This is a genomic window from Tabrizicola fusiformis, from assembly GCF_013328815.1.
Classification (GTDB): Bacteria; Pseudomonadota; Alphaproteobacteria; order Rhodobacterales; family Rhodobacteraceae; genus Fuscibacter.
The window spans coordinates 1-44,357 of record NZ_JABUHN010000019.1; the positions used below are offsets into that span (position 1 = coordinate 1).

Annotated in this window: 45 protein-coding genes and 1 tRNA gene; 15 read left to right on the forward strand and 31 right to left on the reverse strand. The window is 64.9% G+C overall.

What is annotated here, in order from left to right:
* Positions 1–136: 136 nt before the first annotated feature.
* Positions 137–388 (reverse strand): hypothetical protein, encoded by a 252-nt coding sequence (locus tag HS053_RS19695; protein WP_174212957.1) that lies wholly within the window; start codon positions 386–388, stop codon positions 137–139.
* A gap of 90 nt (positions 389–478) precedes the next feature.
* Here HS053_RS19695 and HS053_RS19700 point away from each other — a divergent pair, with 90 nt between their 5' ends.
* From HS053_RS19700 to HS053_RS19710, 3 genes are read left to right on the forward strand one after another with little or no spacing between them, the layout of a single operon-like run.
* Entirely contained in the window at positions 479–1,171 is a 693-nt protein-coding gene (locus HS053_RS19700; protein ID WP_174212958.1) for a S24 family peptidase, read from the forward strand.
* A gap of 4 nt (positions 1,172–1,175) precedes the next feature.
* Positions 1,176–1,703, forward strand: a complete 528-nt coding sequence (locus tag HS053_RS22415; RefSeq protein ID WP_174212959.1) for a heavy metal-binding domain-containing protein — start codon at positions 1,176–1,178, stop codon at positions 1,701–1,703.
* 48 nt (positions 1,704–1,751) lie between these two features.
* On the forward strand, positions 1,752–2,570 hold the full coding sequence (locus HS053_RS19710; RefSeq protein WP_174212960.1) for a DNA adenine methylase: 819 nt from the start codon (positions 1,752–1,754) through the stop codon (positions 2,568–2,570).
* A 232-nt stretch (positions 2,571–2,802) separates the two neighbouring features.
* Here the strand turns inward: HS053_RS19710 and HS053_RS19715 are convergent, their stop codons facing one another.
* The 4 genes from HS053_RS19715 to HS053_RS19730 form a co-directional block, all read right to left on the reverse strand.
* Positions 2,803–6,171: an error-prone DNA polymerase gene (locus tag HS053_RS19715; RefSeq protein WP_174212961.1), complete on the reverse strand. Its 3,369-nt coding sequence runs from the start codon at positions 6,169–6,171 to the stop codon at positions 2,803–2,805.
* Positions 6,171–7,670, reverse strand: coding sequence for a Y-family DNA polymerase (locus tag HS053_RS19720; RefSeq protein WP_174212962.1), 1,500 nt, complete (start codon positions 7,668–7,670; stop codon positions 6,171–6,173). The genes HS053_RS19715 and HS053_RS19720 overlap by 1 nt, the downstream gene beginning before the upstream one ends.
* Positions 7,618–8,295, reverse strand: coding sequence for an ImuA family protein (locus HS053_RS19725; protein ID WP_241699956.1), 678 nt, complete (start codon positions 8,293–8,295; stop codon positions 7,618–7,620). The genes HS053_RS19720 and HS053_RS19725 overlap by 53 nt, the downstream gene beginning before the upstream one ends.
* A gap of 573 nt (positions 8,296–8,868) precedes the next feature.
* Positions 8,869–9,105 (reverse strand): hypothetical protein, encoded by a 237-nt coding sequence (locus tag HS053_RS19730; RefSeq protein ID WP_174212963.1) that lies wholly within the window; start codon positions 9,103–9,105, stop codon positions 8,869–8,871.
* 179 nt (positions 9,106–9,284) lie between these two features.
* On the opposite strand from HS053_RS19730, the gene HS053_RS19735 reads away from it, so the two are divergent.
* Both HS053_RS19735 and HS053_RS19740 read left to right on the forward strand, forming a co-directional pair.
* Entirely contained in the window at positions 9,285–9,686 is a 402-nt protein-coding gene (locus HS053_RS19735; RefSeq protein WP_174212964.1) for a hypothetical protein, read from the forward strand.
* Positions 9,687–9,694: 8 nt separating this feature from the next.
* Positions 9,695–9,862, forward strand: coding sequence for a hypothetical protein (locus HS053_RS19740; protein WP_174212965.1), 168 nt, complete (start codon positions 9,695–9,697; stop codon positions 9,860–9,862).
* Between the two features lie 202 nt (positions 9,863–10,064).
* On the opposite strand, the gene HS053_RS19745 is transcribed toward HS053_RS19740, so the two are convergent.
* The 7 genes from HS053_RS19745 to HS053_RS19775 form a co-directional block, all read right to left on the reverse strand.
* Positions 10,065–10,346 (reverse strand): hypothetical protein, encoded by a 282-nt coding sequence (locus tag HS053_RS19745; RefSeq protein ID WP_174212966.1) that lies wholly within the window; start codon positions 10,344–10,346, stop codon positions 10,065–10,067.
* 37 nt (positions 10,347–10,383) lie between these two features.
* Positions 10,384–11,529, reverse strand: coding sequence for a serine hydrolase domain-containing protein (locus tag HS053_RS19750; RefSeq protein ID WP_174212967.1), 1,146 nt, complete (start codon positions 11,527–11,529; stop codon positions 10,384–10,386).
* Positions 11,530–11,640: 111 nt separating this feature from the next.
* Positions 11,641–12,165: a copper chaperone PCu(A)C gene (locus tag HS053_RS19755; RefSeq protein WP_174212968.1), complete on the reverse strand. Its 525-nt coding sequence runs from the start codon at positions 12,163–12,165 to the stop codon at positions 11,641–11,643.
* A gap of 35 nt (positions 12,166–12,200) precedes the next feature.
* Entirely contained in the window at positions 12,201–12,548 is a 348-nt protein-coding gene (locus tag HS053_RS19760; RefSeq protein ID WP_174212969.1) for a hypothetical protein, read from the reverse strand.
* A gap of 128 nt (positions 12,549–12,676) precedes the next feature.
* Positions 12,677–12,964 carry a 50S ribosomal protein L28 gene (rpmB, locus tag HS053_RS19765; RefSeq protein WP_174212970.1) on the reverse strand — a complete coding sequence of 96 codons (288 nt, stop codon included), beginning with the start codon at positions 12,962–12,964 and terminating at the stop codon, positions 12,677–12,679.
* Between the two features lie 184 nt (positions 12,965–13,148).
* Positions 13,149–14,297 (reverse strand): MFS transporter, encoded by a 1,149-nt coding sequence (locus HS053_RS19770; protein WP_174212971.1) that lies wholly within the window; start codon positions 14,295–14,297, stop codon positions 13,149–13,151.
* Positions 14,298–14,368: 71 nt separating this feature from the next.
* Entirely contained in the window at positions 14,369–15,289 is a 921-nt protein-coding gene (locus HS053_RS19775; RefSeq protein WP_174212972.1) for an NAD(P)/FAD-dependent oxidoreductase, read from the reverse strand.
* A gap of 43 nt (positions 15,290–15,332) precedes the next feature.
* On the opposite strand from HS053_RS19775, the gene HS053_RS19780 reads away from it, so the two are divergent.
* Positions 15,333–15,824: an Rrf2 family transcriptional regulator gene (locus HS053_RS19780; protein ID WP_174212973.1), complete on the forward strand. Its 492-nt coding sequence runs from the start codon at positions 15,333–15,335 to the stop codon at positions 15,822–15,824.
* 59 nt (positions 15,825–15,883) lie between these two features.
* A complete protein-coding gene (locus HS053_RS19785; protein WP_174212974.1) occupies positions 15,884–16,474 on the forward strand; it encodes a 50S ribosomal protein L25/general stress protein Ctc in 591 nt (196 codons plus the stop codon).
* A 58-nt stretch (positions 16,475–16,532) separates the two neighbouring features.
* Here the strand turns inward: HS053_RS19785 and HS053_RS19790 are convergent, their stop codons facing one another.
* Entirely contained in the window at positions 16,533–17,540 is a 1,008-nt protein-coding gene (locus tag HS053_RS19790; protein WP_174212975.1) for a glycosyltransferase family 2 protein, read from the reverse strand.
* A 117-nt stretch (positions 17,541–17,657) separates the two neighbouring features.
* On the opposite strand from HS053_RS19790, the gene pth reads away from it, so the two are divergent.
* A complete protein-coding gene (gene pth, locus HS053_RS19795) occupies positions 17,658–18,347 on the forward strand; it encodes an aminoacyl-tRNA hydrolase (RefSeq protein ID WP_174212976.1) in 690 nt (229 codons plus the stop codon).
* A gap of 5 nt (positions 18,348–18,352) precedes the next feature.
* Here the strand turns inward: pth and HS053_RS19800 are convergent, their stop codons facing one another.
* The 3 genes from HS053_RS19800 to HS053_RS19810 form a co-directional block, all read right to left on the reverse strand.
* The gene (locus HS053_RS19800) at positions 18,353–19,966 is read right to left on the reverse strand and encodes a peptidoglycan -binding protein (protein ID WP_174212977.1); all 1,614 of its coding nucleotides are present in this window, start codon (positions 19,964–19,966) and stop codon (positions 18,353–18,355) included.
* Between the two features lie 3 nt (positions 19,967–19,969).
* Entirely contained in the window at positions 19,970–21,133 is a 1,164-nt protein-coding gene (locus tag HS053_RS19805) for a biopolymer transporter ExbB (protein WP_174212978.1), read from the reverse strand.
* Positions 21,134–21,217: 84 nt separating this feature from the next.
* A complete protein-coding gene (locus HS053_RS19810; RefSeq protein ID WP_174212979.1) occupies positions 21,218–21,736 on the reverse strand; it encodes a gamma-glutamylcyclotransferase in 519 nt (172 codons plus the stop codon).
* A 71-nt stretch (positions 21,737–21,807) separates the two neighbouring features.
* On the opposite strand from HS053_RS19810, the gene HS053_RS19815 reads away from it, so the two are divergent.
* On the forward strand, positions 21,808–22,788 hold the full coding sequence (locus HS053_RS19815; RefSeq protein WP_174212980.1) for a DUF2125 domain-containing protein: 981 nt from the start codon (positions 21,808–21,810) through the stop codon (positions 22,786–22,788).
* Between the two features lie 4 nt (positions 22,789–22,792).
* Here HS053_RS19815 and HS053_RS19820 read toward each other — a convergent pair whose 3' ends face one another.
* The 3 genes from HS053_RS19820 to hisC are packed head-to-tail and all read right to left on the reverse strand — an operon-like array spanning position 22,793 to position 25,698.
* Positions 22,793–23,671 carry an extensin-like domain-containing protein gene (locus HS053_RS19820; RefSeq protein WP_174212981.1) on the reverse strand — a complete coding sequence of 293 codons (879 nt, stop codon included), beginning with the start codon at positions 23,669–23,671 and terminating at the stop codon, positions 22,793–22,795.
* 3 nt (positions 23,672–23,674) lie between these two features.
* The gene (locus HS053_RS19825; RefSeq protein WP_174212982.1) at positions 23,675–24,616 is read right to left on the reverse strand and encodes a prephenate/arogenate dehydrogenase family protein; all 942 of its coding nucleotides are present in this window, start codon (positions 24,614–24,616) and stop codon (positions 23,675–23,677) included.
* Positions 24,613–25,698: a histidinol-phosphate transaminase gene (gene hisC, locus HS053_RS19830; protein ID WP_174212983.1), complete on the reverse strand. Its 1,086-nt coding sequence runs from the start codon at positions 25,696–25,698 to the stop codon at positions 24,613–24,615. Before hisC ends, HS053_RS19825 begins: the two co-directional genes overlap by 4 nt.
* 145 nt (positions 25,699–25,843) lie before the next feature.
* On the opposite strand from hisC, the gene HS053_RS19835 reads away from it, so the two are divergent.
* Both HS053_RS19835 and HS053_RS19840 read left to right on the forward strand, forming a co-directional pair.
* Positions 25,844–27,223: an aspartate aminotransferase family protein gene (locus tag HS053_RS19835; RefSeq protein ID WP_174212984.1), complete on the forward strand. Its 1,380-nt coding sequence runs from the start codon at positions 25,844–25,846 to the stop codon at positions 27,221–27,223.
* Positions 27,224–27,232: 9 nt separating this feature from the next.
* Entirely contained in the window at positions 27,233–28,624 is a 1,392-nt protein-coding gene (locus HS053_RS19840) for a glutamine synthetase family protein (RefSeq protein WP_174212985.1), read from the forward strand.
* 64 nt (positions 28,625–28,688) lie between these two features.
* On the opposite strand, the gene HS053_RS19845 is transcribed toward HS053_RS19840, so the two are convergent.
* Together HS053_RS19845 and HS053_RS19850 are read right to left on the reverse strand one after the other, a co-directional pair.
* A complete protein-coding gene (locus HS053_RS19845) occupies positions 28,689–29,387 on the reverse strand; it encodes a sirohydrochlorin chelatase (RefSeq protein WP_174212986.1) in 699 nt (232 codons plus the stop codon).
* Positions 29,388–29,430: 43 nt separating this feature from the next.
* Positions 29,431–30,567: an aromatic ring-hydroxylating oxygenase subunit alpha gene (locus HS053_RS19850; protein ID WP_174212987.1), complete on the reverse strand. Its 1,137-nt coding sequence runs from the start codon at positions 30,565–30,567 to the stop codon at positions 29,431–29,433.
* A gap of 156 nt (positions 30,568–30,723) precedes the next feature.
* Here HS053_RS19850 and HS053_RS19855 point away from each other — a divergent pair, with 156 nt between their 5' ends.
* Positions 30,724–31,833, forward strand: coding sequence for a mandelate racemase/muconate lactonizing enzyme family protein (locus tag HS053_RS19855; protein ID WP_174212988.1), 1,110 nt, complete (start codon positions 30,724–30,726; stop codon positions 31,831–31,833).
* A 194-nt stretch (positions 31,834–32,027) separates the two neighbouring features.
* Here the strand turns inward: HS053_RS19855 and HS053_RS19860 are convergent, their stop codons facing one another.
* The 7 genes from HS053_RS19860 to HS053_RS19890 all read right to left on the reverse strand — a co-directional run bounded on the left by HS053_RS19860 (position 32,028) and on the right by HS053_RS19890 (position 39,334).
* On the reverse strand, positions 32,028–32,789 hold the full coding sequence (locus HS053_RS19860; RefSeq protein WP_174212989.1) for an SDR family NAD(P)-dependent oxidoreductase: 762 nt from the start codon (positions 32,787–32,789) through the stop codon (positions 32,028–32,030).
* Between the two features lie 209 nt (positions 32,790–32,998).
* Positions 32,999–34,057, reverse strand: coding sequence for a dipeptidase (locus tag HS053_RS19865; RefSeq protein ID WP_174212990.1), 1,059 nt, complete (start codon positions 34,055–34,057; stop codon positions 32,999–33,001).
* Positions 34,058–34,132: 75 nt separating this feature from the next.
* Positions 34,133–34,891, reverse strand: a complete 759-nt coding sequence (locus tag HS053_RS19870; RefSeq protein ID WP_174212991.1) for an ABC transporter ATP-binding protein — start codon at positions 34,889–34,891, stop codon at positions 34,133–34,135.
* Position 34,892: 1 nt separating this feature from the next.
* Positions 34,893–35,723: an ABC transporter ATP-binding protein gene (locus HS053_RS19875; protein WP_174212992.1), complete on the reverse strand. Its 831-nt coding sequence runs from the start codon at positions 35,721–35,723 to the stop codon at positions 34,893–34,895.
* On the reverse strand, positions 35,720–36,625 hold the full coding sequence (gene nikC / locus HS053_RS19880) for a nickel transporter permease (RefSeq protein WP_174212993.1): 906 nt from the start codon (positions 36,623–36,625) through the stop codon (positions 35,720–35,722). Before nikC ends, HS053_RS19875 begins: the two co-directional genes overlap by 4 nt.
* Positions 36,622–37,692 (reverse strand): ABC transporter permease, encoded by a 1,071-nt coding sequence (locus HS053_RS19885; RefSeq protein ID WP_174212994.1) that lies wholly within the window; start codon positions 37,690–37,692, stop codon positions 36,622–36,624. The genes nikC and HS053_RS19885 overlap by 4 nt, the downstream gene beginning before the upstream one ends.
* A gap of 40 nt (positions 37,693–37,732) precedes the next feature.
* Positions 37,733–39,334: an ABC transporter substrate-binding protein gene (locus HS053_RS19890; protein ID WP_174212995.1), complete on the reverse strand. Its 1,602-nt coding sequence runs from the start codon at positions 39,332–39,334 to the stop codon at positions 37,733–37,735.
* Between the two features lie 154 nt (positions 39,335–39,488).
* On the opposite strand from HS053_RS19890, the gene HS053_RS19895 reads away from it, so the two are divergent.
* A complete protein-coding gene (locus HS053_RS19895; RefSeq protein WP_206677647.1) occupies positions 39,489–40,523 on the forward strand; it encodes a dipeptidase in 1,035 nt (344 codons plus the stop codon).
* A gap of 7 nt (positions 40,524–40,530) precedes the next feature.
* Here HS053_RS19895 and pip read toward each other — a convergent pair whose 3' ends face one another.
* Together pip and HS053_RS19905 are read right to left on the reverse strand one after the other, a co-directional pair.
* The gene (pip, locus tag HS053_RS19900) at positions 40,531–41,508 is read right to left on the reverse strand and encodes a prolyl aminopeptidase (protein WP_174212997.1); all 978 of its coding nucleotides are present in this window, start codon (positions 41,506–41,508) and stop codon (positions 40,531–40,533) included.
* A complete protein-coding gene (locus tag HS053_RS19905; protein ID WP_174212998.1) occupies positions 41,501–42,436 on the reverse strand; it encodes a serine hydrolase in 936 nt (311 codons plus the stop codon). The genes pip and HS053_RS19905 overlap by 8 nt, the downstream gene beginning before the upstream one ends.
* A 90-nt stretch (positions 42,437–42,526) precedes the next feature.
* On the opposite strand from HS053_RS19905, the gene HS053_RS19910 reads away from it, so the two are divergent.
* Entirely contained in the window at positions 42,527–43,006 is a 480-nt protein-coding gene (locus tag HS053_RS19910) for a GNAT family N-acetyltransferase (protein WP_174212999.1), read from the forward strand.
* A 139-nt stretch (positions 43,007–43,145) separates the two neighbouring features.
* On the opposite strand, the gene HS053_RS19915 is transcribed toward HS053_RS19910, so the two are convergent.
* Positions 43,146–43,222, reverse strand: a tRNA-Arg gene (locus tag HS053_RS19915).
* A 202-nt stretch (positions 43,223–43,424) separates the two neighbouring features.
* On the opposite strand from HS053_RS19915, the gene HS053_RS19920 reads away from it, so the two are divergent.
* Positions 43,425–44,354: a hypothetical protein gene (locus HS053_RS19920; protein ID WP_174213000.1), complete on the forward strand. Its 930-nt coding sequence runs from the start codon at positions 43,425–43,427 to the stop codon at positions 44,352–44,354.
* The last annotated feature ends 3 nt before the right edge of the window (positions 44,355–44,357 follow it).

Sequence of the window (44,357 nt, forward strand, 5' to 3'; positions counted from 1 at the left end):
GGTACGACATCCTCAACCCTTACGGCGATGACGACTGAGTCGTTCAGGGTCCGCAGCGCGCTCAACCGTGCCTCAACACCCAACTCGGGGCAGATCAGATGCGCCAGGCGCCAGCGCAGACGGAAAAGAACGGCCATCATGCGGCTTCCTTCTTGCTTTTGGGGGGGCGGGGGATGTCGCGCGGCCATTCGAGGTCAGCAGGCCAACGGTCGGAGAACCAAGACATTAGGCGCTCGGCAGTCCTGATGTGGCAGCCCGCGCCGGGCTGTCCCAGTTTTTTGAAAAAGTCGCCCTTACCGAGGGCGCGCATCGAGATCGCAAAGTGCGTGACGCCCTGATGGGCAGCCAGACTTTCGGCGAGAGCAAGGAGGGCGTGCTTCTGTTCCATGCCGCAAGCATAGCCTGTAGGGGCCACATAGTTCAAGCCCTTATCGGCTAATCATTGCCGAATTAGCCCGAATCGGCTAAGGTCCGAGCGATGGATGAGATACTTGCAGCAATTGATGAGGCGCTGGCCCGGAAGGGCCTGTCCGATGCTGCGGCCTCCAAGTTGGCGGTGGGCAACTATGCTCTCATAAAAAACTTGCGATCATCTCGTGCGACGTCGCCAGAAGACAGACGCACAAACTTCCATGCCCTTCAAAGGCTTGCGGATGTTCTGGGCCTAGAGTGCTATTTCGGGCCACCAAGGGAGGCTGGCACAGTTCAACAGATTGTTCTGGACGGCGCCGACTTCGCACAAGTTCCCGTCCACGAAGCCGATCTGGCAGCTGGCGTAGGCCGGGAAAACCACACTGAGGTCATGATCGGTCACCTTGCCTTTCGGCGATCCTGGCTCAAGCGTATAGGCGTATCAGCCGCTTCCGCCGTCCTAGCCCGTTCCTCAGGCGAAAGCATGGCGCCGACCATCCATGATGGCGATATGCTTTTGATTGATCGAAGCAAAAGCGAGCCGCCAATTCATTCGCGCGGCCCTAAAGACACGCGACCTGCATCGATCTACGCCATTCTTGATGACGGAGCCGCGCGGGTCAAACGGATCGAGTTGGCGCCAGCGGGGACATTGGCGCTACTCTCCGACAACCCAGCTTTCGCCCCAGAATTCCGCCCCATCTCCTCTGTGTCGATTATCGGTAAGGTAATGTGGTGGGGGCATACGAATAGGGATTAGTTCTATGGCAGTGTGCAAGACCTGCGGTAAAGATTTCTTCCGCATTCAGATGGTGGAAGGAACATGCCTGCAATGTGTAGAGGACGCACGCGCCTTGGCGGCGTCTGAAGAACGTATTGCTCGGGAAAGAACTGTCTCTGAAGCAAACGAGCGGGCCGCCGTCGAGGCAATTGCAGCCTCTCGCATCATCCTAACGACTGAATCCTCTTCCAACCTTCCTGTCTACGAACGACTGGACATCATCACGGCCGAAGTCGTGATCGGGATGCACCTTTTTCGGGATATTGCCTCGGCGTTCCGTGACACTTTTGGCGGGCGCAGCGCGACAATGCAGAAGGGTCTGCGCGACGCCAGAACGACCGCTCTCGACGAGCTGCGCCGCGAAGCCCTTGCCCTCGGTGCCGATGCCGTGGTGGCCATCGACCTAGACTACTCCGAGATATCGGGCGGCGGTAAGTCGATGCTGTTTCTGGTCGCAAGCGGAACAGCAGTGAAACTGACCTCGGCTGATGGAACCAAAGATCGGGCATGATGCCCGCCATTGTTCATGTTATGTTCGCACTTCACTCAGTCGCGGAGCATGACCTTGAACGCCGTTCTCACCCCTGTTGAACCCACCTCTCCTGTCGCGCCCTGGATGGGCGGAAAACGGAACCTCGCCAAAAGGATCTGCGCGATCCTCGACCAGACGCCTTGCGGCACCTATGCCGAGCCTTTCGTCGGAATGGGTGGGGTTTTTCTGCGCCGCACCGCCCGCCCGCGGGCCGAGGTGATCAACGATCGCGCCCGCGATGTCGCAACCCTGTTTCGCATCCTCCAGCGGCACTACGTCCAGTTTCTGGACACACTGCGGTTCCAGATCACCACCCGCGCCGAGTTTGAGCGCCTTGTCGCCACCGATCCCGACACCCTGACCGATCTGGAGCGGGCGGGCCGATTCCTCTACCTCCAGCGTTGCGCGTTTGGCGGCAAGGTCTCGGGCCGCAACTTCGGCGTCTCGCGTGAGCGGCCGGGGCAGTTCAACCTCTCGACGCTGGAACCCATGCTCGAGGCGCTGCACAGCCGCCTCGCGGGCGTCATCGTCGAATGCCTCGACTGGTCCGAGCTGGTGCGCCGCTATGACAGCGACGCGACGCTGTTCTATCTGGACCCGCCCTACTGGGGCTGCGAGGGCGATTATGGGAAGGAGCTGTTTTCCCGGGCCGAGTTCGACAAGCTGGCCGCCCAGCTGCGCGACATCCATGGGCGATTCCTGCTGTCGATCAATGACGTGCCAGAGGTCCGGGCGCTATTCGACTGGGCCGTGATTGAGCCGGTCACAACGACCTACACCATCGCGCGCCAGGCGAGCGCGCGGGGCAACCGCGCCGAGCTGCTGATCCGCAATTTCGGGGGGTGAGCAGCGGAAATCGCTTCCCAGTTCGAGCCGGTGATCTCTATCGGAAATCCCTCGACAAATTTATCTATATCAATGGCTTACCGTTAACTGGGAAGTGAAATCGGAACTGGGTGCGTAACTTCCCGGTTCCGTTCGGGCCAGAAAGGCAGAAATCTGGTTTTCTGGCCCGTATACCTTCTGTTTTATCGTTATTTGAAGGTGCTTTAGCCTTCGCTGTGCCCCTCGCATCGCGTCAGCACCACTTGGCCGCGTAAACGGCCCTTGAAGGCCATTTGAACGCCATCTGCAAGACATTGGCCATCGGTCCTCGCGGGCCAGATTCCATCCTGCAATCCCTTGATTTCCCCTGCGTTTTCACCTGTTCCCGGCTGTTTTCACTAATTCCCGCTTTTGTGCAGGTCTTCGTGTCTCTCAACAGTGGTGCAAGGCTTCGATCTGACAGGCGCAGAAGAACATCGCTGCGGTCCTGCAGGCTTTCGACGACAATATGGGTCACGCCGGAGGCCGTGTCACGTTGCAGGCGTCCCGCCACCTGCATCAGACGGGCGGTCATGATCACCTTGCGGAAGGCGGTCATCACCTTGGGCCAGACGACAAGATTGGCCACACCCGTTTCATCCTCAAGCGTGATGAAGCAAACGCCCTTGGCGCTGCCCGGCCGTTGGCGCACCAGAACCAGCCCGGCAAGCCTGACGCGACGGTTGTTGGGAACGCCCTCCAAGTCGGTGGCGCGGGCAAACCCCTGCAGTGCCATGCTGGCGCGCAGGAAGGCCATCGGATGCGCCTTCAGTGACAGGCGCAGCGTCTGGTAATCAGCCACCACCTGTTCGCACAGCGGCATCTGCGGCAGATGGGCCGCAGGCTCGTCCCCCTCGTCCTGACCCGACCGGAACAGCGGCAGGTCGGGGGCATCACGCAGGGCTTTTGCCTCCCACAGGGCGGCGCGGCGATCCAGCCCCATGGAGCGGAAAGCATCGGCGGCGGCCAGCGCGTGGATCGTCCGGCCGTTCAGGCCGGCGCGTGTGGCGAGATCGGGCAGGCGGGTGAAGGGTTCATCGCGGGCGCGTATCAAGCGCCCTGCCGCTACGGGCGACATGCCCTCTATCTGCCGCAGGCCCAACCGCAGGGCAAAACTGTTGCCCGAGGGTTCCAGCGTGTTGTCCCATTCGCTGAAATTCACGTCTACCTCGCGCAAGTCAACGCCATGCTCGCGGGCATCCCGCACGATCTGGGCCGGGGCATAGAATCCCATGGGCTGACTGTTCAGCAGCGCGCAGGCAAAGGCGGCCGGGTAATGACATTTCAGCCAGGATGAAACATAGACCAGCAGGGCAAAGCTGACCGCATGACTTTCGGGAAAGCCATAATCGCCAAAGCCCTTGATCTGGTCGAAACAGCGTTTGGCGAAATCGGGATCATAGCCGCGTTCGATCATCCGGCCGACCATCAGATTCTCAAGCCGACCGATTGTGCCGCGCGACCGGAAGGTGGCCATGGCTCGGCGCAGTTGATTGGCCTCGGCCGAGGAAAACCGGGCGGCGACCATGGCAATCTTCATCGCCTGTTCCTGAAAGATCGGCACGCCAAAGGTGCGGCCAAGGATGCTGCGCAATTCGTCCGGGTCATGCGGCGGGGCTGGCGAGGGGTATTCCTCGGGCTCGACCCCGTTGCGCCGGCGCAGATAGGGATGCACCATGTCGCCCTGAATCGGGCCGGGGCGGACGATGGCGACCTCGACCACCAGATCATAGAACTTCCGGGGTTTCAGGCGTGGCAGCATGTTCATCTGCGCCCGGCTTTCCACCTGAAAGACGCCGATGCTGTCGCCTTTGCACAGCATGTCGTAGGTGTCCTTGTCGTCCTGCGGGATCGAGGCGAGATCATGCGTCACGCCATACTGGCGGCGCAGGATGTCAAAACATTTGCGGATGCAGGTCAGCATTCCCAAGGCCAGAATGTCCACCTTGAGGATGCCCAGTTCGTCGATGTCGTCCTTGTCCCATTCGATGAAACTGCGGTCGGGCATGGCGGCATTGCCGATGGGCACGGTGTCATGCAGCGCGCCTTCGGTCAGGATGAAGCCGCCGACATGCTGGCCCAGATGGCGCGGCATCCCGATCAACTGCTCGGCCAGCCTGATGGTGCGCGCCATCAGCGGGTCGGTCAGGTCAACCCCGGCCTCGCGGCTGTTCGCCTCGCCCATGCTGGTGCCCCAACTGCCCCAGACGGTTTTTGCCAGCGCCGCCGTCACATCTTCGGACAGGCCCATCACCTTGCCCACCTCGCGGATGGCGCTGCGGGGGCGGTAATGGATGACCGTGGCGCAAAGGCCGGCGCGATGGCGGCCGTATTTGTCATAGATATGCTGGATCACCTCTTCGCGGCGTTCATGTTCAAAATCGACGTCGATGTCGGGTGGCTCGTCGCGGTCCAGGCTGATGAAGCGCTCGAAGAGCAGTTCCTGTTCCGCAGGATCGACCGAAGTGATGCCCAGCACGAAGCAGACCGCAGAATTGGCGGCGGAACCCCGCCCCTGGCAGAGGATGCCCTGCGCCCGCGCCCAGAGGACGATCTCGTGGATTGTCAGGAAATATTGAGGAATTTTCTTCAGCCCGATGATCTCCAGCTCCTTGACCAGAAGGCCGTGCACCTTGCCTGACAGGCCTTGCGGATAGCGCGCGGCGGCACCTTCCCAGGTCAGTTTTTCCAACTGGCTTTGCGGGGTTTCCCCGGGCGGCACCGTTTCCATCGGATAGTGATAGGCCAGTTCGGTCAGGCTGAAGGCGCAGGCATCGGCCACCTCGCGCGTGGCGCGGATGGCATGGGGCCAATCGGCGAAAAGCAGGACCATCTCGGCAGGCGATTTCAGGTGGCGCTCGGCATTGGGCTCCAGCAGGAAGCCCGCCTTGTGGATTGTGGTCTTCTCACGGATGCAGGTCATCACGTCCTGCAAGGGGCGGCGCTCGGCGGCGTGGTAATGCACATCATTGGTCGCAAGGATCGACAGGCCATGCGCGCGGGCCAGCCGATCCAGCCGGTTGATCCGCGCCCGGTCGTCGCCGCGATAGAGGTAGCTGACCGCGATATGGCGCAGGGTCGGCAGGCGGTGCGTCAGCTCGGGCATACGGCGAGGCAACTCATCATCGGGCAGGACGATCAGTTGCACCCCTTCGACATGGGTGGCCAGATCGGCAAGGGTGATGTCGCAGACGCCCTTGGCCTGCCATTCGCCGCCCGGATCCTGCCGCTTGCCCTTGGTCAGAAGCGTGCAGAGCCGGCCATAAGCCATGCGGTCACGGGGATAGGCAAGAAACTCTTCGCCCGTGACCAGCCGCAGGCGGCAGCCGATCACCGGGCGCAGGTTGGCCTTCTTCGCCTCGGCATGAAGCCGCACCACGCCGGCCATCGTGTTCAGATCGGCTACGCCAAGCGCATCATATCCAAGGGCATGGGCCGCACCGGCCAGTTCACTTGCGTCGGAGGCACCGCGCAGAAAGGAATAAGGCGTGGTCACTCCAAGCTCCACATAATCCGCGCGCGGATTGGGGACGAAATCCCCGGTCAGCGTCTTGCGGATACGGCGGTTGTCATTGTCTGGCATCAGGCGAATATCCCATGCAGGAACCAGCGGGGGGCACCGCCACGGCCATCGCCTTGCAACCCTTCCCGATAGAGCCAGAAGCGGTGGCCCTCCTCGTCCTCGACCTTGAAGTAATCGCGCAGGCGGGTGCCGGACTTGTCCTGCCACCATTCCGGCGCAATGCGCTCCGGCCCTTGATAGCGCGTGACCCGATAGCCGCGTCGTCGCCATTGAAACTGGGCAGGGGGGCCTTCGGGCATGGCATAAAGCACCCTGACCTCTTCCGGGTGATCCAACAGGCGCTGTGGGCGTTCGGAGACCGGATATGTCTGGCCGGGCGCATCGATCATCGGGGCGCCCCGCGCCTCGGCTCGTTCAGGGATATGGCTTGCGACGGGCCGAAGCTGCGCCAAGGTCGTGCGACCGAAGCGTGCGGTCAACCTGTCGACAAGATGTGAAATCTCAAGCCCGGCCTCGCTGCCGCCCGCAAGATCGACCTGCTGCAGGCCAAGAGGTTCGGTGGCCGGGGCTTCCAGCGAGATCAGGTCAAACCCAAAGCCCGGATTTATCCGCTCCAGCCGGTCGCGGAACAGAAAGGCCAGATGCGCAGGCTCGCGACTGGGCAGGGCACAAGCGACCTCGATGCGGCTGATCTCGCCATCGGTGCGATAGACGGTCAGGCGCAGGCGGCGCGCGCCCTGATGGGCCTGGGCCATTCGGCCGCACAATTCCGCGCACAGGCTCGGCAGGTGATGGGTCGGATCAAGGATCGGTTCGGCCAGCTTTGCATCGGCGCGAAAGACTGGTGGCATGTCGGGCGGGGAAACCGGCTCGGGCAGATGACCCGTCATCTGGTCCAACCGGATCAGCGGGTTTTGTGCCGGACCCGCGCGCGAAAACCTGCGCGCAAGCGAAAGGCGCGGCAGATCAGCGAGAGAGCCGATCGAGCGCAGCCCTAGCCGGTTCAAGAGCAGCACCGTCTCGGCATCCAGCCGTAGGGCCACCACCGGCAGCGGTGCAAGGTCGGCCAGATCGTGACAGATCGCTCGCACAGGTCCGAACCGCGCCAACGCCCAGGCCGCCCCCCAACTGGGCGCCACTGCAAGCCGGGAGGAAAACCCCAGCATAGAAAGGTCAGCCTCCATCTGCGTCAGCATCTTCGTCTCCCCGCGCCACAGGTGGTCCGACCCGGTGGTGTCAAGGACCAGGCCGTGCCCGCCGGACACCACCTCGGCCGTCCAATCGTCAGCTGCCGTCCAGGGGCACCAGCGCCGCGCCCAAAGGGCAAGGCGTTCCAGCGCCGCCCTATCGCCTTCACAATCAGCATAATCCACCCGCAATTGGGGACAGAGCGCCCGCATATCGACCACGCGTGCGCCGGTCGTTACCCCCGACAGATGCGCCACCCGATTGACGGCATGAACGACCGGACCATGCGCGCCCCCAACCGCCAGCGCCTGCGGCTGATCATCGGGCTGCGCGTTGCCCCACTGCTCCTGTATCTTCCGCCAGCGCTCCATCGGGAACTGCGGTAACCAGATGGATACGATTCGCCGCCCCGCGTTCATGGCGCGCCACCCATTCCCCCGGCCGCTTGTCGCGCGACCGAAACAGCTCTACTCGCCAGCGCGGATCCCCGGGCGCCCGCGGATCGTCGGGATTGCAGGTCGAGGGCAGCGTGGCAATCCGCCAGCGGTCGCGCGCCGCGCTCAGATCCGCAGTGGCCGCCTGCCGGATCAGCCAGCAAGGCACGCCCGATGCCTCTGCCCGCAAGGCCAGACGCTTCATCGCCGTAAAGCTCACCGCCGTCGGATTGCCCCGGATTTCGGCGATGACCGCAGCCAGAGCCCGGCAGCGCAGGCCCTCCTCGACCGCAGTCATCACATCGGCCGGTCGGGAAAGCTGCATCACCATCAGGGGCCTTTGCAGCCCAAGACCTGCCAGAAAGGGATGCCCCGTCTCGCGTTGCGCCAGCCGATCCTGAATCCAAAGCACAGGCGCCGCTCCAGAGCCAAGCCGCGTCAGGGCAAACCCGATCGCGGCCGCCTCTGCCCCCGGTTCGGGAAACACCTCGGACAGGGTTATGTCGGCCTGCGGCGCACGGGAAGCCGACCGCCGAGCTTGGACTATGGAAGGTGCATCCATTCGGAGCATGGCACACGGAATCACACCAATAGTTCCCTTTTTGTTCCATTATAATGGGTGTGAGCCACGGGCAAGACAAACTGTCTCGGCCTTAGGAGACGCCCCCAAAGGTCAGCGCTTTTGGGGCGGTCGAACTGTGAAAGTATTCATCCATTCCAACAGGTTACGCACAATTTTCGACTGAATTTATCCCGTGTTTTCCCGGGGTTAGAAAAAGGAACATATCTCTGGTTCGAATCCAGGGGTGCTCCGCGATCAACTAAGCCATTGCTTTTGAATGACATTATTCGTGCGTGATTCATTCGTCATTTCCGGGCCTTACCCGTTTCATGTCTCGGGTGAGACGGCAAATCCAGAGCACCTATTGCCCCGGTTTGGGCGCGAGTCTCTCACTCCCCTTTGCGGCGGTACGGTTTTGGGTCGAGGGATCGTGCGCTCGACTTGACTTCCCGCTTCCGTCAGGAAGGCGCAATAAACTGATTTACTTGATTTTTTGCATTTGAGAATGATGAACGGCCTGCTGCACGGCAACGTCCGTTTAGGCCCGCCGCTCCAAGTCCAGCCCGACCTCTTTCAGAGCCTGTCGATGATCTTGCGCTGTTCATCCCAGCCAGACGGCAACTGCCGGGTCTTGAACCATTCGGAGGTGAAGGCGACCGGCTGCGTCCCCGCGGCGATCTGAGCGAGGATGTCCGGGGCGAGGAATGCGAGACCGATCATCTGCTGGATACGGCTGGTCGTGGTTTTTTCCTGTTCGGCAAGGGTGCTGAAGGAGGCGCCCTTGCCCTTGCCGCTGAAGCCGCGTGTCATCAGGCCGAGCTTGATCGGCTTGCCACTGCCCGCATCGCGGCAGAGGGGGTGGTTCAGGTGAAGCGGGACCGGATGCGGTGTGAGCCGACGACCAAGACGCCGGACTGCCCCGAAGTGTCGGGATCGCCCGGCACTGGCCAAGTTTACAAACTGGCCAAGTCGCGCGGGCAGAAACGGAGATGCCGGTTCAGAGCAGTTCCATCGCAAACGCGCAGATGCTTCGTGACCAAACACAGGCGACGCTGGACGATCTGCGGGCACAGGCCGGAGGAGACGACCAGCCTGCAGAGCGTGAAGCACTTCTTTACGCCGCCACAGCTCTCGGCGCTTTCGAAGCGGGCCTTGGCTTCGGAGTTGCCGAGCTTGCTGCGCGCAATCCGATGCGCGAGTTGACCAATCCGGACAGCCTCTTGGCCCAGCTTTATGCCGTCAAGGTTCTGACGGCGGAGAGCAAGGCGTTCTTCTACGCGGTGCTTGTCTTCGAGGGGGCCTCGCTTTCGAGGTTTTTGTCCTTGCCAAGATCGCATTCATGCGCCGGTCCGAATACCATATCGTCTGGGGACGAAAGCAGGTCGAGGTAATACAGGCTATGCGGAGCCTTGCTCATCAGGATTATCTCGACGATTTCGGCCTGCGGTCCGACGTCCTCAAGCAAAAGCAGCGAGAGCGGAATGACGACCTTGCCGCAGCCATTTCCGGTGAAGCCAGCAAGGAGGCGCGCGACATGGAGGCGGGCTCTGGAACGACCAGGTCCTGAAGTGGCTGCCTCCTAACCCTTGCCCGCAAGCTCATGCGACATCCTCTGTCGGCGCGACTCCTTTGCCCGGGTTGGCCATCCGGCCGGCGAGATCAGGCTATGCCGCGCGTCCGGCGGATGTGGAGGTTGCCGCTTTCCATGCCTCAGTCCACGACATCTCCTTAACCGCAACTGCTGAAACAATGCTATTTTGCGACGCTTGCTATGTGATGCCGACTTCTTGCCATCCGAAGCGAAGCGCGGGCAGCCCAAGCGGCAGGGTGGAGTCGATCCGGCTGGTGCCGATTTCCTGCCGCAGCACACCGGCCGTCGGCAAACGGATGCGGTCGTCGGACAGCTCTATCAGATCGGTGAGGGCGTCGGCCTGACCGGCCGAGAAGAACAGGCTCGGCCGGAGGTGATCTTGCGGGCCCTTGCATCGGTATCGGCCGCGCGCTGCTCGACGTCGCCGACATAGCAGGTCAAGGGCAAAGCTCCACTCCACTTCCGCCTTGCATCACGGCCGCGAGGACGGCGCGCTGTTACAGCGCCCCGGCGAGTTTGCGCAGCATGGCGATATTGCCGTCGTAGACCCCCGGCTCTTCAAAGCCGCGATCGGCGGCGTTGACGGCAATCACCACGTCAAGCCCGGGGTTGATATAGATATATTGGCCATAGATGCCCTGCGCCATAACCTCGCCCGGCGCGGCCTGTGGCGGAATCCACCACTGGAATCCATAGGCCGAACCATCCTTGGCCTGCGGCGTGGTCATGGCCTCAACCCAAGTTGCGGGCACCACCTGCTGCCCCTGCCACGCGCCGCGCTGCAGGATCATCTGGCCAAAGCGGGCATAGTCCCGCGTCATCACGTTCAACCCGCCCAACACAAAGCTGACGCCCTCGCCATCGGTCAGGTAATAGGGCGCCGCCTCCATCCCCAAGGGGGCAAGGATGCGGCTTTCCAGCAATTCGGGAATGTCCTGCCCGGTGGCGCCCCGGATCACCATGCCGATCACATGGGTATCAATCGAAACATAATGCCAGTGGCTGCCCGGCGCACTCGCCCGCGTCTTCAGCCCGGCGGCAAAGCCGTCCATGCTGCCACCAAGCGCCAGAACCCGGCCCATCTTGTTGATGTCGCTCCAGAAGTCCAGATAGTCCTCGTTGAAACCCACGCCCGAGGACATGGTGAGGACATCGTGGATCGTGGCGCCGTCATAGGCCGACCCTTTCAGGAGCGGCGCGAAATCGGTGACCTGTGCATTCAGGTCGGGAAACTTGCCCTCGGCCCGCAGCACGCCGAAGAGGGCGGCAAGATAGCTTTTGGCAACCGACCAACTGATCCGCAGGTCTTCCGGCCCGGTGCCAAGGTAATAGCTTTCATGAACCAGTTGCCCGCCTTTCAGCATCACCAGCCCGGTGACGCTGCGATCCTGCACCCATTGCGCCGCGTCAGCAGGCAGGGCAAAGGGCGGGCCGGGGGGCAGGGCGCTAACCGGCCCGTCGCCGCGCGACAAGGGGCGGGTCAGGAACAGCTTGTCCATATGGCTGAAGTTCTGGACGATCCGCTCTTCGGAAAAGAGGGAGTTCACCGCCAGAAGCCGTGTGATCTCTTCCCGCTTCCAAAGGGCAAGCCCGCCCAGAACCACCAGCAGGACCAACAGGCCCCTCACGATGCGCTTCAGCATTCCCCACCCCCCATGGTTTGACCTGAGGGAAGCATTCTGCGTGCGACCGGGCAAGCAGAACGCTGCGGCAGGGCGTGGGCGCTCGGACGGGCCGGGCGCCTGCCGCAGCGGTCAGGGCGTGCTGTGGCCCATCTTGGAATGATCCATCTCGCCCATGCCATCCTCGGGCTTGCGGTTGTTATCGACCACGGCTTCAAAGGTCACCGGCGCGGCCCCGTCAAAGATCAGCGTCACGGTGATGATGTCGCCATCCTTCAGCGGTGCTTTCAGGCCCATCAGCATCACATGGTCGCCGCCGCGCTGGAACGCGTGCATCTCACCGAAGGGCACGGGCACGCCGCCTTCGATCTGCATCATCTGCATGACGCCATTGGCATCTTCCTTGTGGGTGTGAAGCTCTGCCACTTCAGCGGCGTCTGTCTGCGCGCCGGTGATGGTGATGTCGGCGCCGGTGTTGTTGTGGATGATGAAGAACACCGCACCCGATTGCGCCGAGGCGCGGGCATAGGCATCATGGATATGGATGCCCTCGGGGTGTTCGGTGGCCGAATGGTCTTCGGTGCCATGGGCCAGCATCGGCGAGGTCAGGGACAGGGCGGCAGCAGCGGCTGCCAGAAGGGTGCGCATCGCGTTCATAATCGTTCCTTGGGTTTGATCTGAAGGGGAGGGGGTCAGATCAGAACCGGGGGGCCGCGGGCATCCGGCTCGGGCGCGGGACGCCGCGCGACGGACAGCCCGGCGGCGGGCCGTGCGGCCTGCCGATGGCTTTGCGGCGGCAGGGGCATGGCCATGGGCGGCGGCGGGCTGGCAAAGGCAAGGGGCGCGGTGCAATCGGGGCAGGGGTGGGTCACGCCCACCGGCTGGCCCCGGGCGTCCACCGCCACCGCGGCAGCGCCATCGCCGCAGAGGTCCATCCAGCCCGCAACGCGCGGCTGGCCATGCGCAACCGCCAATCCCAGCGACGCAACCGCGGCGATCAGGGCAAGCAGCAGGCCGGCAAGGGGGCGGAACCGTGTCATGGCTGCTTTCTAGCGCAGCTTGCGCCCCGGGCCAAGATGGCAGCCTGGCGTGGCGCTGGCCAGAAGGTCAAACGCCAAAGGCCCCATGCGTGCTGCGCATGGGGCCTTTGAAAGCGATCCGCGTCGGATCAGGCGGCGGCCTGAGCCTTGGCGATGTCTTTCTTGATCTTCAGCGCGTCAGCCGACAGTTCTTCGTCCTTGGCCTTGGCCAGGAAAGCGTCCAGACCGCCGCGATGGTCAACGGTGCGCAGCGCAGCCGCCGAAACCCGCAGCTTGAACGACTGGCCCAGAACGTCCGAGATCAGGGTCACATCATTCAGGTTCGGCAGGAAGCGCCGGCGGGACTTGTTGTTGGCATGGCTGACGGTGTTGCCAGTCATCGGGCCCTTGCCCGTCAGTTCGCAGACGCGCGACATGGTCGTGATCCTTCGTGTCAAACAGAGAGGGGCCGCCCCGCAGGGTGGCTCCGAATACGCTGTGTCGGGCTTTAGGGGGATTCCGCCACCGCGTCAAGCGATTCACATTCAGGACAGGGCGCGGAAAATCCCTCGGATTCTCCGCCGGGCCCGCCGGGCGCGAAAATTTTTCGCCGAAAAATTTTCAGCCCCGCCGGTTGCCGTTCAGCAACCGCGCCAGCAGCGGCACGGCCATGAGCATGGCGGCTGCAAAGACAAAGGCCATCCGCAGCCCCAGATGCCCGGCCACAAAACCCAGAAGCGGCGGGCCGAAGAAATAGCCGAAATAGCCCAGAAGCGTGGCCCGCGCCACCGCCCGCGCCCGCGCCTCGGGCGCGGCGCGCTGACCCACCAGCGAAAAGGCCGTGGGCGAGATCACCGAAGAGCCGATCCCCATGACCACAAAGCCCGCATAGGCCATGACCGGGCTGACAGCTCCCGCAGCGATCAGCGCGCCCGTGGCCGACACGGCCGCGCCGCCGGTCAATAGCCAGACCGGATTGATCCGTCCGGCAATCCGTTGCCCCACCAGCCGCGCCGCGCCCATCGTCAGCGCCATCAGCGCCGGCCCCATCGCGCCATGGCCGGGGCTGCCGCCCAGCGTCTTTTCGATATGCAGCGCTGACCAGTTCTCGGCCGCATTCTCGGTCAGGAAGGCGATCAGCACCATGCCGCCGCCGATCACCGGCACCAGACCCAGCCGCCCCGCCTTGCGGTCCTTGGGCCGGGCCAGCCCGTCGATGGCGCCGTCCCGCTCGGGTGTCAGCAGGGCAAGGCAGGCCGCCACCGCGGCCATGCTGCCCAGCACCCAGCCGGGTGACCAGGCCGCATCCCGCATCAAGCCGGTGCCCGCAGCGCCTGCGGCATAGCCAAAGGAATAGGCGGCATGGCAGAGGTTCATCAGATGCAGCGCATGGCGGTTCTCCAGCGCCGCGACCCGTGCGTTCATCAGCACATCGGTCAGCCCGGTTGCCGCCCCACAGCACAGCATGGCCAGCGGAAACATCCAGAGCGCCACCGCCTGTCCGGGCAGGGCAAAGGCCACCGCCATCGCCAGCGTTGCCAGCGGCAGCGCCACCCGGCCCAGCCGCGCGCCCACCGCGGGCGCAGCCAGCATCGCCAGAACCGCCGCCAACGGCGTGGTGAACAGCAACAGGCCCAGCCGCGTCTCGTTCACGTCCAGCATGGTCTTGAGGTCGGGCAGGGCGGCGGCAAAGCTGCCCCACAGCACGCCCATGGCGGCAAAGGCCGCCAGCGGCGCACGGGCAATCGGGATCAGATGGGGAAGACGCATAGCGCGCAGCTACCCCGCCCGCGCCCCTGCCGCAAGCTTGCCGCCGACATTGCGCCGTCGCCGCCGACGTCTTAACCCAGCACGAGGCTGCGGTGGCAGGCGGTGCCCGCCATCACCCCCGCCGCCACGGCAAAACCCGCGCCGAACACCGGGCGGGCAAGGTCACCTGCGGCAAAGACGCCGGGCACCGAACTGGCCTGCATCGCATCCACCGCCACGATCGGCCCCTGCATCCCCATCTCCATCCGGCAGCCCAGTTGCGCCGCAAGATCGCAGGCCGGTTCGGCGCGGGTCGCCATATACAGCACCTCGGCGGGCAGGGTGCGGCCATCGGACAGATGGATCACCTGAAGCCGCGGTCCGTCCGATTGCAGCCGGACCGGCGCCGCCGCGGCCACCCGCACGCCTGCCGATGTGAGGGTGGCGTGGTCCTGCTCACTCAGCAGCCCATCCGGCAACAGCGTTAGCTCTGGTACCCATTGCCGCAGAAAGCGGGCGTGATCGGCCACATGCGGCCCGCCCATCCACAGCGCCGCTTTGCGGTCACTCAATTCATAACCATGGCAATAGGGGCATTGAAACGCCGTCTGGCCCCAGACCTCGGCCAGCCCCGGCAGATCGGGCAACAGATCGCGCATCCCATAGGCCAGCACCAGACGGCGGCAGCGCAGGCTTTGCCCGGCCAGTTCCACCGTGAAATCGTCGCGCTGCCCGGTTACCCGCAGTGCCCGCCCCGCGATCAGCCGCGCCTCGGGATAGGCCAGCAGGTCACGCAGACCTTCGGCGCGGATCTGCGCCGGGGGTTTGCCATCATGGCCCAACAGTCCATGCGCGGCGCTGGCAAAGCGGTTGCGCGTTTCCCCCTCATCCACCACCGCCACGCTGCGCCGGCCCCGCGCCAGATAAAGCGCCGCCGAAATCCCGGCGAAACTGCCGCCGATCACCACCGCATCCAGCATTTCGCCGTCGCCCCGGGTTCTGTCCTGTGCCATCTTCGCCCTGCCTTTCCCAATATCACGCAACTTATATAGTTACATGAAGCAAACCGGCAAGTTCTCACTCGCCCTTCACACACTGGGCCATATGGCGCTGGACCCGACCCGACCGCGCACCTCGGAAGAGCTGGCGGCGATGCATGGCACCCATCCGGTGGTGGTGCGCCGTGTGCTGGGCCCGTTGCGCGCGGCGGGCATCCTTTTGTCCGAAAAGGGCCATGGCGGCGGCTGGCGGCTGGCCCGCCCGGCGGAAGCGGTGACGCTGGAAGAGATTTATCGGGCGCTGGACGAGCCGTTCCTGACCCCCATTGCCTTTGCCCCCGCGCCGGGCCATCCCTGCGCCATCGAGGCTGCAATGGCCGGCACCGTGGCCGCCGCCCTGACCGAGGCAGAGGCGGTGATTGCCCGTCATTTCGCGGCCCGCAGCCTTGCCGACATCGCCCGCGCCCTGCCGCCCGCCGGATCGACCGGCGCAGCACCCGGGCAGAATTGTCAAGTTTCCGCTTCCCCCGCCCCCGATTCCCCGCTATAGGCCCCCGGTCGCGCCATGCACCCTTGGAGGATGGCGGACTTATTCATCAGGAGAAGACCATGGCTCGTGAAGCTCAAGACTTCATCGCTGAGGTGCGGACGGGGACAGGCAAGGGGGCCGCTCGTCAAGCTCGTCGTGAGGGCACCGTACCCGGCATCGTTTATGGCGACGGCAAAGAGCCGACGCCGATCAAGATCAACTACAACGCCTTGCTCAAGCGCCTGCGTCAGGGCCGCTTCCTGCAAACGCTGTTCAACCTCAAGGTTGAAGGCCAGGAAGACGTGCATGTGATCTGCCGCGGCGTACAGCGCGATGTGGTCAAGGATCTGCCGACCCACGTCGATTTCATGCGCATCCACGACGAATCGCGCATCAACCTGTTCATCCATGTCGAGTTCGAGAACCACGCCGCCAGCCCCGGGCTGAAGCGCGGCGGCACGCTGACCATCGTGCGCTCGGAAGTCGAACTGGAAGTGCTGGCCGGGGATATTCCCGACCATGTGACGGTTGACCTGACCGGCAAGCAGATCGGCGATGTGATCCACATCAACGATGTGGCCCTGCCGGCCGGTGTGCGCCCGACCATCGCGCGCAACTTCGTGATCGCCAATATCGCGGCGCCCTCGGGTCTGGCCGCGTCGGAAGAGTAATCGCCCCTTTGCGGGCAAGGCGGGGCGCGGAAGGGAGACCTTCCGCGCCCCGCTGCTTTTACGGCGCCGCAGCCGCCTGCGCCATGAAGCCCTGCCAGCGCGGTTCGTCCTCGGGGCGGCGCCCGGCCTTGGCGCAGATCGCCGCCATATGATCGGCGCAGCACAGGTAATGCAGCCGCGCCACATCGGGCAGGGCCATCAGCCTGTGGCGCATCGCCTCAAAGGCGTCGGCATAGCGAAAGGCGCTGCTGTCGGGCATCCGCCCGCCATCGGCGCGCTGAAAATAGCTGCTGGTGTAGCGGTCGGACAGCGCCACGGGCGAGGGGGTTCCGGCCTTCAGGCTGAAACTTTCGGCCGAGCGCAGCATGTAATGGTTGACCTGTGCCACCCGGTGGCTGACCAGTTCCTTGGGCAGCCGCCGCAGATAGCGCCGCCCGGTCACATCCCAGTCGGTCACCTCCTGGCCATCGGCATTGACCAGTTGCAGCCCCGGCTCGGTCCCGCGCAGGGCCGCCTTTTCCGGCGACAGGCCCTTTGGCCCATGCTCGCCCAGCCGGTCAAACCAGCGCGGCTGACGGAACAGCATCTTGACCCATTGCGACAGGCTTGATGCCTGTGGCCGGGCCAGACTGAACTGCTGATGCACCGGCAGATCCTGATATTCCGTGATGCCGCAGGTGCCGAACACACGCCAGGTCAGCGCCATGGCCAGAAACGGCGGCGCCTCGGGCGGGCCGATCAGCTCGGCCACCGTGCCGTTGCCCTTGTGGATCACCAGAAACTCGTCAACGTCGCAGACAAAGACCCATTGCGCCCGTCGCACCGATTTATGCGCCCGCGCCGCGGCCAGCTTGGCTTCGGTGATGCGCGCGCCCGGGGGCACCTCATGCCGGATATGGTACAACCGCCCTGCGGCCTCCAGCGCGTCCAGCAATTGCGGCGAGCGGTCGGTGCAGGCGTTGGTCACCACCACGACATCGGTAAAGCCCAGCATCTTATACCAGGCCAGCCATTCGACGATGAAGGCGCCTTCGTTGCGCATCGAAGCGACGACCGTGATGCGCAAGCGAACCTCCTTACCCGAAGGCGCAGGCTGCTGCCCGGGCGCGGCACTGTCAAGCGGGCTTGCCATGGCGGGCAGGTCATGGGATTTCCGGCAAGGCGCAGCAACGGGAACGGGCGGATGAAACTTTTCGTGGGCCTCGGCAATCCGGGGGCGAAATACGCGGGCAACCGCCACAACATCGGTTTTATGGCGCTGGACCGGATCGCGGCGGACCATGGCTTCTCACCGTGGAAGAAGGGGTTTCAGGGGCAGACCTGCGAAGGGCGGCTGGGCGGCGAAAAGGTCGTGCTGCTGAAACCCGAAACCTTCATGAACCTCTCGGGGCAGTCGGTTCAGGCGGCGGTCACCTTTTACAAGCTGCAACTTGCCGATGTGACGGTGTTCCATGACGAGCTTGACCTCGCCCCCGGCAAGCTGCGCGTCAAACAGGGCGGCGGCCATGCCGGGCATAACGGCCTGCGCTCGATCCATCAGCATCTGGGCGAAGCCTATGGCCGGGTGCGGCTGGGCATCGGTCATCCGGGCCACAAGGATGCGGTGGCCGCCTATGTGCTGCATGATTTCGCCAAGGCTGATCAGGACTGGCTCGACGATCTGCTGCGCGGCATCTCCGATGGGGCGGCGGCGCTGGCCGAGGGGGACGGCACGCGCTTCATGAATGCGGTGTCGCTGCGGGTGGCGCCACCCCGTTCGGGCGGCGCGGCAAAGGAAGCCACAGCAAAAGCCGCCACCCCGGCAGAGGTTCAGGAGCCCGCCGCCGAAGTGCCGCGCAGCCCGTTGCAGCGGCTGGCCGACAAGTTCCGCTGACGCCGCTATCGCTCGGTCAGTTTCAACTCGATGCGGCGGTTCTGGGCGCGGGCTTCGGCGCTGTCGCCGCTGGCCACGGGCTGAAACTCGCCAAAGCCGGTGGCGGCCAGCCGGTTCGGCGGAAAGCCCAGCTCGTCCACCATATAGCGCACCACCGACAGCGCCCGCGCCTGGCTGAGTTCCCAATTGTCGGCGAATTCGCCGGTGCCCGACAGCGGCACATTGTCGGTATGGCCATCGACGCGGATGATCCAGTCGATCTCGGGGGGAATGTCGCCCGCCACTTCGGAAAGGGTCGCGGCCACCCCGGCGATCTGGTTGCGGCCTTCGGGGGCCAGATCGGCCGAACCGGGTCGGAACAGCACCTCGGAGGAAAAGACGAAACGGTCGCCCACCACCCGCACCCCGGGCCGCCCCGCCAGAAGCTGGCGCAATTGGCCGAAGAATTCCGAGCGGAATTTCTCAAGATTCTGGTTTTCCGCCTCCAGCCGCTTGCGCTCGGCCGCCTCCATTTCGGCACGCTGCTTCTGCTCGCTGGCGACCTGTGCCAAGGCGGTGTTCAACTGGGTTCCCAGCGCCTCGATCTGCACCTTGGCTTCGGCATCGCGGGCGGCAGAGGCATCCAGCAAATCCTGCAGGGCGCCCAATTGCCCGCGCAGCGCGGTGATCTGCTGGTTCAGAAGTTCCACCTTGCGGGCCGCTTCCAGCGTCTTTTGCTGTTCGGCCGTGAGGGCCGCTTCGGCAGCCGCCAGAAGGGCCGCCTTCTGGTCGCCGGTCGCACCGGCTTTGTCGGCCGCAGCCCGCGCGGCGGCAAGCAGGGTCAGCGTCTCTTCCGCCTGCTTGCGCTGTTCTTCCAGCGCAAGGGTCATGGCCGTGAGTTCCTCATCCGAGGATTTCAGCTTGTCGCGCAGGGTGGCAAGGGCAGCGGCATCGGCCAGCCGCGCCGCCTCTTCCGCGGTCAGCTTCGCCTGCGCCGCCTCCAGCGCCGCCTTGTCCGCCTCTCCCTTGGCACGCAGATCGGTCAGCAAAGCCTCAATCGCGGCGCGGCGGGCGGCGGCCAGACGGGCCTCTTCGGCGCTCTTGTCGATTTCGGTCCGGGCCTTGGCAAGGGCAAGGTCCAGCGCCTCTTTCTCGGTCATCAGTCTGGACTGCGCCGCCTTCAGCTCTTCGACCGAGGCGGTGAGCGTGCCGACCTGCCCGCGCGCTGCGTCACGCTCGGCCAGAAGGCTGGCGACCTGCGCTTCAAAGCTTGCAATGCGCCCCTGCGCCTCGCCCAGCGCACCTTGGGCGCTGGCCAGTTGCGCCGTCAGCCCGGCAATCTGATCGGCCTGCCGCGCCCCTTCGGCCCGCGCCGTGGCAAGCGAGGCGGTCAGCGTGCCGACCTCGGCCTGCAAGCCCTCGGCCCGGCTGCGTTCCAGCCCCAGCGCATCGGCCAGTTGCGCCACCTGCGCGGTCAGCGACTGCAACTCGCCGCTTTGGGCGGTGATCGTCTCGCGTAGGACCGATTGCATGACGGTGAAGATGGTCAGCACGAACATCAGCACCATCAGAAGCGTCGTCACCGCATCGACGAAGCCGGGCCAGATGTTGGAACTGTCTCGGCGGCGCGAAAGGCCCATGGCCTAGACCCGCCCGCGCGTCAGTTGCCGCACCGTATTGGTCAGCGTGGAAAGATCAGCCCGCAGATCGGCCATCGCCTCTTGCCGGCCTGCCGCCAGCTCTTCCAGAATCCGCAGCAATTGCACGTCGATCGAGCGCAGGCGCATCCGGCTTTCGGCATCGACCTGCGCCTTGCTGTCCTCGCCGGTCAGGGCGGCCACCAGCCGCTCTTGCCCTTCGGCAATGCGGATCATCGTGGCGTGCTGGCCCTTTTCGTCCACCGCGATCCGCGCCAGCTTGTTGATGGCGGCGGTCAGTTGCGCCAGCCCCTCATCGGTGGCGGCGCGGTTTTCGTCGGATTGTGCGATCAGCGTCTGCAACACCTCGACCTGACCGGCCAGATGGTCCAGCACCGCCGACACCGCCCCGCCATCGGCGCTGTCGCCATCGGCGCCGGCAAAGCCCAGCCGGGTGATCGACGAAAGCCAATCCTCAAGCTCGCGGTAAAAACGGTTCTGGCCATGGCCGGCGAAAAGTTCGAGCAGCCCGACCACCAGCGACCCGGCCAGCCCCAAGAGCGACGACGAAAACGCCGTGCCCATGCCGCCCAACTGGCTTTCCAGCCCGCCCATCAGCTTGCCGAAAACTTCCAGCCCGCTTTCGCCCTCTTTCGGGGCAAGGCTGCGGATGGTTTCCACCACGGCGGGAACCGTGGTCGCCAGCCCATAGAATGTGCCCAGAAGGCCAAGGAAAATCAAAAGGTTGGTCAGATAGCGCGTGATGTCGCGCGCCTCGTCGATCCGCGTGGCGACCGAATCCTGGATCGAGCGGGCCGAGGTCGAGGAAATCTGCGTCCGCGCGCCGCGGCTGTGCAGAAGCTGCGCCAGAGGGGCCAGAAGGCGGGGCGGCGCGGCCTCTTCGGCGCCGGGGTCATGGCGGGCGAACCGCTCGATCCAGCTTACCGACTGCACAAGGATCAGCACCTGCCAGAAACAGGTGGCAACCCCCAAGAGGAAGACGGCGGTGATGAAGCCGTTCAGCAGCGGATTGGTGGCGATGATGCCGAAAACCGTGTCATGGATCAGCCAGGCGCCGCTGGCGACCAGCACGCAGACCAGCAACATGGTCACGATCTGGCGGATCGGCTGGCTGAAATGGGTCTCGGGGGCCGCTCTGGTGCTGTCCATCGGTTGGTTCCGACCTCTTGCTGCTCGGGCAAAGCATAACAGGCGGCGGGCAAAGGCCAAGCAAAACCGCGTGTGCCGGTGCAGTTACAGCGCCGCCACCCGCGCCGCCAGCCATTCCAGATCGGCGTCGGCAATGCCCAGATCGGCCAGATGCTGTGCCGTGGCGAAAAGGTAATCGCGGTTCGGTCCGCGCCCGCCCACCGCATCCGCGATGATCCGCGCCTGTTCCTCAAGCGGCAGACCGCCGCAATATTGCACATGGTCGGGGTCGATCACATAGGCCAGCGCCCGCACCTGCCCGCCCTCGGCCAAATCGAGCGTGACTTCGCGTTCGAGATAGGCCGACGAGATCAGCTCACGCTCGCGCAGGGCGGCAAGGGTTTCGGCCTCGGTTCCCGGTTCAACGCGAAAGGCCACCCCGTCACAGACCGCCCCCGGTGCCGCATCCAGCGCCAGCACAAGGCCCGGCGCGGTTTCGGTGCCGCGATGGTGGATCGAGCGCATGCAGAAACTGCGATGCCAGTCCCGCAACCGCGCCACCCGCGCCTCGGCCACGGCGAAACCCGGATGCCAGATCAGCGAGCCATACCCGAAAACCCACATGTGATGCACCTTTGCTGGCCCTTGCCCGGGCAGAGGTGTAATCAGCGGGCAAAGCGAAAGGAAGCCTGCCCATGCGCGTTCTGATCTGGATCACCGTCATCGCGGCGGCTTTGTGGAGCGGGCTGTGGTTCGTGGCCTCGACCTCGATCCGCAACGGCACCGAAAGCTGGTTCGCCGAACAGGCGGCACAGGGTATAACGGCCGAAAAATCTGCGCTGGTGGTGCAGGGCTTCCCCAGCCGTGTCGATGTGACCGTGAGTGATCTTGTGCTGGCCGATCCGGCGCAGGGCACCGGCTGGCAGACGCCGTTCCTTCAGGTCTTTTCCATGAGCTGGAAGCCCTGGCACCTGATCGCCGCGCTGCCCACCGGGCAGGTGGTGACGCTGCCCGGGCAGGAAATCGCGCTGGATGGCGAAGGGATGCTCGCCTCGCTGGAACTGCATCCGGGGATCAGCCTTGCCCTGGACAAGACGCGGTTCGAAGCGAAGGCGCTGCGGCTGATTTCCACGGCGGGCTGGTCTTTCGGCGCCGATCAGGTCTTTGCAGCGACCGAGGAAGACCCCAGCCTTGTGAACACCCACCGGCTGGGTCTGAAGTTGCAGGGCATAACCCCCGATCCGGTGATTGCCGGGGCGGCGGGGCTGCCCGCGCGGGCGGATCTGTTCCATCTGGATGCCTATGCCAGCTTTACCGCGCCGATCGACCGCCACGCCGGACAGGCAAAGCCCCGGCTCTCGGTGCTGGACCTGCGCGAGGCGCGGCTGGATTGGGGGAACCTGCAGATCACCGCCGGGGGCCGGATGGCCGCCGGGGCCGATGGTCTCGCCGAGGGCGAAATCGAGGTGAAGATCACCGGCTGGCGGCAGCTTCTGCCGCTGATGGTGGCGATGGGCCGCACCACCGCCGATCAGGCCCGGGTGCTGGAGCGCGGGCTTGAGGTCTTGGCCAAGGCGGGGGGCGATCCGAATGTGCTGAACCTGACGCTGCGCGCGGCGGGGGGGCAGATGGTGCTGGGGCCGCTGCCGCTTGGCCCGGCGCCGCGGATGAACTGACGCGCTATCTGCAATAGGCGCCGCTGTTGTAGCGCGCGGTGTCGAAATGCAGGTGGTCTTCGTGATAGCCGTCCGACCCGGGGCCGAGTGTGGTGCCGAAGATGCCGCAGGCGCCCTTATGGGCCTTGCGGATCGGGGCGTTGTAGTCGCGCGCGATGCTCCATTCGGTGCCGTCCGAAAAGACGAAGCCGCCGATGTCGATTGCCTTGCCCCGGCCATGTTCGCTGATCTTGTTGCCCTTTTTGTTGTTGCGCGGGCGGCAGATGTAATGGGCGGCAATCCGCAGCTCGACCACTTCGCGCTTCTTGCCGAAGGCCGGGCGCATGGCGCCGTCCACCCATTGCCGCAGCGCCTCTGCCGTTTCGCAGGTGATTGTGGCGGGCTGGCTCAGGCGGATGCCGGAAACCGAGGTGACGCGAACCGGCTCTTCGACGCCGCAGCCTTTCACCTTTGAGGTGATGCGCGCCAGCTTTTCGCCCTTGATTTGCGGGTCGCCACAGACCGATCCGGCCTTGCTGGCCTTTTCACGCTTGGGCTTTTTCTGCTTGGTTTTCGGGGTCTTGTCGCTGGTTGCCGCCGCCGCAAGATCAATCTCGGGCAGGGGGGCCAGATCGGCGGGGCGCGGGCGCGGCCGGACCGAGGCGATCAGCGTGTCGAGCGGGATCAGCGCTTCGGGCTGCGGCGGGGTGGCGGTCAGCCCCGCAGGCCGGGCGCGCGGGCGGGGCAGGGCGGCAGGGGCCGGGGCGGTAACGGCGGCATTGGCACCGGCCATGGCGGTGACCGCCGCCGGGCGGGGCAGCGGGCGTGGGGTGCTGGCAGGCGCATCGGCCATGAGCGGCAGGGCAGACAGGACAAACACGACGGGAGCCCAGAGGCGCCGCATCGCTCAGGCCCCCGGTGCGGGCTTGGCCGGACCCGCGCCGCGGCCGAAATCGGGGGCGGCGGTGTCCTGCCCGGCTTCGATGATGCCGCGGCGGATCGCACGGGTCCGGGTGAAATAGTCGAACAGATGTTCGCCGTCGCCCATGCGGATCGCGCGTTGCAGCACGAACAGCTCTTCGGCAAAACGGCCAAGGATATCCAGCACGGCATCCTTGTTGGTCAGGAACACATCCCGCCACATTGTGGGGTCCGAGGCGGCAATCCGGGTGAAATCCCGAAAACCCGACGCGGAATATTCGATGACTTCCGAGTTTGAAACCTGCGCCAGATGGTCGGCCACCCCCACCATCGTATAGGCGATCAGGTGCGGCGTGTGGCTGACCACCGCCAGAACCTGATCGTGGTGCGCAGGTTCCATCCGGTTGGTCTTGGCCCCCATCGCCTTGAGCAAGTCTTCCAGCCGGGTCAGCGCCACCGGGTCCACCTCGGGCGCCGGGGTAAGCAGCCACCAGCGGTTCTGGAACAGGCTGGCAAAGCCGGACCGGGGGCCGGAATATTCGGTGCCTGCCATCGGGTGGCCGGGGATGAACTGCACGCCTTCGGGGATATGCGGTGCCACCGCCTCGATCACCGCCTGCTTGACCGAGCCGACATCGGTGACCGTGGCCCCGGGCGCCAGATGCGGGCCGATTTCGGCGGCAATCGCGGCCATCGCCCCGACAGGCACCGCCAGAACAACCAGATCGGCGCCCTGAACCGCCTCGGCCGCGGTGGCGTAAACATGGTCACACAGCCCGATTTCCAGCGCTACGCCCCGGGTTTCGGCAGATTTCGCATGGCCCGCGATTTCGCCCACCAGCCCGCCCGCGCGTATGGCATGAGCCATGGACGAGGCGATCAGCCCCAGCCCGATCAGGGCCACGCGGTTGTAGATCGGGCGGGTCACTTCACGCCCTTGAACTGGCCGATGGCATGGGCCACGCGGCGGCACGACGCCTCATCGCCCACGGTGATACGCAGGCAATGCGGCAGTTTATAGCTCGACACCCGGCGCACGATCAGCCCCTGCGCCTGCAAGAAGGCGTCGCAGGCCTCGGCGTCTTCCGGGCTGGCGAAACGGGCCAGAATGAAATTCGCCATCGAGGTGTCCGAAGGCACCCCCAGCGCCGCCAGCGCCTCGGCCAGCCAGTTGCGCATCCGGGCGTTGTCGGCGCGGCAGCGGTTCACATAATCCTGATCGCGCACCGCCGCCTCGGCGGTGTCGAGTTGCGTGTTCGACAGGTTGAACGGGCCGCGAATGCGGTTCAGCACATCGATGATCGGTTTCGGCCCATAGGCCCAGCCAATCCGCAACCCGCCCAGACCGTAGATTTTCGAGAAGGTCCGGGTCATCACGACATTGCTGCGGGCGGTGACCACCGAGGCCCCGCCGTCAAACCCCTCGACATATTCGGCATAGGCCCCGTCCAGCACCAGAATGGCCTGCGGCGGCAGGCCATCGGCCAGACGCTCAATCTCGGCCTGTGAAATCATGGTGCCGGTGGGGTTGTTCGGGTTGGCAATGAACACCAGCCGGGTGCGCCGGTTGCACGCCTTCAGAATCGCATCCACATCGGTGGTGCGGTCACGCTCGGCCACTTCGACCGGGGTTGCCCCGACCGCCAGCGCCGAAATCCGATACATCAGGAAGCCGTGTTCGGTGAACACCACCTCTTCCTTGGGCCCGGCATAGGCCTGACACAGGAAGGTGATGATCTCATCGCTGCCCACGCCGCAGATGATGCGGGCGGGGTCCAGCTTGTGAACCTCGCCGATCGCCTCGCGCAGGCTGGCATGGTCGGTCGAGGGATAGCGGTGCAGGGTATGGACCGAACGGGCAAAGGCATCCTTGGCCTTGTCCGATGGCCCGAACGGGTTCTCGTTCGAGGACAGTTTTACCACATTGGACACGCCTGCGACGGCGGCCTTGCCCCCTTCGTAAAGCGCAATCTCCATGATGCCGGGTTGCGGGCGGATCAGGTCACTCATCGGAATCCTCGAACTGCTGGCCGGGGTTTTAGCGGGGGCCGGAGGGCTTGGCCAGCGGCAAATCTGACCTCTGGCCTTCACGGGGCGCCTTCCATTTGATCAAATTATTTGCCATAAGGTCGCATCCCTTGCCCGAGGTGCCACCATGCCCACCGATCCTGCTGCCAACCTGATTGCCGGTGTCCGCACCGACCGGCTGGAAAAACTTGCCGCGCGTGAGGCGAAACGCTTTGCCGCGGGCCGTCCCAAGGCGCAGGCGGCACAAGAGGCGGGGGCCGGGGTCTTCCTTGACGGCGTGCCGCTGCACTGGATGAAGGACTGGCCGATGCCGCACCTGCCCTTGGTCACCAAGGCGCATGGCGCGCGGATCACCGATATCGACGGTTATGAGATTGACGATTTCTGCCTTGGCGATACCGGCAGCATGTTCGGCCATTCGCCCGCGCCGGTGGCCAAGGCGATCCGGCATCAGGCTGCGCGCGGGCTGACCTACATGCTGCCCACCGAAGACGCGCTGGAGGCGGGGCGGCTTTTGTGTGAACGCTTCGGCGATTTCCGCTGGCAAATCGCCACCACCGCCACCGATGCCAACCGCTTTGCCATCCGCGTGGCGCGGGCAGTCACCGGGCGGCCGAAGATCCTTGTCTTCAACGGTTGCTATCACGGCACGGTTGACGATGCGATGGTGGAGCTTGCCAATGGCGCCACCCGGAACCGCGAGGGCCTTCTGGGCCAGTTTGCCGACCTGACCCAGGGCGCCGTCTGTGTCGAGTTCAACGACCTTGCCGGGGTCGAGGCGGCACTGGCCAAGGGCGATGTCGCCGCCATCCTGACCGAGCCGGTGATGACCAATTCCTGCATGGTGCTGCCCGAAGCGGGCTTCCATGACGGTCTGCGCAGCCTCACGCGCCGCTATGGCGCGCTGCTGATCATCGACGAGACGCATACGATTTCCAGCGGTCTGGGCGGCTATACCGGGGTGCATTCGCTCTCGCCCGACATGTTCGTGGTCGGCAAATGCGTGGCGGGCGGGATGCCCACCGCCGTCTGGGGCATGACGCCGGAGACCGCCGCGCGCTATGTCGAGGTGAATGCGGCGCGGCCTTCGGGCCATTCCGGCATGGGCACCACGCTTTCGGCCAATCCGATGCAATTCGCCTGCCTGCGCGCCACGCTGGCCGAGGTGATGACGGCGAAGAACTATGATCACATGGAAAAGCTGGCCGCGCGCCTGTCGGCGGGCTTGCGCAAGGTGATCGACCGGGTGCAGGCGCCTTGGCATGTCGTCCGCGTCGGCGCCCGGGTTGAATTCATCTGCGCCCCCGGCCCGCTGAAGAACGGCGCCGAAGCCGCATTGGCGCATCAGCCGCAGGTCGAACGCGCGCTGCATGTGGCCCTTCTGAACCGGGGCAGCCTGATTGCGCCCTTCCACAACATGATGCTGATCAGCCCCAAGACGAAGAAACGGCAGGTGGACCGCCTGATTGCCGCCTTTGACGAAGTGCTGACCGAACTTTTTGCCTGAGAGCCAGAGATGACCCAGATGACCAGCCCCTCCGGTTCGACCGTTGCCGAAGCCGAAGCCTTCCTTGCCGCCCATCCCGAGATCGAGGCGTTCGACATCGTTCTGCACGATTCCAATGGCATCGGGCGTGGCAAGATCATCCGGCGCCATGAACTCCTGTCGGTCTACAAATCGGGGCGGCATCTGCCGATTTCGATTCTTGGCCTCGATATCTGCGGCGAGGATGTGCATGAAACCGGCCTGATCTGGGATGAGGGCGACGGCGACCGCCGCGCCTGGCCGATCCCCGGAACGCTGGTGCCGCTGGCGGGAACCACCCCGCCGCGGGGCGAGGTCTTCCTGTCGGTCTACGAACTCGACGGCCGCCCGATGACTTCGGACCCGCGCCATGCGCTGCAACGGCAGGTCGATGCCATGGCGGCAGAGGGGCTGTATCCGGCAGGTGCCTTTGAACTGGAATTCTTCCTGCTGGAGAACGAGCGCGACGCCAATGGCAAGATGGTTCCGGCCCGCGATGTGCTGGACAAGCGGCGCAATTCCAAGACCGATGTCTATTCGGTCGATCAGCTTCACGGGATGCTGCCCCTTTTCAACGATATCTATGCCGGGGCCAAGGCGGCGGGAATCAAGGCGGAAACCCTGATTTCCGAATTTGCGCCCGGCCAGTATGAACTGACCCTGCATTACCGCGAGAATGTGATGCAGGCGGCGGATGATCTGATGCGGCTGAAGCGTCTGGTCAGGATGCACGCCCGGCTGCATGGCGTGACCGCCTGTTTCATGGCCAAACCGAACGAGGATTACGCCGGTTCGGGGATGCATTTTCATGTGTCGCTGCAAGATGGCAGCGGACGGAACGTTTTCATCGAAGAGGTCGAGGGGCAGTGGTCCGACACCATCCGCTATGCCATCGGCGGCTTGCAGCAGACCATGGCGGAATCCATGCTGGTCTTTGCCCCCCATGCCAATTCATGGCGCCGTTTTGCCGCGCAAAGCTATGCCCCGGTTTCGCCCACATGGGGGGTGAACAACCGCTCGGTGGCGCTGCGGATTCCGGCGGGCGATATCCGGGCCCGGCGGGTGGAGCATCGCCCGGCGGGGGTGGATGCGAACCCCTATCTGGTGGCCGCAACCGTGCTGGCAGGCATCCGCAAGGGACTGGCCGAGCGGATTGATCCGGGGCCGGAGGTGACGGGCAACGGCTATGACGTGGAGACCGGCATCGTGATGCCCGACGACTGGCGTTCGGCCATCCGGGCGGCGCAGGGCTCGGCCTTCCTGCGCGAGGCACTGGGCGAAGATATGCACCGCACCTTTACCGCGGTGAAGGCGGCCGAATATGCGCGGGTGATGCGGACGGTGTCCGAGGTGGATTTCGACCTGTATCTTTACACGGTTTAAGCGGGGGGATGGGCAGATTGCCCATCCTACGATTGGGCGCCGGTAGGATGGGCAATTTGCCCATCTACCGTTTCCAGCGACACTCGCCCGCGCAGACCGGCTGCCCCGCCGCAACCGCCGCCGCGATGATCCCCGGCACCCTCGGGTCCAGCCCCAGCGCGGGCAAGAGCCGCCCGGCAAAACCCGCCTCGGCCAGCGCCGCCGGAATGTCCTGTGTCACATGCCCGCCACCGGCGGCAAAGAACGGCAGGCAGACTGCCCCCGGCCCATGTCCGCGCAAATCGGCCAGCCGTGGGGACTGATCAATGAAGGCCGCCTCGGCCCGCAGGCCCAGTTCGGCGCCGATCCGCCCCGCCACATGCGCGGCAATATCCGACGGCACCGCCGACCGGCCCGAGCCATGGGCGGCCAGCACAACGCTTTCGCCGCCCGCTTCGCCCGCCAAAGTCACCGCCAGACCGTGAATCGCGGGGTCACAGCCCATCGGCTCAAGCACCTGCCAGCCCTGTCCCCCGGCCTCGGCCAGACGGCGCGGCAGATTGATCCTTGTGAACCAGCCCCCTGCCATGAACAGCGGATAGGCCAGCCCCCGTGGCCCCAGCCGCGCGACGGCTGCCGCCAGCGCGCCCGGTTCGGCCAATGTGGCCGCCGCCACCGGGCGGCCCGCGACCATGGCCACCGCATCTGCCAGCGCCTCTACCTCCGCGGCCAGGGGGCGCGGGTCGGACGGCTGGCCATGGGCGATGATCAGGACCGGTGTCATGCGCCCTTTGTGCCGGGCGCGGCCCCCCGGCGCAAGATGCCGGTCAGCCGGGCATCATCCCCGAGATATAGCGGGCAAAGTCGAAATTCGGCCGTTCCAGATGGCTGAGTGGCCCCGGCTCGGACATGCTGGCGCACAGCCCGCGATAGACCCGCTCGACACAGCCCTTGTCCTCGATGTTCACCTCGTCCAGCAGGGCCTTGACCTGCGCGAAATGCTCGGCCGCTTCAGGATCGGCCACGAATTCGGGCGACAACCCGCCGCCGAACAGCACGTTCACATGGCCCGGCCCGTCTGGCGTGAGGCAGAGATACCAGAAATAGCCCGGCGTCAGCGTGATCATCAGCGAGGGATAGATCGCCAGAAGCCATGTCCTGCGCCGCTCATCCCCTTGCAGGACCGTGTTCTTCGGATGGGCCAGCGCCAGCGGGATCGCGTCATTCTTCAGAATATGGTGATAGTTGAAGGCCGCCAGTCCCTCGGGGCAGGTCATCTTCATCAGGTCAACCGAGCCGCCGATGGTGCCGCTGTGGCAGACCGGGAGGTGATAGCTTTCCATGAAATTCTCGGCCAGCACCTTCCAGTTGGTGGCCCAGCGGAACTCTTCGCGGAAGGCTTCGCTGTAGGCTTCCATATGCAGATTGCCGACCAGCGCCTCGACCTCGGCCAGCCGGACCGAGGGGGAGGGCGCATCGGGGTTCAGCGTGACCATGATCCAGCCCAGCCATTCCTCGCAGCGCACCTGCGGCAGGCCGATCTGTTCCTTGCAGAAGCTTTCGTTCAGCGTCATGGCGGGCGCCCCGCGCAGCGAACCGTCCAGATTGTAGGTCCAGGCGTGATACGGGCAGACGATGGAGCGGGTGTTGCCGCGCCCTTCCAGAAGCTGGCTCATCCGGTGGCGGCAGACATTGGACATCGCACGCAGGGCGCCGGCCCGGTCCCGCAGCACCACGATCGGCTCGCCCGAAATCTGCATGGTCAGATAATCGCCGGGATTGGGCAGGGCATCGGCCCGGCCGGCGCAAAGCCATTCGCGGGCGAAGATGTGCTGCATCTCCTGTGCGGCGAATTCGGGGCTGGTATAGACCGATTTCGGCATGGCCAGCGCCTGTTCAAACGGCACGCCGACGTTGCGGCGCAATTCCTCAAGCGGGGTCAGGTCGGGATCGTGGCGGGTCATGGGCGGGACTCCTGCTGCGCTGAAGCAATGAAAGCACCGGGCCGGGGGCTTGTCACGACCGTTTCACGTCGCAACCGGGACAGGAAGGCGCGGAAATGGCTGAGTGCTGCTTAGGGGCAGGCTAATCCTGAAACCGCAAGCGAGGGGATGTCGGGTATGAAGATCACGAAACTTGAAACCTTTACCACCCGCGATGTCGGCTTTGTGCGCGCCACGGCCGAAGATGGCAGTCAGGGTTGGGGGCAGGTCTCGACCTATCAGGCCGACATCACCTGCGAAATCTTTCACCGGCAGGTGGCGCCCCATGCGCTGGGCACCGACGCGCTGGATTTCGCCGATACGATCCGCCGCATCTATGAGAAGGAACACAAGTTTCCGGGCAGCTATCTGCGCCGGGCGCAGGCGGGGCTGGACACCGCGCTGTGGGATCTGCGCGGCAAGGTCGAGGGCAAGCCGGTGGCGGCGCTTTTGGGCGGCAGCCCGGGGCGGGTGCGCGCCTATGCCAGTTCGATGAAACGCGACATCACGCCCGAGGATGAGGCGGCGCGGTTCCTGCGCCTGCGCGACACCTTTGGCTTTACCGCCTTCAAATGGCGGGTCGGCGCCGAATGCGGCCGCGACGGTGACGAATGGCCGGGCAGGACCGAGGCGGTGATCCCGGTGGTGGCCAAGGCGCTGGGCGACGGGGTGGACAAGCTGGTGGACGGCAATTCCGGTTTTTCCCCGGCGCGGGCCATCGAAGTGGGCCGGATGCTGCAAGACAATGGCATCGGCCATTTCGAGGAACCCTGCCCCTATTGGGAACCCGACCAGACCGCCGAAGTGCGCGCGGCCCTGTCGCTGGACGTGGCCGGGGGCGAGCAGGATTGCGAGTTTTCAAGCTGGCGTCTGATGCTCGACCGTGGGGCGGTAGATATCCTGCAACCCGATGTGATGTATATCGGCGGCATTCACCGCACGCTTGAGGTTTGCCGGATGGGGCAGGCAACGGGGCTGCCGGTGACGCCCCATGCGGCCAATCTGGGGATGGTCACGATCTGCACCATGCACCTTCTGCGGGCGATCCCGAATGCCGGGAAGTATCTGGAATACTCGATTGAAGGGCCGGATTACTACCCGTGGCAGGAGGGGCTGTTTCTGGGCAATCCCTATGCCATCGAAGACGGCCATGCGACGGTCACCGAGGCGCCAGGATGGGGGGTAGAGATCAACCCCGGCTGGCTGGAGAAGGCAAGCTACCGGATGAGCGGGGGTGAGTCGGGGTAAACCCCGACCTACAGGGCGCGTAGGTCGGGGTTTACCCCGACTCTGGCTTCAAATCTCATAAGGCCAGGTCACCTGCGAAAACGCCCCGCTTCGGACCGCAGGGCCAAGAGCCGCCCGGTCAGACCCTCGGACATGCCGACCCGGCACGTTGATGCGGCGGCCCCCGTAGGTCGGGGTTTACCCCGACTCTGGCCTCAGGTCTCATAAGGCCAAGTCGCCTGCGAAAACACCCCGCCATCGACCCAGATCGTCTGCCCGGTCACAAAACCCGCCGCTTCGGAACACAGAAACAGCAGCGGCCCCGTCAGGTCTTCGGGCGTGCCGACCCGGCGGAGCGGCGTGACCTTGGCCCAGGTGGCGGAATAATCGCCCGCCTCGGCCGCCGTCCGCTCGGTCGCAATCGCGCCGGGGGCGAGGCAGTTGACGCGGATGCCATGCGGGCCAAGCTCGACCGCAGCGACCTTGGTGAACTGCTCGATCCCGCCTTTCGAGGCCGTGTAATCCACCAGCCGGGGAAAAGCCGCCTTGTTGCAGCCCGAGCCCAGCGTGACGATGCTGCCGCCATGGCCCGCCGCGATCATCGCCTTGGCCGCGGCCTTGGTGTTCAGGAAGGTGCCGCGCAGATTGGTGGCCATCACCCGGTCCCAATCGGCAACCGGCAGATCGACCAGCCGCGACCATGTCTGGATGCCCGCATTGTTGACCATGACGCGCGGCGCGGCCCCGGCCCAATCGGCTGCCAGCGCATGGAACCGCGCCACGGCAGCCTCATCCCCGGCATCGCTTTCCAGCGCGAGCGCCTGCCGGCCCAGTGCCTTCACCTCTGCCACCAGCGCGGCGGCGGCAGCGGCTTGCCCCATATGGGTGAAGGCCACATCATGCCCCGCCCCGGCAAGGGCGGTCACAAGGCTGCGTCCGATGGCCGAGGGGCCTGCGGTGACAAGGGCGAGTGTCATGGGATGTCCTCCTGCGCGCATCCTGAAAGGTGGCGCGCAACTTGGCAAGTTCGCGCTTCCGCAAACCCCGGAGCGGGGGCGCGTCGCCCCCCGCACCCCCAGAGAGTATTTGGAAAGGTGCAAATGGGCAGGGCGACTTGCATTTGCACCTTTCGAAATACTCCGGGGGTCCGGGGGGCTGGCCCCCGGTCCGTCCGGCGGCAAAGGGCTCAGGCGCCCCAGGTTCGTTCCAAAAGGTGCAGCCAGTTGCCGTGGCAGATCTTGCGCAAAAGCGGCTCGTCATAGCCATGGTCGCGCATCGCTTGCACCAGATTTTGCTGACCCGCGACATCGGTGATCCCGACGGGGATGGTGGCGCCGTCAAAGTCGGAACCAAGGCCGAGGTGATCTTCGCCCAGCTTCTCCAAGAGGTGGTCGAGATGGGCCAGCGCGTCTTCCCAGCCCATGTCGCCCGATTGCCTGCCATCCCGGCGCAGGAAGGAGGTGGCGTAGTTCAGCCCGACCATGCCGCCCGTGTCGCGGATCGCGGCCAGTTGCCGGTCGGTCAGGTTGCGTGACGAGGGGGTGATGGCATGGGCGTTGGAATGGGTGGCGACCAGCGGCGCATCGCTGAGGGCGGCCACATCCCAGAAGCCTTTCTCGGTCATATGGCTGAGGTCGATCATGATCCGCAGTTTGTTGCAGAGCCGGATCAGATCCTTGCCCGCCGGGGTCAGCCCCTCGCCGGTGTCGGGCGAGGAGGGGAAGGCGAAGGGCACGCCATGGCCAAAGACCGTGGGCCGCGACCAGACCGGACCGAGCGAGCGCAGCCCCATGTCGTGATAGAGGTAAAGCGCGTCGAGGTCGGGGCCGATCGCCTCGGCGCCTTCCATATGCATGATGCCCGCAATCACCCCCTGTGCCAGACAGGCGCGCAGTTCGGCTGCGGTGGTGCAGACCTTGAAAGCGCCCTGCGACGACCGCTCCATCCAGCGCAAATGCCCGGCCATCGACAGCGCCACCGGCTGCGCCGCCTTGTGGCCGATCAGATCGCCCAGGGGCAGGGCGAAGGGCGGATTTTCCATCGCCGTCATATAGTCGAGCCCGTCATGCGCCTCGGGCGAGGGGATGTAGATGGCGAAGAAGCCACCGGCGAAGCCGCCCGCCTTCATGCGGGGCAGGTCGAGATGACCCTTGCCCTCGCCGGTAAGCCAGATCGCCTCGCGGCGGTCGGGCGCCTCGTGCAGGCGCAGGAGAAGGTCGTTATGGCCGTCGAATACGGGGATCATCGGTGGTGCTTTCGGTTGATGGCGGAACCGGGGCGCTGCCCCGGACCCCGGGATATTTGCAGAGAGAGGATGGGGTCAGGTTTCGAGCATCCGGTCGGCGGAGGCGGCGAAGAGGCTGCGGGCGTAATCGGTGGTCATTCCGGCGGCGGCGAGGGTTTCGCGGGCCAGTTCCTCGACCGCGCGGCCGTGCTGCATCACCAGCACGCGGTCGCACATATGGTCGATCACCGCGAGGTCGTGGGAGACCATCAGGAAGGTCAGCCCGCGTTCGGTGCGCAAGCGGTTGAGCAGGTTCAGGGTTTCGGCCTGCACCGAGGCGTCAAGCGCGCTGGTCGGCTCGTCCAGGAGCAGGATCGAGGGTTCCAGCATCAGGGCGCGGGCGATGGCGACGCGCTGACGCTGGCCGCCCGAAAGCTGATGCGGAAAGCGGAAGCGGAAGGCGGCGGGCAGGCCCACATCCTTGAGCGCCTGCACCACGCGGGCATCGGTATCGGCCAGACCGTGGATCGCCAGCGGTTCGGACAGGGTGCGGTCGATGGTGTGGCGGGGATGCAGGCTGGCATAGGGGTCTTGAAACACCATCTGCACCTGCCGGGAAAAGGCGCGGCCACGGGGCGTTGGCAGCGGCTGGCCGCCGATGCGGATGGTGCCGCCGGTGATCGGGGCCATGCCGCAGATCGCCCGCAGGATGGTGGATTTGCCCGAGCCGCTTTCACCCACAAGGCCAAAGCTTTCGCGTTCGTTGACGGACAGGGACACGCCCTGCACCGCGCGCACCTTGCGGCCCTTGGCGGTGAAGGTAACGGAGAGGTTTTCAATCTCGATCAGCGCCATGTCAGGTGGCCCATTCCGCGTTGCGGTCCAGCCCCGGCAGCGGCTGGCGCGGCCCGCCGATGCGCGGCAGGCAGTTGAGAAGGCCCTGGGTATAGGGGTGTTTGGCGCGGGTCAGGTCGCGCGCGGCCAGTTCCTCGACCACCTTTCCCTTATACATCACCAGCACCCGGTCGCAGAAGCGGGCCACCAGCCGCAGGTCATGGCTGATGAAGATCAGGCCCATGCCCCGGTCGCGCACAAGGCCGTCAAGGATCGACAGCACCTCGGCCTGAACCGTGACATCAAGGGCCGAGGTCGGTTCATCCGCGATCAAGAGGTCGGGGTTTGGAATCAGCATCATGGCGATCATCACCCGCTGCCCCATGCCGCCGGACAGTTCATGCGGGTAGGCGTCCATCACCCGGTCCGGGTCGCGGATCTGCACCGCCTCAAGCGCGGCCACCGCCTTGGCATGGGCCTCGGCACGGCCAAGACGGTCGCGCTGGCGCAGGCCCTCCATCAACTGGGCGCCCACCTTCAGCACCGGGTTCAGCGAGTATTTCGGGTCCTGCATCACCATGGCAATGCGGCGCCCGCGCAGCGCCCGCATCTCGCGGTCGGAGGCTTGCATCAGGTCCTGGCCGTCGAACACCATCCGGTCGGCGGTGATCTTGCCCGGCGGGCGGATCAGCCGCAGCACGGCGCGGCCTGTCATGGTCTTGCCCGAGCCGCTTTCGCCAACGATGCCCAGACGTTCGCGGCCAAGGCTGAAGGATACGCCGCGCACCGCCTCGACCAGACCGGCCTCGGTGTCGAAGGTGACGCGCAGGTTTTCTACCGAAAGCAGGGTCATTTGCCGGAGTTCCTTGGATCAAGCACGTCGCGCAGCCCGTCGCCCAGAAGGTTGAAGCCAAGCGAGACGATGAAGATGGCAAGGCCGGGCATGGTGGCGACCCACCATTGCTCGAACAGGTATTTGCGGCCGGCGGAAATCATGGCACCCCATTCCGGCATCGGCGGTTGCACGCCAAGGCCGAGAAAGCCCAGACCGGCGGCAATCAGGATCACCCCGGCCATGTCCAGCGTGACGCGGATGATCACCGAGGGCAGGCACATCGGCATGACATGGCCCCAGATGATCCGCGCCGCCCCCGCGCCCTGCAAGCGCACAGCGGCGATATAGTCGGAATTGCGCACCGTCAGCGTTTCGGCCCGCGCCACCCTTGCATAGGGCGGCCATGAGGTGAGGGCGATGGCCAGCACCGCATTTTCCATCCCCGGGCCCAGCACGGCGACCAGCGCCAGCGCCAGGATCAGCTTGGGGAAGGCAAGGAAGATATCGGTGACCCGCATCAGGATTTCGTCGGTCCAGCCGCCGAAATAGCCCGCGATGGTGCCCACCAGCATTCCGAAGAGGGGCGCCGTGACCGCGACCAGCGTGATGATGAAGAGGGTGATCCGCGATCCCATGATCAGCCGTGACAGGATATCGCGCCCGAAATCATCGGTGCCCAGCGGATGCCCGGCGGTCAGCGGCGGCAAGAGCCGCAGCTTGAGGTTCTGCGCAATCGGATCATAGGGCGCAAGCCATGGCGCAAAGGCCGCCACCACCAGCAAGAGCAGGACAACGGCAAGCCCCGCCATCGCCAGCGGATTGCGGCGAAAGCGCAGCCAGCCCATGAAGCTTTGCCCCAGACGGGCCTGAAGGCGGCTTTGCGGGCTGGGGTCACGCAGCCATTGGGTCAGCGCGCTCATGTCCGCGCCCTCGGGTCAACAAGGCGGTAGAGCAGGTCAGACAGCATGTTCAGCCCGATATAGACCACCCCCACCACCACGGTTCCGCCCAGCACGGCGGGCATGTCGCCCACCAGAAGCGCATCGGTGATATAGCTGCCAAGGCCCGGCCAGCCAAAGATCGTCTCGGTCAGCACGGCGCCTTCCAGAAGGAAGGCATAGGACAGCGCGACCACGGTGATCAGCGGCACCAGCACGTTGCGCATGGCATGAACCCAGATCACCCGCCGCTCTGGCATCCCCTTGACCCTTGCGGTGGTGATATATTCCTGCCCCAACTCGTTCATCATGAAGCTGCGGGTCATGCGGCTGATATAGGCCATCGACAGGTATCCCAAGAGGCCCGCCGGCAGCACGATATGGCTGAAGGCATTGGCGAACATGTCCCAGCGGCCCGCCAGCGCGGTATCGACAAGGATCATGCCGGTATGCTGCGTCACCTCGAATTCGAACATCATGTCAAAGGCGGCATCCAGCCGCCCCGGCCCGCCGACCCAATCCAGCACGCCGTAAAACAGCAAAAGCCCCATCAGCCCCAGCCAGAACACCGGCATCGAATAGCCCATCAGCCCGATCAGCCGCACGATCTGGTCGGCCCAGCTTCCGGGTTTGGTCGCGGCCAGCACGCCTGCGGGCACACCCAGCGCCACGCCGATGATGGTGCCCAGCGTGGCAAGCTCCAGCGTGGCGGGGAAATATTGCGCGATTTCGGCGATCACCGGCTGTTTGGTGCGGATCGAGGTGCCAAGATCCCCCTGCACCGCCTGCCAGATATAGATGCCGAACTGTTTCCACATCGGCTCGTCCAGACCCAGCCGCAACCGCTCGGCGGCGATCTGGGCATCGGTGGCACGGTCGCCAAGGATCGACAGCACCGGGTCGATCGGCACGACCCGCGCGATGATGAAGGTCACCAGCAACAGCCCAAGGAAAGTGAAGGCCAGCGAGACCGCAACACCGGCGATCTGACGCAGCAAGAGGCCCGCGCGCGCGGCGGAGGACGGAAGGTCGGGGGAAAGATCGGTCATGGGAATGCGGGGCGCCGGATTGCTCCGGCGCCCCATGGTCTTACTTCGTCACGGTCCAGTAGGCGGCCGAGTCGATGGCGCCCCCGGTATAGAAGCCGCCGACATTGGCGCGCATCCCGGTCTGATAGCCAATCTGGAACATCACGATGAAGGGCGAGGTCTCGCGGTGGGTGGTCTGCATTTCCTCATACATCGCCTTGCGCTTGGCAGCGTCGCTTTCCTGCACGGCGGCATCCACGGCGGCGTTCAGCGGACCCGGATCATAGGCGTTGCGCCAGGCCAGAGTGCCCACCGCGCCTTCATCCGTGTTGTCGTTGTTCCAGGCGAAGGAACCGGCGTTGGTCTGCGGATCGGGATAGTCCGGGCCCCAGCTTTGCAGGGTGCCGTCATGCTGACGGGCGCGGTAGCGCTTGAGCTGCTCGGCACCGTCGCCGATGTTCAGCTCCACCGTGATGCCGACCTGACCGAAGGTGTTCTGGATCGACTGCGCCATTTCCATCCGGTCGGTGGCGTTGCGCACGTCCAGCGTGATCTTGGGATCGGTCACACCCGATTCCGCCAGCAGGGCCTTGGCCTTTTCCACGTCAAAGCTGTAGGGCGTGTCTTCCAGCGCGCCAAGGTAACCCTTGGGCAGGAACGCCTGATGCACGACCATCGTGCCCTTCAGGAAGCTGTCGGCCATGCCCTGATAGTCCACGGCCCAACGCATCGCGTCGAGGAACTTGGGGTTCTTGTACAGCTCGTTCTTCTGGTTGAACGACAGATAGAAGATCTGGCCGCCGACATCGGGCTGAATCTTGACATCGGCATTGCCGGCCATGCCTTCGATATCCACCGGGGTCAGCTCGCGGGCGATGTCGATATCGCCCTTTTCCAGTTGCAGCCGCTGGGTGGCTGCTTCGGGAACGTGGCGCATGAAGACCTTGGCCAGCGCCGGCTGGCCGCGCCAGCTATTGGGGTTGGCTTCGAGGATATAGCCTTCCTTGGCTTTGTAGCTTTTCAGCACATAGGAACCCGTCCCCGCCGAAACGCCGGTGGCCAGATAGGCATAGCCCATGTCGCCATCCACCGCATTGGCCTCAAGTGTGGCCTTGTCCACGATCGAGGCGACACCGGCGGTCAGGCAGTTGTAAAGGAAGGTCGGGGCATATTTCTTGTCGGTGGTCAGGGTGACGGTATCGCCGTCAAACTTGACCATGCTGTCCACATTCTCGGCCGTCCAGCCGAACTGGTTCAGGATGAAGGCGGGCGACTTGTTCAGCTTGACCGCGCGTTGCAGCGAATAGGCCGCATCCTCGGCCCGCACCGGATTGCCCGAGGCGAACAGCAGGCCCGATTTCATCTTGAACGAATAGGTCAGGCCGTCTTCGCTGACGGTCCAGCTTTCGGCCAGCCCGGGAACCAGCTCGCCCGGCTTGGTCGGGTCAAGCTCGATCAGGCCATCATAGACGTTGTTGACCACATCGAGGCCGGAAAATTCATAGGCTTCATGCGGGTCGAGCGAGACGATGTCGTCGATGGCATCGGCGATCACCAGCGTATCCGCCGGGGTCTCGGCGAAAAGCGCGGCGGGGGCGGTGCCCAGCATCAGCGATGCCATGGCAACGGCGCCAAACCGGCGCAGGGTCGGGTCGATCTTCATCTGCAACTCCCTGTTTTTTCTTTGTTTCATCGGTTGGTGGGGTGAGTCCCCCGCCATTCCTTGACCAATTGGGCAGATTTCGGCAAAGCTTGTCAACAGCGGCCAGCGACCCCGCAAGGGCGCTTTCAGGCAATGTGACGCGGGGATGGGCGAATTGACGGAAATCGCGGTTTTTGACGGTCATAATGATCTGCTGTCCTGCCTGCTGGATGAACAAGACCCCGAAGGGCGCGGCTTTTTCGAGGGGCGGGCAGGCATGGTTGATCTGCCCCGCGCCCGCAGGGGCGGTTTCGCGGGCGGGTTCTTTGCGATCTGGGCCGGGAATGACCCGGCCAATGCGCCCGACCCGATGGCGGCGGCCCGGCATTTCCCCGCGATCGACCCGGGCGGCGCGCTGACCGATACGCTGGCGCAGGCGGCAATCTTGCTGCGGATGGCGGCGGCGCGGCCCGATGCGCTGCATCTGTGCCGCCGCGCCGCCGATATTACGGCAGCCCGCGCGGCGGGTGCGGTGGCCGCCGTGATGCATCTGGAAGGCGCCGACGGCATCGGCGGCGATCTGGATGAATTGCAGGTGTTATACGCCGCCGGTCTGCGCTCGCTTGGTCCGGTGTGGAGCAGGCCGACCCGGTTCGGCCATGGCGTGCCCTTCATCTATCCCGCCTCGCCCGATACCGGGCCAGGGTTGACCGAAGATGGCAAGCGGCTGGTGGCGGAATGCGACCGGCTGGGGGTGCTGGTGGACCTTGCCCATCTGAACGAGGCTGGGTTTTGGGATGTGGCGGCGGTATCGGACCGCCCGCTGGTTTCAACCCACAGCGCCGCCCATGCGGTGACCGCCGCCACCCGCAACCTGACCGATCGGCAGTTGGATGCTATGGCCGAGCGGGGCGGGCTGGTCGGGCTGAACTTTGGCTGCGGTTTCGTGCGGCCCGATGGCATCAAGAACCCCGACACCCCGCCCGAAGTGCTGATCCGCCATCTGGACCATCTGCTGAACCGGCTGGGCGAGGGGGGCGTGGCGCTGGGGTCCGACTTTGACGGAACCACGGTGCCGAATTTCCTGAAAGATGTCGGCGCCTATCCCGCCCTGATCGCCGCGATGCGGAAGGCGGGATACGGTGAGGCGCTGATCCGCCGCATCGCCTGGGACAATTGGGTGGACCTGCTGGCCCGGGTGATCGGCTGACCGCGCCTCACCCACCCGTTGCGGCCTGATCGGCAAAGCGGTCGGTCGCGCGGACCATGGCATCGGCGATGCCCGGCTCGGTGCCGGTGTGGCCGGCATCGGGGATGATCTGCAACTCTGCCTCGGGCCAGGCGCGGTGCAGGTCCCACGCAATGCTCAGGGGCGTGCAGACATCATAGCGGCCATGGATCAGCACCGCCGGAATTCCCCGCAGCCGGTGCGCATTGGCAATCAGCCAGCCATCGCTTTCAAAAAAGCCGCCGTGGGCGAAGTAATGGCATTCGATCCCGGCAAAGGCAGTCGCGAAATGATCGTCGGAAAACGCCTCGGCGCGCGCCGGATTGGGCAGAAGCGAGATTGTCGTGCCTTCCCAGCGGCTCCACGCCCGGGCGCAGGCGGTCTTTTCAGGGCCATCGGGGCCTGACAGGCGGCGGTGATAGGCGGTCAGCAGATCGCCGCGTTCCGTCTCGGGGATCGGCGCCACGAACTGCTCCCAGGCATCGGGAAACAGGGCCGAGGCGCCGGATTGGTAGAACCAGCCGATCTCGGCCTTGCGCAGGGTGAAAATCCCCCGCAGCACCAGCGCGGTGACCCGTGCCGGATGGCTGATCGCATAGGCCAGCGCAAGGGTTGACCCCCAGCTTCCGCCCACCACCTGCCAGCGGTCGATGCCCAGATGGCTACGCAACCGCTCGATATCGGCGACCAGATCCCAGGTGGTGTTCTCCTCAAGACAGGCGTGGGGCGTCGATTGCCCCGCCCCGCGCTGATCCATCAGAATGATGCGATAACGCGCCGGATCATGACCCTGCCGCAGAAAGGGCGAGATGCCGCCCCCCGGCCCGCCATGCAGCACCAGCGCCGGAATGCCTTGGGGGTTGCCGCATTCCTCGAAATACAGCTCATGCAGGTCCGAAACCCGCAACCGCCCGCTGCGATAGGGGGTGATTTCGGGGTAAAGCGGGCGGCGGGCGGTGTCAGGCACGGGTGATATCCTCGGTCATGTCCCAGATCAGGCGGCCCAGCCGGGGCAGGGCCTGCGGATGCGTTTCGGCAAGGGCGCGGCCCGATGTCATCGCCACCATGATCAACGGCCGCCGTCCCGGTGCCTCGGCCCGCAGCATGTCATGCTTGAACCAACTGGTAGCGGTATCGCCGGTCCACAGGTTATGCCCCGCCTTTGACCAGATTTCGGCCCCGGCAGGCAGGGCGCCGCCCAGATAGCCGTCAAGCTGGAAATTCGGATCGCCCGCATCGGGGCTGGACGGGTCGCGGTGCAGGATGGCGCGGGCGCGGCCCCGCGACGGCGCCGACAGCGGCAGGCTGCCGTGGAACAACCCCCACAACAGCCGCGGGCAGGCCAGCGGCGTCAGCCGGTTCAGGTTCACCCCGCCGGCCCCGGCAAATTGCGCCTCGCGCCCATAGCGGGTGTCGTCCATCAGCTTTTGCGGAATGGTGCAGCCCGCCCATTCCGGCCAGCCCTGCGCCCAGTAAAAGCGGTTCAGCCGCTCGCGTTTCGACACCCAGTCGAGGTATTCCGCCCCTTCAAGCAGGGTGTCGCCGGTGGTGCCGGTGATCAGGTCGATCACATAATTGGTGGCGGTGTTCGAGGACCAGCGGATCATGTCGCGCAAGGCGCGGTCCATCTCGCCATGGGCGGGCACTCGGCCCTCTTCCAGGGCCGCAAGCGCGTGGATCAGGTGAAACGCCTTGACCAGCGAACAGGGATAGACCGGCGCCATGCCGTTCTGGGCAAAGCCCTCGGCGCCATCCGCGCCGGGGGCGACCAGCACAAGGCCAAGGGTTTCGGGATCAAGGCCCATCGGCCCGATCTCGTCCTGCGCCCGGGTCAGAATCCGGCGCCCCAGTGTCTGCCAGTCGGTGGTTTCGGTCAGGAACATCTTGGCCTCCATCGCGGGCAGCCTAAAGCCCGGCGCGGCAGGGGCAAGCCCCTCTGGCGCCGCCCGCGCCTTGGTGCGATGCTGGCCGCGAAGGAGACCACCATGACCGCCGCCACTGTGATCCGCCGCGCCACCCTTGAAGACGCCGCCACCCTGCAGGCACTGCTGGAGGAGCAGGCCAGCCACCATGGCGAGGCCCTGGAACGCGGGGTCGAGGCGCTGGAGCGGCACGGTTTCGGCCCGCAGCCGCTGTTTCGGGCAATTGTCGCGGAAAAAGCCGGTCTGTCGCAGGGGTTTGCCCTGTATTACCCCGATTTTTCCACCCTGCGCGGTCGGCCCGGCGTGATGCTGCAAGACATCTATGTGCGCGAAACCGCCCGCGGCACCGGCCTTGGCCGCGCCCTTCTGGCCGAGGTGATGGCCGATGCCGCGGATTGGGAGGCATCGTTCCTGACGCTCATGCTGGACCGCAGCAATGAGGGCGCCCGGGCCTTCTATGCCCGCCACGGCTTTACCGCCCGCGGCGATTACGACACGCTGATCCTGGAAGGCGCCGGGCTGGACGATCTGATGAACCGCTGAGGCCAAAGCGGATTGGCGATCCCGGGAGGGCTCGAACCCCCGACCCGCCGCTTAGAAGGTCTCTGGTCTAGGTCCCCAACCGCTTGTAAAGCAAGCGGTTTCTGTGGCCGATTTTGACGGTATGCAATTGCGATGCAATTGGCGACCCCGGGAGGACTCGAACCCCCGGCCAGCCGCTTAGAAGGCGGCTGCTCTATCCAGCTGAGCTACGGGGCCACGGGGTTGATGTTTAAACGGTCGGTCGCGGTTGGGCAAGGCGGGACCGGGAGCCGGGGGCATCGCAAAACCTCTTTCCGACGTCCAGACCCACGCCCTCAGCCACGCCCTACTCACTGACTCTTGTCGCCGCACTTGCGGCAAAGCCCAAGATGTGGTGCACTTCCAGCTATTACCGCATCATTCACGCAGGAACACCACAGTGGACACTGTAGACCCACGAGTGATTGAGATCGCACTTTCGCGTGTAGGAGGCGCCAATTTCGAGAATTTTGCGCAGGGGTTCTTTGCCGCAACCTTAGGAGCAGACTATGTGCCTTTGGGCGGCACGCACGACGGTGGTGCGGATGGCGCGTTGGCAGGCACCATCTTCGAAGTCGCGACGACAGATCGCTTTATGCAAGCATCCGTAACAGGCGATCCCAAAACTAAGATTCGTGGCACGATCAGACGCCTGCGGGAATTTGGCAGAACCCCAAGATCATTAATTTACGCAACCAGCCAGCGGCTCACACTGATTGACCAGATTGAACAGGTCTTAAGCGAAGAACTTGACTGCCGAATAGTTGTCAGGGATGGTCACTACTTCCAAAATCACATCAACAACTCCCCTGGCGCACTTCAATCATACAGAGCCTATGTCGCAGAGGCCGCGTCGTTTCTCGATCATATCGGCAGTGCGAACACCGTGTTGCCGGGCCACGGTCTGCCGGCAAAAACACTGTGCGTTTTCATCGGTCAAGAATTGGAGAGACGTCGCGGCAAGCAAGAGCTTCTTGAGGCGGTAACAGACAGCCTAATCATGTGGTCTCTGGAAGATACAGACCCAGATCAAGGAAAGTTTCTCTCAGCGGACGGCATTGAGCAGCGGGTTATAGAAACGCTTCCGGCGGCAAAGACCTTCTTTCGTGGCGTGATGGCTCATCGCCTCAGCGAACTTACAACAAAGGGAGAGGCAGGGGTCCGAAAGATTAACTACCACAAGAAGGAAAATGGATACTGCCTACCATTCGCCACAAGGAAGCTCATTAGGGAAGAGAACGTTGACGACGAAAACCGGCTCTGTTGCACAAATCGGTTGATCGTGGGACCTCCCCTTTCCGTGGACAGACCTACCCCGCGACCTCTGTGATAG

What these genes read in the sequence shown, in the direction of transcription:
- HS053_RS19695 (WP_174212957.1), bottom strand. Translation starts at nt 388, where the DNA reads ATGGAACAGAAGCACGCCCTCCTTGCTCTCGCCGAAAGTCTGGCTGCC.
- HS053_RS19700 (WP_174212958.1), top strand. Translation starts at nt 479, where the DNA reads ATGGATGAGATACTTGCAGCAATTGATGAGGCGCTGGCCCGGAAGGGC.
- HS053_RS22415 (WP_174212959.1), top strand. Translation starts at nt 1,176, where the DNA reads ATGGCAGTGTGCAAGACCTGCGGTAAAGATTTCTTCCGCATTCAGATG.
- HS053_RS19710 (WP_174212960.1), top strand. Translation starts at nt 1,752, where the DNA reads ATGACCTTGAACGCCGTTCTCACCCCTGTTGAACCCACCTCTCCTGTC.
- HS053_RS19715 (WP_174212961.1), bottom strand. Translation starts at nt 6,171, where the DNA reads ATGCCAGACAATGACAACCGCCGTATCCGCAAGACGCTGACCGGGGAT.
- HS053_RS19720 (WP_174212962.1), bottom strand. Translation starts at nt 7,670, where the DNA reads ATGGAGCGCTGGCGGAAGATACAGGAGCAGTGGGGCAACGCGCAGCCC.
- HS053_RS19725 (WP_241699956.1), bottom strand. Translation starts at nt 8,295, where the DNA reads ATGGATGCACCTTCCATAGTCCAAGCTCGGCGGTCGGCTTCCCGTGCG.
- HS053_RS19730 (WP_174212963.1), bottom strand. Translation starts at nt 9,105, where the DNA reads ATGACACGCGGCTTCAGCGGCAAGGGCAAGGGCGCCTCCTTCAGCACC.
- HS053_RS19735 (WP_174212964.1), top strand. Translation starts at nt 9,285, where the DNA reads ATGCCGGTTCAGAGCAGTTCCATCGCAAACGCGCAGATGCTTCGTGAC.
- HS053_RS19740 (WP_174212965.1), top strand. Translation starts at nt 9,695, where the DNA reads ATGCGGAGCCTTGCTCATCAGGATTATCTCGACGATTTCGGCCTGCGG.
- HS053_RS19750 (WP_174212967.1), bottom strand. Translation starts at nt 11,529, where the DNA reads ATGCTGAAGCGCATCGTGAGGGGCCTGTTGGTCCTGCTGGTGGTTCTG.
- HS053_RS19755 (WP_174212968.1), bottom strand. Translation starts at nt 12,165, where the DNA reads ATGAACGCGATGCGCACCCTTCTGGCAGCCGCTGCTGCCGCCCTGTCC.
- HS053_RS19760 (WP_174212969.1), bottom strand. Translation starts at nt 12,548, where the DNA reads ATGACACGGTTCCGCCCCCTTGCCGGCCTGCTGCTTGCCCTGATCGCC.
- rpmB (WP_174212970.1), bottom strand. Translation starts at nt 12,964, where the DNA reads ATGTCGCGCGTCTGCGAACTGACGGGCAAGGGCCCGATGACTGGCAAC.
- HS053_RS19770 (WP_174212971.1), bottom strand. Translation starts at nt 14,297, where the DNA reads ATGCGTCTTCCCCATCTGATCCCGATTGCCCGTGCGCCGCTGGCGGCC.
- HS053_RS19775 (WP_174212972.1), bottom strand. Translation starts at nt 15,289, where the DNA reads ATGGCACAGGACAGAACCCGGGGCGACGGCGAAATGCTGGATGCGGTG.
- HS053_RS19780 (WP_174212973.1), top strand. Translation starts at nt 15,333, where the DNA reads ATGAAGCAAACCGGCAAGTTCTCACTCGCCCTTCACACACTGGGCCAT.
- HS053_RS19785 (WP_174212974.1), top strand. Translation starts at nt 15,884, where the DNA reads ATGGCTCGTGAAGCTCAAGACTTCATCGCTGAGGTGCGGACGGGGACA.
- pth (WP_174212976.1), top strand. Translation starts at nt 17,658, where the DNA reads ATGAAACTTTTCGTGGGCCTCGGCAATCCGGGGGCGAAATACGCGGGC.
- HS053_RS19800 (WP_174212977.1), bottom strand. Translation starts at nt 19,966, where the DNA reads ATGGGCCTTTCGCGCCGCCGAGACAGTTCCAACATCTGGCCCGGCTTC.
- HS053_RS19805 (WP_174212978.1), bottom strand. Translation starts at nt 21,133, where the DNA reads ATGGACAGCACCAGAGCGGCCCCCGAGACCCATTTCAGCCAGCCGATC.
- HS053_RS19810 (WP_174212979.1), bottom strand. Translation starts at nt 21,736, where the DNA reads ATGTGGGTTTTCGGGTATGGCTCGCTGATCTGGCATCCGGGTTTCGCC.
- HS053_RS19815 (WP_174212980.1), top strand. Translation starts at nt 21,808, where the DNA reads ATGCGCGTTCTGATCTGGATCACCGTCATCGCGGCGGCTTTGTGGAGC.
- HS053_RS19820 (WP_174212981.1), bottom strand. Translation starts at nt 23,671, where the DNA reads ATGCGGCGCCTCTGGGCTCCCGTCGTGTTTGTCCTGTCTGCCCTGCCG.
- hisC (WP_174212983.1), bottom strand. Translation starts at nt 25,698, where the DNA reads ATGAGTGACCTGATCCGCCCGCAACCCGGCATCATGGAGATTGCGCTT.
- HS053_RS19835 (WP_174212984.1), top strand. Translation starts at nt 25,844, where the DNA reads ATGCCCACCGATCCTGCTGCCAACCTGATTGCCGGTGTCCGCACCGAC.
- HS053_RS19840 (WP_174212985.1), top strand. Translation starts at nt 27,233, where the DNA reads ATGACCCAGATGACCAGCCCCTCCGGTTCGACCGTTGCCGAAGCCGAA.
- HS053_RS19845 (WP_174212986.1), bottom strand. Translation starts at nt 29,387, where the DNA reads ATGACACCGGTCCTGATCATCGCCCATGGCCAGCCGTCCGACCCGCGC.
- HS053_RS19850 (WP_174212987.1), bottom strand. Translation starts at nt 30,567, where the DNA reads ATGACCCGCCACGATCCCGACCTGACCCCGCTTGAGGAATTGCGCCGC.
- HS053_RS19855 (WP_174212988.1), top strand. Translation starts at nt 30,724, where the DNA reads ATGAAGATCACGAAACTTGAAACCTTTACCACCCGCGATGTCGGCTTT.
- HS053_RS19860 (WP_174212989.1), bottom strand. Translation starts at nt 32,789, where the DNA reads ATGACACTCGCCCTTGTCACCGCAGGCCCCTCGGCCATCGGACGCAGC.
- HS053_RS19865 (WP_174212990.1), bottom strand. Translation starts at nt 34,057, where the DNA reads ATGATCCCCGTATTCGACGGCCATAACGACCTTCTCCTGCGCCTGCAC.
- HS053_RS19870 (WP_174212991.1), bottom strand. Translation starts at nt 34,891, where the DNA reads ATGGCGCTGATCGAGATTGAAAACCTCTCCGTTACCTTCACCGCCAAG.
- HS053_RS19875 (WP_174212992.1), bottom strand. Translation starts at nt 35,723, where the DNA reads ATGACCCTGCTTTCGGTAGAAAACCTGCGCGTCACCTTCGACACCGAG.
- nikC (WP_174212993.1), bottom strand. Translation starts at nt 36,625, where the DNA reads ATGAGCGCGCTGACCCAATGGCTGCGTGACCCCAGCCCGCAAAGCCGC.
- HS053_RS19885 (WP_174212994.1), bottom strand. Translation starts at nt 37,692, where the DNA reads ATGACCGATCTTTCCCCCGACCTTCCGTCCTCCGCCGCGCGCGCGGGC.
- HS053_RS19890 (WP_174212995.1), bottom strand. Translation starts at nt 39,334, where the DNA reads ATGAAGATCGACCCGACCCTGCGCCGGTTTGGCGCCGTTGCCATGGCA.
- HS053_RS19905 (WP_174212998.1), bottom strand. Translation starts at nt 42,436, where the DNA reads ATGGAGGCCAAGATGTTCCTGACCGAAACCACCGACTGGCAGACACTG.
- HS053_RS19910 (WP_174212999.1), top strand. Translation starts at nt 42,527, where the DNA reads ATGACCGCCGCCACTGTGATCCGCCGCGCCACCCTTGAAGACGCCGCC.